We start from the raw sequence: 47,614 nt of genomic DNA, 5'->3' as shown, positions 1-47,614 counted from the left end.
CGGCGGCGGGGCTCGCGGAGGCGTTGGGACGGGGGCGGGGGCCGGAGAAGACGTCGTAGGAGCTGCCGTCGACGTCCTCCTCACGCAGGTGGAGGGCCCCTGACTGGGCGAGGAGCTGGGCATTGTCGGGGCGGTCGGCGGCCAGGGTGAGTGTCAGCCGCAGGGCCGTGTCGAACGCGTCGTGACCGAACGGGCGCCGGATCCACGCGTCCGGTGTGAGTCGGCCGGCCTCTCGAACGGCCTGAGGGACAGACCCGACCGCGACCGTGGTGCCCTTGGGACGGGCCAGCGCCAGTCCTGTGCCGTCCCAGGCCAGCAGGCCCCGTCCGCCCTGTGCGGTACCGGACGTCGTCTCGTACCAGCCCACCGCGCGGTGCCGTCGCTGGTCCACCACCGCGTGCACGACGGCGGTGGTGCCGGGCACCGGTGCGTGCACGGTGACCTCGGTGGACGGCTGCCCTGGTACGTGCGGAAGCGGGCGAGGGCCAGGCGCTGGGTCTCGCCCGCGGTCAGGGGGCGGGGGCCGGATCCGTCGTGACCGGTGAGCCACAGCCAGCCGCACGCGGAGAGCGCCGCGACGAGGGTCAGAGCCGCCCAGGTGCGGGCGCGTGGTGTCCGCGCCCGCACGGATGTTGCCTTTGTTCGCATGAACGTCTCTTACACGGGGACGGGCCGCGCGCCGGTCGACACCGGTGCGCGGCCCGCGCAGCGTCACCCTTGCGGGTGTGTGCCGCTCACTTCGGGGGGTTACCCGTCAGCATTTGCCCTTGCACGGCTCGCCGCGCCTGTTGTGAAGGGTGACGACGAGTCCGTCGCCCGTGTCCGCGTTGCCTGCGGTGAGGTCGTACGGTCCCGAGACCCGGTTCGCCGGCAGGACGTAGCCCTCGGGGACGGCGGTCTCGCGCAGGTAGTACGTGCCGCCCGGCAATTGCCGGAAGGCGCAGCGTCCCCGCTCGTCCGTGGCGCAGCCCGAGTCCTGGAGAGTGTCCCGGTGGGTGCCTGCCGTCTGGAGTCCCGTGGTGCCGTTGGACTCCCGCCACAGTTCGAACACCGCGCCTTCGAGCGGACGCTCGGTCTTGGCGTCCTTCTTCAGCAGAGTGAGTCTGAGGTCGGGCCGGTTGGTGAGGGTGACGACCTTGCCGTCGCCCTCGACTGCGTTGTCGGCGGTGAGGGAGTACGGGCCGGAGACCGGATTGCCGGGCAGGACATAGCCCTTGGGGACCGCCGTCTCGCGCACGTAGTAGGCGCCGAGCGGCAGATCGCGGAAGACACAGTGGCCGTCCGCCCCCGTCGTGCACGTACCGCCCGCCTTGGTGTCCGGATCGGCGCCCGAGGTCTGCAGCCCGTCCGTGCCGTTGGTCTCCCGCCACAGTTCGAAGGACGCGCCCGCGAGCGGCTTCCCGGTCACCTTGTCCTTCTTGACGACCGTGAGATGGCCCCGCTGCCGGGCGCTGACACCGGCGTCGATGCCGTGGTTGACGTAACCGGGGTCGCCGACGCTCACTCCGGTGCGGCCCTCGTCGTCCACGTCGGAGTCGGTGAGCCGGTCGTCACCGGCATTCTGGGTCGTCCAGCGCAGCTCGTCCATGGAAGGCGAGCCGGGCAGCTCGGAGGGGTCGACGCCGCTGTAGTCGAAGACGATGTCGTACGCGGCGTTCGGTTTGAGGCCCTGGGCGGTGCCGACGTAGTACTCGCCGTTCGCGTCCGTCGTGACGGTGATCGGGTCACCTCCGCCCTTCGGCGTCAGCGTCACCTTCACGCCGGCGATCGGCGGTTCGGAGGGGTCCTGGACGCCGTCGCGGTCCGTGTCGAACCACACCCGGTTGCCGATCTGTACGGGCGCCTGATCGCAGATGATCTCCAGGTCCGCGAGCCCGTTGCCCTTGCCGAACAGGTCGGAGCCCGAGGAGAAGGTCGACTCGACGGTCAGGGCGCCCTCGATGGAGCCGTTCTCCGAGTTCCAGCGACGCACACCCTGCTCGAAGGCGCTGTTCGTGTACGGGTCGAAGGCCGTGCTCCACAGCTTCTTGCGGTACGGCTGGAGGACCAGTCCACCCTCGGTGATCTGGTCGTGGTGGGCGTCGGACAGGACGGTGAGGTCATCGTAGAACTCGCCGCCGCCGGGGCCGAGTTCGTTGCCCGTCAGATTCCCGGTGAGCGGGCCGCAGCTGCCGTTCGACTCCAGGGTGTAGCTCGTCCCCGAGGCGCACGCGCGCAGAACGTCACCGGCGGCGATGGCGCTGACGAGCGTGTTGCCGCCGTAGTCGTACGTGCCCTGTCCCTGCATGTCGGCGAACCGGTCGCGGAAGCCGAGGACCAGGTCGCCGTTGTCGGCGATCTCCAGGTTGGTCAGCATCGGCTGGGGCGCGGCCACGAACCGGTGCGTCTCAGGGGCGGGGACCCGTTGGTTCCACGCCTCCCAGTCCGCGCTCATCACCTCGCCGACCCGGGTGGCGTCGGCGCAGCGGTAGGCGGAGTCCGGCGCTCCGAGGAAACGGTAGGCGCAGCCGCGCTCGTAGGCGAGGCCGGTGGAGAACAGTTCGGTGAAGCCACCACTCCCGAACTCGTACACGTGGGCGCTGAGTTGGGTGGGATCGCCGTGCGGAGCCGTGGAGCTGACGGTGGACTCGGCACCGCACACTCCGCCGACGAGGACCCGCTTGCCGCGCACTCCGATGCCGTACGGGTGCCAGTCGCCCACGCAGGACGACGGCTTCGGCACGGCGTACGAGGACACCGTGCCCGGGGTGACGCCATCGCCGCTGCCCTGGAGGGGCACGGTGTACAGCTTGCCGTCGCCGAGGTTGACGGCGTACAGGGTCTTGCCGTCCCCGGAGACGTCCACGTCGCCGACGCCCTCCCGGCCGACGCGGCCGTAGACCGCGTCGTCGTGGAGGTAGTTGCCGGTGCTGTCGTGGGCGGTGAGGGTGCCGGGCAGCGTGAGGAACGTGGAGACGGCCTTGCTGGTGGCGTTGTAGCGGTAGATCGCCGGGACGGCGCCGGCCGGCCCGTAGGCGGTGTGCCGCTTGACCAGAGTGCCCGTGTACACGTTTCCGGTGCGGTCGGTGCCGATGCCGAACACTGCCTGCTGCGCGGTGTTGTCGGTCAGTTGGGTGACGGTGCCGCCGGGGTGTGTGCCGGAGAAGTCCCCGGCGAAGGTGACCAGCCCCTTGCGGCCGGTGGCATCTCCCTTGGCGAGCGAGCACGTGACGAGGGTCGGGTTCTCCTGGCAGTACAGGCCCGGATCCCAGAAGCCGGTCGTGTACGTGACGTTCGTGCCGCCCGAGACGTTCACGAACCCGGTGTTGCTGCGGATGACGTCCGCACCGCTGCCAAGGCCCGCGACGGCGGGGGAGTAGGTGGCGGAGTCGGGGTCGGCCACGTCGATGCGGTACTTGCCGCCGGTCAGCGCGGAGGACGCCGGTGCGAAGGTGACGGTGCCGTCGGCTCCGGTCGTCGCTGTCAGCGTGTGGCCCGAGTCGTCCCGGAGGGCGACCTTCACCCCGGCCATCCCGGGCTCCAGGACGCTGTCGTACGCGCCGTTCGCGTTCACCTCGGTCACCACCCGCACGGTGACCGTGCCGTCCCCGACCCCCTTCGACCGCGCGGACACCGGCCCGTATCCCTGCGCCGTCGGCGCCGTCGCCGCGCACAGGGCCAGCGTCAGCCCGGCGGCGAGTCGCCGGGCACCTGGTCTTTCTCTCAGCATGCCGTTCCTCGTCTCGTGGAGCGGGCCCCCGAGTTATGTATGCGAACGGCAATGAGCATTAAATCGGGCTTTTGGGGTGAATAATCACTTTCGTGTCACGATCGGCGCTATTCCGACGCCGGGGTGGGATGCGGCTCGTGAGCGCGGGGCGCCCGCTCGGGCGGAACTGTCTTCAGTGAACGGGGGAGGTTGTTCATGCCGTGAGGCGCCCGGTGCTCCCCATGGGGCGGCCACGTTCCGGAGGGGGTCAGGTGCGAACAAGGGTGACGAAACGGGGCGTTTTCTCGGATCGCCGGGTGCCCTTGGCTCAACGGGGTGCAGCCGGCTGAGCGACCCGCTGTGTGCGACGGTTCAGGACCGTGCGGCGCCGTTCTTCGGCGAACGCGGTGGCAGGTGCGTCACCCGTGCTCAACCTCCGGGTGACGCACATCGGTTCACCAGAGGTCTCCAAGCTTGGCGTTCAACCTCGCAGGTCACCCGACCTGCTGATCTGCTGCTCTTCCCGGGACAGCAGGGGCGGCTGTTCTCCACCCTTCGAGAGGTCGAGTCACGAAGCACGAGAGAACGGCCGCTGTGTATGAGTGGCCGTTGACATATGAGTCTCCCGGTCGACGCGCCCGCAGGCGGCGCATTGGGCATCCTGTCCCGCTTTCGGGTCTGTCGGCGACGCCTGAAACTGGTTCTGGATCACTTTCAGTGCCGGAGCCACGGAGGGTCACCGAACCCGCGATCATGAACGGCCTCATGTCGCGAGGAGGACCCGCTTGCGCAGGAGGTCGAAGTTGGCGACGCCGAACATCTGACGCTTCAGCATCTTGATCTTGTTGTTGTGGCCTTCGACTGCGCCGGAGCTGAAACGCAGGCTCAGGCCGGCGACAACGGCGTCGAAGTCCTGGCAGGTACCGTTGACGAAGCTGTGCAGGGCGGGCAGGTCGTCGGACTGGACGCGGTCGATCCACTGGTCGAGGTGCCGGCCTTGCCGGTTGTTCATCAACTCGGCGAATGCCCGAATGTGTTGGGCGGTCTGCTCCAGCTCCGGGCAGCGGGCCAGGACGGCTTTGAGCTGCTGGGCCTGGTCGTCGTTGAGACGGTCGGGGTGCCGGGTGATCCAGCTGGTCACGTCCCGCACCGAGGGATTCCTGCGGGGCGGATCATCGTGGGGGAAGGCTTCGCGGAGCTTTCGCACGTACTCCTTGACGACGCTCTCGCCGCCTTCGTATCCGCGCTCGCGAAGCTCCTCGAACAGGCGGCGGGCCGAGATCAGGCCCTCGCTCCACCGTTGGTGCAGGTAAGGCTTGTAGGGATCGAGGATGCTCGTACCGCCCGTCCAGCGTCCGACGAGGAGTTCATGCGCGGTCGCCGCGTGGGCGAGGCGGCGGACGGTGTTGCGGGCCAGGCCAAACTGCCGGGCGATAACGCGCAGTGGGATGCCCTGGCCGAGCAGGTCGTGGACGGATGCTTGCTGATTGCGGACCCGGTCCGAGAGACGGTCGGACCGACGCTGCCCGGCCGGAGCGTCGGGTGCCGGCTCTGCCATGTCCGGCACCGTGACGGACTGGGAGTTTTTCTCCGGCGGTTCGCGCAGCAGGGCACGATGGCGGTTGACGGCTTTCTCCACGGCCTCGGCGAAGGCAAGGGAACGGTCGCGGCAGATCACCTCGACACCGGGATGGTCGGCCAGCCACTTGGCTACCGTTGCCTCCCTACGAGACGGGCGTGGCCGCCCTGTGCGACGGCTGGCGCCTGGTCCAGGCGGCTCAGCTGATCCCGCCGAATCCGGGGCACGAGTACGACGTGTCGTTCCTGAAGCATGAGTTCTTCTTCGAGAAGCTGATGGACCTCGACAACGCCGGGTAGTGACCAGCGGCCGACGCGGTACGGCGGGCTGGGTGCATGTGGGGCACTGGGCCGTCCGTATCCGGCCCCACGACGGCGGCCTGGACGTCACCACCCGCACCGCCCCCGCCGCCTACGCCATGCGTACCGTGTCCCGCTGGGCGGCCGACGCCGAGGACCCCGGGCTGCTGATACTCTCGCCGACCACCGAGCCCGTCGGAACCTGGCCCTGGCCCCTCCCGCGCGTCGGCATCCACGTCGCCCTCCCGCGGGACGTCGACACTGGTGAATGGTTCGGGCTCGGCCCGGGCGAGGCCTACTCCGGCACCACCGCTGCCGTCCGCGTCGGCCGATTCACCGCCTGCGTCGACGACCTCAAGACGCCATACGTGCTCCCGCAGGAGAACGGCAACCGGCGACAGGTCCGCTACGCCCGCCTGAGCAGTGCACACCGCAGCGGCCTGGTCATCATTGCCAGCCCCCACCTCGACCTCACGGTCCGGCCCTGGACCAGCGAGGATCTCGCCGCGGCCCAGCACACCACGGACCTGCGCCCCTGTGACCAGGTATACGTCAACCTTGATGCCGCCCAGCAGGGCATTCTCGCGGCGGCTGTCGTGGCCGTCCTCGGAAATGCGGTGGTCGCGGTGCTCGCCCACGCGGCGGGGGCGTCGGAGGACTTCGATCCGCTGCACCTCTCCGTGTACGCGCCGCTGACGGTGTTCGGCGTCGTCCTCGGCGCCATCGGCTGGGCGGTCGTCCGTCGCGCCGCAAAGAATCCGGCCGGGTTGCTGCGGTGGCTGGTGTCCGTGCTCGTGGTCGTGTCGTTCGCGCCCGACCTGTCCCTGCTCGGTGGCGGTACGCCCGGCAGTGGGTCGCTGGCCGTCGCCGCGCTGATGGCGATGCACGTTGTGGTGGCGGCCGTGGTCGTCGCCGCCTATCGGCGCGTCCTGCCGCTGCCTGTCCACTGACGCCCCTGGCGGCGGCGACCATGCCGACTGCCGACTGCCGACTGCCGACTGAGGGCTCAGGCGCTGCGGGCGGTGTCCCGGCGGCCGGGACGACTGAGCTCTGGGGCGGCCTAGCGCGGGGACGCGGCTGTTCGCGCGCAGGAAAGGCCGTGTGCGTCTTCCGCCTGCGCGGCGGTTGCCCATCTCATCCACAGCGTGGATAGCCCGGATACGGGATTTGGATTGCGCTGGGGATGGTACCGGCGCCTTGGCGCCCTCATAGTCGTCGCTACCGCACGCCGCTGTCCGGATACCGTCGGCGTGCGAACTCCCCAGCATGCCGTGCGTCGTCGGCGCCTGTGAGGCATGCCCGCTCCCATACGCCGTCCCCTGGAGTCGCCATGCCCGGTTCTGTGCCCTCGCCGCCTCTCGCCGCTGTCGATACCCCCGTTTCGTCAGCCCTCGCCGTGTCGGGCTCGGCCCACCTGGTGCGGGTGACCCTTCTGATGGCGGGCAGCTGTCTGCCGATCCTGGGGGCGGTGCTGATCGCCCCGGTGCTGCCGAAGATGCAGGACCACTTTGAGTCGGTCCCGGGGGCCAAGGCCCTGGTACCCCTCGCGCTGACCGTCCCGGCGCTGGCGCTGGCGCTGCTGGCTCCGTTCGCCGGTGTGATCGTGGACCGGGTGGGCCGCAAGCGCCTGCTGGTCGTGGCGACCGTCCTGTACGCGCTGTTCGGCACGGCACCGCTGTGGCTGGACTCGCTGGGCGCGATCATCGCCAGCCGCGCCCTGGTGGGGGTCGCCGAGGCTGCGATCATGACCTGCTGTACGACCCTGATCGGCGACTACTACTCCGGCCGGCAGCGGGTGAAGTACCTCGCCCTGCAGACCATGTGCGCCTCCGCGTCGGCCACCGTCTTCTTCGTGCTCGGCGGCGCCGCCGGATCGGCGGGCTGGCGGGTGCCCTTCTGGGTCTACGCCGTGAGCCTGGTGCTCGCCCCGCTGATGGCCACCGTGCTGCCCAACCCGGCGGTTCGCGCGGCCGGCGAGGTGCCCCCGGCCGAGGCGGAGGCCCACCGTTCGTTCCCCTGGCGTCAGTTGGCCGGCATCTGCGCCCTCACCTTCTTCGGGGCGATGGTCTTCTACACCGTCCCGGTGGAGATGGCGTACCTGCTCGACGACCTCGGGGTGGAGAACCCCGGCGTGATCGGTCTGGCCACCGCGATCGCCAGTGCCTCCACCGTGGGCGGAGCGGTCACCTTCGCCCGGCTCAAGCGCTCTCCCGACCCGATGCTGCCCGCCGTTCTCGCGGTCTGCGCGGTCGGCTTCGGCGTGATGTTCCTCGCGGACAGCGCACCGCTGCTGGTCATCGGGGCGGTGGTCAACTGTGTGGGCACCGGCATGCTGCTGCCGGCCCTCCTGACCAGTGCGATGTCCCGGCTGTCGTTCGAGGACCGCGGGCGTGGGACGGGGTTGTGGACGGCGGCGTTCTTCGGCGGCGAGTTCGTCTGCCCGCTGGTGCTGCTCGCGGGGGAGTCGGCCGTCGGCAGTCTCGCCGGTGCGGTGGGCCTGCTGGGACTGGCCGCCGCCCTCGTCGCGGCGGGGCTGTGGGCGGCCCGCCGCCGCGCGGGGGCCGTCGATCCCCGGCCGTTGCCTGAGCAGTTGGCCTGAGAGTGCGCGGGCCGACCACCGAGGACGCGTCACTCACGGGCTGCCGCCGGGCCGGATCAGAGCCGGCCCGGCGCCCTGTTCGGCGGAGACGGCCTTTCCCGGCCCCTTGCCGTTGCCGCTGCCGTTGCCCGCCAGTGTCGCGCCGACCTCCGCGGCCTTCTGTCGAAGCCAGATGTGGCCCGCGTCCTGAGCGTGCACCGGGTGCCACCACATCGCCTCCCGCACCGGTACGGCCTCGAAGGGACAGGGCAGGACGCGCACCGCGGCGGAGCGGACCGCCTTGCGCGCCAGGCGCTCCTGGATCATCGCGACCCTGCGCGTTCCCTCGACCATGGGCGGCAGCAGCTGGAAGGTCTGCACGGACACCTCGACCTGGGGGCTGATCCCTATCATGCTGAGCTGGCGGGCGGCCGGGGCGTCGTAGGGACGCTGGTAGACGGCCCAGGGCAGACGCCCCAGCTGGTCCAGGGTGAGTTCGTCACCGACCTCGGGGTGATCATCGGCGACCAGGCACAGCCAGCGGTCCTGGTGGAGGTCGACGGCGGGGAAGCCGTCGATGACGCCGTGCGGCATCAGCAGTCCGTCGACGGTGCTCAGTACAGCCGCGGTGTTCTCCACGACGGAGGGCGCCGGGTGCTGGAAGGTGAGTCGGATGCCGGGCGCGTCCTCGTGCAGGGTGCGGGCGAGTGCGGCACCGAACACGGCCGCGCCGTAGTCGGAGGCGAGCAGGGTGAACTCGCGGCTCTCGACGGCCGGATCGAAGTCGGCCTGGCTGGCGAAGACCCGCTCCAGCAGGTCGCAGGCGGTGGCGCTGCGGTCGCGCAGGGCGGCGCCGAGCGGAGTCAGCTCGTAGGCGTTGCCGGTCCGGGCGAGCAGTTCGTCGTCGAAATGGCGGCGCAGCCGGGACAGCGCGGCGCTCATGGCGGGCTGGCTCAGGCCGATGCGCTCACCGGCCCGGGTCACATTGCGCTCCTCCAGCAGCGCACGCAGCGCGAGGACCAGATTGAGGTCGAGTCGGGACAGGTTCACCAGGCAACCACCTAGCAGCAAGAGTCATCCATGGCGTGGATTTGGCACATCCACAGGATCTATTTCCGTGATTGGTCGATCGACGCCACAGTAGACCGCAACCCAGCAGGAGGAAATCTGATGGCAACGCACGCGCAACCTGCCGGCCCGTTCGCGCTCGGCACGCTCTCCGCTCAGGACGGTGTCCCGTTTCCCGGCCTCCTGGCCAATGATCGGGTACTCGATCTGCGCGCCACCCTGGACTGGGCGCCATCCGGCCTGCGCGCCGTGGTGGAGCGGTGGGAGGAGACCCTCCCTCTCCTGCGCGCTCTGGCGGACGACGACACCCTCGACTGGCGTCCGCTGGAGGGACTGCGGGTGCACGCTCCCATCGAGCCGAGGCAGGTCTTCCAGTCCGGCGCCAACTACCGGCAGCACGTGATCGACCTGGAGGTCGCCCATCGTTCCCCCGACGACCCGCGTACGGTCGAGGAGGCGCGCGCGGAGATCGCCGCGGTCATGGACCGCCGGGCCGCCGAGGACCTGCCGTACGTGTTCATCGGTCTGCCAAGCGCGATCACGGGCCCCTACGACGACGTGGTCCTGCCCGCCTGGGCCCAACAGCCGGACTGGGAGCTGGAGTTGGCGGCCGTCATCGCCAAGCCCGCCTACCAGGTGACGGTCGAGGAGGCCCTGAAGTACGTCGCCGGGTACACCATCGCCAACGACCTCACCGACCGCGCCACCGTCTTCCGCCGGGACATGAAGGCCATCGGCACCGACTGGCTGCGCAGCAAGAACGCTCCCGGTTTCACGCCGCTCGGCCCGTGGCTCGTACCGGCCGAGTCGATCGCCGACACCGGTGACCTGCAGGTCACGCTCACACTGAACGGCGAGACCATGCAGGACGGGTCCACCAAGGACATGCTCTTCGGGGTCGCGCGGTTGGTGTCGTACGCCTCGCAGAGCGCTCAACTCCTGCCGGGAGACCTGGTGTTGACCGGCAGCCCGGCTGGCAACGGCATCCACTGGGGACGGCTGCTGCGCGACGGTGACGTCATGGAGGGCTCCATCACCGGTCTGGGCGTGCAGCGCACCCGCTGTGTCGCGGAGGCGTCGGCATGAGCCTGGACCGCCGCGACCCGGAGGGCGCGATCGCCGAGGCCGCCAAGTCGTACTCCAACTGGGGGCGCTGGGGCGAGGACGACGTCCTCGGCACCCTGAACCTCCTCGACGAGGCCAAGCGCCGCGAGGGCGCCGCCCTGGTGCGTCGGGGCGTGAGCTTCTCGCTGTCCCAGCGGTTCGACATGGACGGCCCGCAGAAGGGCTGGCGGCGGCGCACCAACCCGGTGCACACCATGCTCGACACCGGCACCGACGCGGTCTTCACCGATCAGGGCTTCCCGCACGGCATCGGCGGCGCGGACGACGTGATCGCGATGCCGTTGCAGTGCTCCACGCAGTGGGACGGACTCGGGCACATCTTCGACCACGGCAAGGCGTGGAACGGACGGGCGGCCGAGAAGGTCGTCACCTCCGAGGGCGACCTCGTCACCGGCATCGAACACATGGCCCCGTACGTCGCAGGGCGCGGCGTACTCCTGGACGTGGGCCAAGTAGTCGGCGACCAGGGCGAGTTGCCCGACGGGTTCGCCATCACCGAGGAACACCTCACCGAGACCGCCGCGGCCCACGGCGTGCGCGTCGGCCGCGGTGACATCGTCGCCGTCCGTACCGGACGGCTGGCCCGGGCCCGCCGCGAGGGCTGGGGCGAGTACGCGGGCGGCGACTCGCCCGGGCTGTCGTTCACGACGGCCGGCTGGCTGCACTCCACCGAGATCGCCGCCATCGCCACCGACACCTGGGGCTTCGAGGTACGGCCCAACGAGTTCGACCACGCCTTCCAGCCGCTGCACCAGGTCGCCATCCCCAACATCGGCCTGCTGATCGGCGAGATGTGGGACCTCGACGCACTCGCCGCGGACTGCGCGGCCGACGGCGTGTACGAGTTCTGGCTCACCGCCGCTCCCCTCCCCATCACCGGAGCTGTCGGCTCACCTGTCAACCCGATCGCCGTCAAGTAACCGGCGGAACAAAGGAGTTCCCCTTGAGCACACCCCGCAGAGTCCTCGTCGTCGGCGGCGGCGCCTCCGGTAATGCCGTCACCGTTCTCCTGCGTCGCGCCGGCCTCGCCGTCGAACTGATAGAGGCCAGGCCCGACTGGAACGCCACCACCGGTTCCGGCATCACTCTCCAGGGCAACGCCCTGCGCGTCCTGCGCGAACTCGGTATCTGGGAGCAGGTCGAGGCGTCGGGCTTCGCCTTCGGCTCGCTCGGTGTCATCGCACCCGACGGCACCCTGCTCCACCAGGCAGAGGACTTCCAGACCGGTGGCGACGACCTGCCCGCCACCCTCGGCATGCAGCGGCCCCAGCTTCAGCGGATCCTCATCGACGCTGTCCGCGCCTGCGGCGCCGACGTACGCCTGGGCGCCACCGTCAAGGTTCTGGAGCAGGACGCCAACGGGGTTTCGGTGCGCTTCAGTGACGGCACGGCCGGCCGCTATGATCTGGTGATCGCTGCCGACGGCCTCAACTCGGCCACCCGCGCCGCGATCGGCATCACGGACAAACCCGAGCCGACCGGCATGGCGATCTGGCGCACATCCGCGCCCCGGCCCGCGGGCATGGTACGCACGGACCTCGCCTACGGCGGCCCCGCCTACATCGCCGGCTACTGCCCCACCAGCGAGAACACCCTCTACGCCTACGTCGTCGAGAAGTGCCGCGACCGCGCCTCCATCGACCCGGCCTCGTACGCGGACGAGATGCGCAGGCTCGCGCAGGGATACGGCGGTTTCTGGGCCGAGATCACTCCGCACATCACCGACCCGGCACGGGTGAACTACACCTGGTTCGACAAGCTGTTGGTCGAGGGCTCGTGGCATCGAGGCCGGGTGGTCCTGGTCGGCGACGCCGCCCACTGCTGTCCGCCCACCCTCGCCCAGGGTGCTGCCATGTCCCTGGAGGACGCCTCGGTCCTCGCGGAGCTGCTCGCCGGCGGCAAGGCCTGGGGCGACGAGCTGTTCCAGGAGTACTACGACCGCCGCATCCCACGAGTACGGGCCGTCGTCGAGGCGTCCGTCCAGCTCGGACAGTGGCAGCTGGACGGCGTGCGCGACGCCGATGTCCCCGGCCTGTTCGGTCGCACGATGACGATGCTCAAGGAGCTGCCGTGACCGCCCACCCGCCGCACGACCCCCACTCCTCGGCGAGTGGTGACGCGCAGCCCTCCCCGACCGTCGACGTCCACGCGCACGTCCTGCTGCCGGAGGTCGAGGCCCTCGTGGCCGACCTCCCCGGTCTGGCCGAGGCCAGGGCGCTGGACGCCCGCCGCAACGGACCCGCCGCGCTCGCCGTCGGCGGGCCCATGGTGCGCGAGCGCATCCCGCGACTCACCGACGTCGCCGTACGACTGGCTGCCATGGACCAGCAGGGCGTCGACGTCCAGCTGGTCAGCCCGTCCCCGTCGCACTACCACTACTGGGCGGACGAGGACACGGCCGAGAAGCTCTACCGGCTGGCCAACGAGGCGACAGCCGCGCACTGCGCCCAGGCCCCCGCCCGGCTGAAGGGGCTCGGCCTCGTCCCCCTCCAGCACCCGGCCCAGGCCGCCCATGCTCTCGAACACGCCATGGAGCAGGGACTGCTGGGCGTGGAGATCTCCAGCCACGCGCCAGGGCGCGAGCTGTCCGACCCGGCCTACGAGCCCTTCTGGCGGCGGGCCGAGGAGACGGGAGCCCTTCTCTTCCTGCACCCGTTCGGCTGCACGCTCGACGAGCGCCTGGACCGGTGGTATCTGTCCAACACCGTCGGCCAGCCCACCGAGAACGCCGTCGCGCTCTCCCATCTCATCTTCTCCGGCGTACTGGACCGCCATCCCCGACTGAAGCTGATCGCGGCGCACGGCGGCGGCTATCTGCCCACCCACATCGGCCGCTCCGACCACGCCTGGTCGGCCCGCTCCGACGCCGGCGCCGACTGCGCGCACCTGCCCAGCAGCTACCTGAAGCGGATCTGGTTCGACTCCCTGGTCCACGACCCGCACGCACTGCGGGAGTTGATCCGTGTCGCCGGCTCCGACCGTGTGCTGCTCGGCTCCGACTTCCCCTTCGACATGGGCACCGAGGACCCGGTCGGGTCACTGCGCGCCGCCCACCTGTCCGACGCCGACTTCCACGCCGTACGCGGTGGCAACGCGACCGCCCTCTTCCGGAAGGACTGACACCATGCGCCTGCTCACCCACCTGCGGCACGTCGACCTCGCCGTGCCCGACTACGACAAGCAGCTCGACTTCTACTCCGGCGTCTGGGGCCTGACCAAGGTCTCCGAGGACTCCGGCATCTCCTTCCTGGCCGCCGAGGGCAGCCCCGAACAGTACGTCGTGCGGCTGCGCAAGGCCGCCGAGAAGCGTCTCGACCTGGTCTCCTACGGCGCCGCCTCAGCAGCCGACGTGGACACGCTCGCCGAGCAACTCCTTGCCGGCGGCGTCCAGTTGATCTCCCAGCCCGGCAAGGTGGACACCCCCGGGGGCGGTTACGGCTTCCGCTTCTTCGACGTCGACGGCCGCACCCTCGAGGTCTCGGCCGACGTCGAGGTCAGGCAGCACCGCAGGATCGAGGAGAAGGAGTCGATCCCGGTCAAGCTGAGCCACGTCGTCCTCAACTCGCCGGACCTGAACAAGACCCGTGAGTGGTACGAGACCCACCTCGGCTTCCGCCTCTCCGACACCCTCACCTCGCCGCACATCGGCGAGGCCATGCACTTCATGCGGATCTCCAACCAGCACCACTCCATGGCCATCGCCAAGGGCCCGCACACCGCGCTGCACCACATCTCCTTCGAGATGCGCGGCATCGACGAGTACATGCGCGGCTCCGGCCGCGTCATCCGGGCGGGCTTCACCAAGCTCTGGGGCCCCGGCCGGCACACGGCGGGCGACAACACCTTCACCTACTTCCTCGACCCGCACGGCAACACCGTCGAGTACACCACCGAGCTGGAACTCCTCGACGAGGACACCTGGCACCCCCACGTCTACGACTTCTCCCAGCCCGACGTCGCCGACCAGTGGGGCACCGCCAACCCGATGAACGAGATGGTCGCCAAGGAGTCGTTCAACGACGTCGACCGCGGCGTGTTCGTCCCCCCGCCGGTCTGATCCCCCGAGTCCCGGGGGCGCGGTGGCCCTGTCAACTGCCCTGACTCCCACACCGCGTCCCCGGTCCCCCGATGCCCCGACCATCGTCGGATCCTGGAGTCGCACATGCGTTTCGCCACCTACGAACAACACGATCAGCGCCGGGTCGCCGCCGTCGAGGAGGACGGCACCCTGTATCCGATACCAGGGGTGCGCTCGTTCATGGAGCTGCTCCGTTCCGGGGACGGTCTCGACGCCCTGCTCGACGTGGGCGCCGCGACCCTCGACGTCCCGGCGGGACCCCATGTGTCCGAGGTGCGACTGCTCCCGCCGCTGGAGCCGCCCACCGTGCGTGACTTCGTCACGTTCGAGGAACACGTGGAAGGTGTACGGCGATCCGTGGACGGCGCAGGCGGGGTGCCCGAGGCGTGGTACGACGCGCCGACCTTCTACTTCACCAACCCGTACGCGATCATCGGCGCCCACGACGACGTGCCGGTGCCGCCGGGCAGCACCGTGCTCGACTTCGAGCTGGAGGTCGCCGCGGTCATCGGCTGTACGGGCGGCGACCTCACCCCTGAACAGGCCCGCGACCACATCGTCGGCTACACGGTCTTCAACGACTGGTCCGCACGCGATCTGCAGTCCCGCGAGATGCAGGTCCGGCTCGGTCCGTGCAAGGGCAAGGACACGGCCGCCACCCTCGGGCCGTACCTGGTCACCGCCGACGAGCTGGAGCCGTACAGGGACGCCGACGGCTTCCTGCGGCTCGCGCTGACCGCCTCGGTCAACGGCGAGGTCGTCGGCAAGGATCTGCTGTCCAACATGAGCTGGACCTTCGAGGAGATGGTCGCCTACGCCTCACGCGGCACGGTCGTCCGTCCCGGCGACGTCCTCGGCTCGGGCACCTGCGGCAACGGCGGCTGCCTGGCGGAGCTGTGGGGCGTACGAGGTGAGCAGTCCCCGCCGCCGCTGAAGCCCGGTGACACCGTCACGCTCATCGTCGAGGGCATCGGCACCGTCTCCAACACCGTGGTCGCCGGCAGCGATCCCGTACCGCTGCCGCGCGCCCGCCGTCGTACCCGGGAGCGGCCGTGAACGACCCGCACCCCAAGACGCTCCTCGGCAAGGTCGTCGTCGTCACTGGCGCGGCCCGCGGTCAGGGCGCCGCTGAGGCGGAGGCCCTGGTCCGCGAAGGAGCCCGCGTCATCGCCACCGACGCCGAGCCGGTCGGCGACTGCCGACGTCTCGATGTCACCAGCGAGGCCGACTGGGACCAACTGGCCGCGGAACTGCGGGAGTCGTACGGCCGAGTGGACGGTCTGGTCAACAACGCGGGCATCACCTGGCGCGCCCGCCTCGGCGAGGTGACCCCCGAGGACTTCGCCCGCGTCCACGCCGTCAACGTCACCGGCCCCCTGCTGGGCATCCAGCACCTCGTCCCGCTGATGCCGCCGGGCTCGTCCATCGTCAACGTCGGCTCCACCGCTGCGCTGAGCGGTCACTACCCGGTCGCGTACACGTCCAGCAAGTGGGCGCTGCGCGGCCTGTCGAAGACCGCCGCCACAGAGCTCGGTCCGCGCGGCATCCGTGTGAACACCATTCACCCCGGCTTCATCGAGACGGAGATGACCGCCTCCGCGGCGCCCGCGTTCCGCGAGGCGAACATCCGCGAGACCCCGCTCGGTCGCACCGGCACCGTGGCCGAGGTCGCCCCGCTGGTGGTGTTCTTGCTCTCCGACCATGCCTCCTTCATCACCGGCGCGGAGATACCGGTCGACGGCGGCCTGACCGCGCACGGCGGCGTCAAGTCCATCTCGGACGCACTGCGTCCGGAGGCGACGTGAGGCGGCTCGAGGGCAAGGTCGCTCTCATCTCCGGGACGGCTCGCGGGCAGGGCCGGGCGGCGGCGCTGCGCTTCGCGGCGGAGGGCGCGATCGTCGTCGGCGGCGACCTGCTGCACGAGGCGGCGCTGGAAACCCAGCGGCTCGTCGCAGAGGCGGGCGGCACGGCACTCACGCCCGCCCCGCTGGACGTCACCGACGAGAACTCCGTCCGGGCCTGGGTCGAGGAGGCCGTGGACGCGTTCGGCGGCATCGACGTCCTCTACGCCAACGCCGGCGCCGTCCGCTTCGGAGCCGTCGACACCCAGCCGTACGAGGACTTCACCTTCACCATGCGCGCCGAGCTCGACTCGGTGTGGCTGGCCGCGCAGGTGGCCTGGCCGCACCTGATCCGCAGCCGCGGCTGCGTCCTCACCGTCGGCTCGACGGCCGGCCTCACCGGCTCCCTCACCAACCGGCGCACCGCGCACTCCGCGTCCAAGGGCGCCGTGATCGCCCTGACCCGCCAACTCGCCGCCGAGGGAGCCCCGTACGGCGTCCGCGCCAACTGCGTCAGCCCCGGAATGATCGACACCGAGGCCACCCGCGGCGACCTGCTCGCGGACGACCACCCCATGCGCACCATCGCCCGTCACATCCCGCTCGGCCGTGTCGGTCTCCCCGACGAGGTGGTCAACGCCGCCGTCTTCCTCGCCTCCGACGAGGCGTCGTACATCACCGGCGCCAACCTCGTCGTCGACGGCGGCTGGTCGTCCGTACTCCCCGGCGCAGCCGGCTGAAAGGCAATTCCGCTATGGACAAGGTCAGTTCCGGCGCCGCCCAGGCGGTCGTCGACATTCCCGACGGCGCGGCACTGGCCGTCGGCGGGTTCGGTCTCAGCGGCGTGCCGGAGGTCCTGATCCGGGCGCTGCACGAGCAGGGCGCCTCGGGTCTGGAAGTCGTGTCGAACAACTGCGGCGTCGACGGCCGCGGCCTGGGTGTCCTGCTGGCCGCCGGCCGCATCGCCCGCGTCACGGGATCGTACGTCGGTGAGAACAAGGAGTTCGCCCGCCAGTACCTCTCCGGCGAACTGGAGGTGGAACTGGTCCCGCAGGGCACCCTCGCCGAGCGCCTGCGCGCGGGCGGTGCGGGCATCCCCGCCTTCTACACCCCGGCGGGCGTGGGGACGCAGGTGGCGAAGGGCGGCCTGCCCTGGCGATACGCCCCCGACGGCTCGGTCGTCGTCGCCTCCCCGGCCAAGGAGACCCGCGACTTCCACGGCCGCCCGCACGTCCTGGAGCACGGCATCACCACGGACTTCGCTCTCGTACGGGCCTGGCGCGGCGACCGCCACGGCAACCTGGTCTTCCGCCGCGCCGCCGCCAACTTCAACCCGCTCGCCGCGATGGCCGGGCGGGTCACCGTAGCCGAGGTCGAAGAGCTTGTGGAACCGGGCGAGTTGAACCCCGACGAGATCCACCTGCCAGGAATCTTCGTCCAGCGGATCGTGCGACTGACCCCCGCCCAGGCCGCGGACAAGCAGATAGAGAAGAGGACCGTACGAGCATGAGCTGGACCCGCGACCAGATGGCCGCCCGCGCCGCAGCCGAACTCACCGACGGCTCCTACGTCAACCTCGGCATCGGTCTGCCCACACTCGTCCCCGGCCACCTCCCACCCGGCGTGCACGTCGTCCTGCACTCCGAGAACGGCATCCTCGGCACCGGCCCCTACCCCGCCGAGCACGCTGTCGACCCCGACCTCATCAACGCGGGCAAGGAGACCGTCACCGTCCTGCCCGGCGCCTCCTTCTTCGACTCCGCACTGTCCTTCGGCATGATCCGAGGCGGCCACATCGACACCGCCGTCCTCGGCGCCATGCAAGTCTCCCAGCACGGTGACCTGGCCAACTGGATGATCCCCGGCAAAATGGTCAAGGGCATGGGCGGCGCGATGGACCTCGTGCACGGTGCCCGCCGGGTGATCGTCCTCATGGAGCACATCGCCAAGGACGGCACCCCCAAGATCATCGAGGAGTGCACCTTGCCGCTGACCGGCGAACGGTGCGTCCACCGGATCATCACCGACCTCGGCGTCCTCGATGTCACCCCCGACGGCCTCGCCCTGGTGGAAACCGCCCCCGGCGTCACCACCGAGGACATCATGGCCCGCACCGACGCGCCCCTGCACACCAACGCCGCCGCAGCGGACTGCTGAACCACCGGGGCCGCTCCGGAATCCTCGATCCCTGCCAGGCGGAGGGCAGCACCGTCGCCCGCCGCCCGGTAGGGGCGCTGCGCGAGCGCCGGATCGGTATCGAGAACCCCCCGCGTCCACAGGTAGTCCGCGACGAACCGGCGATGCGCCCGGTCCGGGGCGTGACGGTGGGCCACCACGGCTGACCAGGTCTCGAAGCTGCGGCGCCGGGTGAGGATCCAGCAGATCGTGGACCAGTCCACATGCTCCTCGTCGGGCTGCTTCACAGCGCGGGCGATCAGTTCGTCGACGGGGGTCAGAACGCGGAAGGCCCACTCCAGCGCGGTCAGGATGGCGCCGTGCCCGGCCCGCACGACGAGGCCGCCGAGCGTGACCTGATCGACCCAGTCGTACTCGCCGTCCTGAACCCGGACCGTCGCGGCCGGACCCGGTGCACCCGTCCTGCGCCGCAGCTCCTCGGCCGCGCCCGTTTCGTACCAGCTCCGGGCCAGGGCGAGCAGCCGTTCACGGGCGGCTTCCGGAAGTCGCAGCCGGGGCTCTTTGCCCAGCACCGCCGAGAAAACCGCCGGGGAGCCGCCGTCGACGGCGCGCCCCCGCGGAGTGGTCCCGTCCGGCAGCACCCGGTCAGGGTCCGCGCCGCCCTCCACCAACGCCTCGGCCACCTGCGCGTCGTAAGCCGTCACCGCCACACACAGCACCGGCAGCCCGTTCGCGTCCACCGCATCCGGATCCGCGCCCCTGACCAGCAGATCTCGGACCGCCTCGGCATTGCGCGCCCGAACCGCCGACACGAGCCGACCGTCGAGTCCCTCCTCGCCTATGGTCTCGTCCTCGACCTGGCTCGCAGCACCGGCCCCTCCGTCGGATCGCATCCTCAAACTATCTGGGAGCCTCGCGGAAAAGACCTGCCACCTGCCAACTCGAATGCAAGGGGACACACACGTAACAGGCTCTACGGTCGCGCCGGTCAGCGCGAACCGCTGAGGACACGACACTGTGTTGAGCCTCCAGCGTCCGACACGTCGTGAGACTGCGGGAGAAGACGCATGGTGGGAGGACGGCCTCCGACACGGACTGCGAGACCCGACACGTACGGTCGTACGCGGGCTGGGGATGTCCGCGCCCGGCTCCGTGCCCGTACCGGGGCCAGACGACGGCGCCCTCCAGGCCCTGAGACGCCCAAGGGGCCGGTGAAGACACAGGAGTTGGCTGGTGCCGGCCACCACCGTGCTCTCGCCGGACGCCGCGCCGCTCGCGATCGAGACGGCCCGTGCCGAGCGCCACGGCCAGGGTCCGGGTCCGGCAAGAGCGTGCGGCATGGAAGGCCGGGACATCGGCCGACGTCCCAAAGACGGCCGCGCTGCGTACGTCAGGGTGAGCACGGATCGTCTGTGAGGCCAACAGCCCAGATGGCAGGACGAGTTGGGACGAAGGGCGGGTTTCGTGCGGGGTGACAGGCGGCAGATCCAGACGGCGCTCCTGGGCGGCGCGGACTCGGAGGAGCCGTTGATGCTGCCGCTGGAGGAGATCGAGCTGGACGCCTTCCGCCGCCGTCACGAGCACGACTCGTTCTGGTGCGGGCTGCTGCTCGGAGGATGCGACCCGCGGCTGACCACGAAGCTGTACACCGACCGGGTCTGTTCCCTGTCAAGTTCTACGTGTTGAACCGCGGACGCGTGCATTGCCAGTTAGCCGGATGGCAGGGAGGGCCAGATATCCGTTCGTGTGACTTCACGGTCTGTACCCGCGGGACGGGACGACGAGGGCCAGGCGGAGGTGATCCGCCGGGCTTGCGTGGCCGCCCCGGACGTGGAGCAGGTCGCCGAACAGTAGTTGTACAGCTACATCGTGTCCGCGGTGATGTGCTTACCGGCGAACTTCGACACGTGGGACCTCAGGTATGAGCGGGTCGTGTCCGTGCCGCTGTCATAGGTGCTCGACTTCAACTCCTGCGCGAACCAGCGAGTCGGGGTAGGCCGAGTTCTGAACCCAAGTGCCCGTGGTCACCGCGAGCGTCGAGGTCGGGTCGACCGGCACAGGGCAGGTCGCGGTCGCCAGGGAGTCCTTGTCCGGGGTGAGCCCCAGGGTCTGCGAACCGTCCGCCGCAGTCTCGACCTTCGTGTCCAACCGCTCCTGGTGCGCCGGTGGCGTGACTCGCCGCAGTCAGGATCAGGGCCATGAGCCAGCCGAGGACCACCCGGATGGTCGCCTGGGCCTGAGGCTGGGCCCCGCTTTAGCGAGGCAGCAGGACGTCGACCTGCCTCCGGATGTCCTGCACGATCTCCTCGACGCTCAAGGCGATGTTCACGCTCGCCGCCGTGCTGAGGAACATCACGGCGGACACGATGTGCGCCAGCGTCGCGGCGTCGCCCTCCGTGACCCGCTCGTCTCGGCGCAGCACTGCGGCGATGGCCTCCTCGGCCTGCGCGACGATGGCGAGTGCCGCGCCGTGCCGGGGCTCCTCGGGGTCGCCGAAGACCATCTCTCGCAGGTAGGTACGTCCGTTGTCGATCTGGGTGCGGTTGCACTCCACGATCGGCCGGACGATCGCCAGCACCGCGTCCAGCACGCCCGGGACGGTCTCGGCGTCCGCCCGGCCCTCCTCAAGTGCTTCGGCGTACTTGGCGTTCTGCACGAGCAGGAGGAGTTCGCCCTTGGTCTTGGCATAAAGGAACAGGGTTCCGGTGCCGATGTCGGCCTTGTCGGCGATCTGCTGGGTCGTGACCTCATCGATGCCGTGTTCGGCGAACAGCTCAGTGGCGGCAGCGACGATGCGGTCGAACTTCTCCTGCTTGTTCCGCTCGCGCCGTCCGACCGACCGGGGGGCGACAGGCATGGCGGTGTCCTCCAGGAATAGATTCTGACTGTAGTCAGTTATGATCACAGTCATTGCTGTGTGGGCTCGAATGTGGCTCTGCTCATTCTCCCATGGCAGGGAGAGGAGTCATCGGTCCGTCCGTGCACAGCCGCGCACCTCACATCCCCTTGGAAAGAAGGAACTAATGCCCTCTCTCGATGGAGCAGTCGTCCTCGTCACCGGCGCCAATGGCGGTATCGGTACGCACTTAGTCCACGAGGCCCTGGCTCGCGGCGCCGCCAAGGTCTACGCCACCGCCCGTTCCCCCCGCGCATGGGACGACGAACGCATCGTCCCCCTGACCCTCGACGTCACCGACCGCGCGTCGATCGACGCGGCCGCCACCGCCGCTGCGGACGTCACCGTCCTCGTCAACAACGCGGGCGCCACCCCGCCGAGTGCGAGCCTGCTGGACGTCACCGAGGCGGACATCCGGGCGAACATGGAGACGAACTTCTTCGGACCGGTCTTCCTCGCCCGCGCCTTCGCACCGGTCCTCGCCGCCAAGCAGGGCTCGATCCTCATCGACGTGCACTCCGTTGCCAGCTGGTACGCCTTCGGCGGCGCCTACAGTGCGTCCAAGGCCGCACTGTGGTCGGCCACCAACTCGCTGCGCATCGAGTTCGCACCCAAGGGCGTCCATGTGACGGGTGTGCACATGGGCTACGTCGACACCGACATGGCTGCGCACGCCGACGGACCCAAGATGCTGCCGACGCACCTGGTGACGACGGTCTACGACGCGGTCGAGGCCGGCGAGTACGAGGTCCTGGCCGACGAGTTGACCCAGGGGGTCAAGGCGGCTCTGAGCGGCCCGGTCGAGGCGCTTTACCCGGACCTGCACAGCACGAACGCCTGAGCTTGTTCTTCGGTCCCGACGTGATCTCTTCACGTCGGGACCTGCGCGTTCGAACGGTTGGCCGGCCGGTGTCGAGAAGGGGTGCACCGTCGCGGCCGTCGAGCCGTGGATGACATCGGCGGTCGATCCTGGCAGCAGCCCGATCAGCAGCAGTGCGCCACCGTGGTGACAGACCATCGCTGCTGTCCGGCCACCGGCTCAGACGGTGCCAGGCAGCGCGATTTCGGCCCGGTCGATGTCGGTGAAGCTCGGTCGGCCCACGCTCGGCGCGCACTCGTCCGCGCATCAACCGGTGTAGTTCGTCCAGCGACCGCCAGGGCACTGCCCCGAACGCCACCCGCAGTAGTGTCGGCGGGTACAGGCTGCGCCACTGGGTGGTGAGTCCTGACCAATCGGCCCGTGGCCCGGAGCGGGCGCCGACGCGTTCGAATTCGCCCGTGATGCTGGTGCGCCGGTCGACCACGGCGCCGAAGACGTCGGAAATCACGTGGGCCCTGCGGTGAAAGAGGACGGACGCGGCATCGGCTGCATCCGTCCTCGCTTTCTGATGGGTGTCAGCGTTGCTGATTGGCGACGCCGATGTGGTGCCCGAGACGGTATTCGAAGTCGATGCCGGCCTGTTCGGCGGCGGCCTGCGTGCCGGCGGCGCGGGTGAGGAACCCGGGGAGGGTAAGGGAATGGGTGAACTCGCCGTACGCGGCGATCAGGTGCGCGTCCGGGGGGAGGGATGCCCGGTTGATCTGGGCCTTGGCCGAGGCGAGTGAGGTGTGGTCGAAGGAGGCGAGCCGGGCGGCGACGGTGGTGACGAAGGCGTCGAGTTCGCTGTCGGGGAGGGCGCGGGTGACCCAGCCCCAACGCTCGGCGGTGTCGGCGTCGTAGTCGTCGCTGGTGAGGATGACTTCCAGGGCGCGGTCGCGTCCGATGGCGCGAGGGAGGCGTTCGGTGCCGCCACCGCCGGGCAGCAGTCCGCTGCCGACCTCGGGCTGTCCGAAGATCGCCTTCTCACGACTGGCGTAGCGCAGATCGAGGGCGAGGGCGAGTTCGTTCCCGCCGCCGCGGGTGCGTCCCCGGATGATCGCGATGGTGATGTACGGCGCCCTGGAGAGTTCCAGGACCAGATTCGTCCATGCCGGCACCGCGTCCGGGTCCTCGGGGGCGGGGAAGTCGGCAGCGGCGGCCAGGTCGAAGTGGTTGTAGAAGAAGTCGGGGGTGGCGCTGTCGAACAGCACGACCTGGATGTCCGGGTCGGTGGCCAGTTCGGTGACGATCTTGATGAGGCGCCGGACGGTCTCGCCGACGATGAGGTTGACGGGCGGGTTGGCGAAGGTGATCTTCGCGATCTGCGGTGAGGTGCGCTCGTAGTGGACGGTGCTGGGCTCGCTCATGGCTGGCTCCGGATATGGACAGGGATGGGTGATGGGTGTCGGACGGCGACGGGGCGCGAGGAGGGCCGGGAAGCGTGGCGCGGATGCATTGCCGAGCAGAGCCCGCGCCGCTCACTCCTCGTAGTGCGGGAGGATCTCGCCGTTCTTGACGTAGGTGAGGGCGGCGGTGACGTCGTAGGCGTGGATCGCGGAGACCTGCGGGGCCAGCCGGTCGGACAGGTCCTCGATCGCGTTGCCGGTGAAGAAGGCGTCCCGTGCCGCAATGCCGGTGAACCCGAGGCTGAGGGAGGCGTGGAAGCGCTGGTCGTGGGGGTTGTCGTGGGCGACGTTCGGGGTGTCCCAGAGCTTTTCACTCCAGGGCAGGAACGTCTGCGTGCGCAGTTCCTGCAGCACTCCGGTGCCGGCGAGCGCGGGAGCGAGCTGCTCGTTGACGAACTTCCGGAAGACACCGGCGCCGACCTCGTCCCTGCGGCGCAGGTAGATCAGAGCGCGGGCACCGACCGGCTGTCCGGGGCCTGCGACGTCGTACCAGCGGGACGAGTTCGGCGGGCCGGCGTAGAGCAGGGTGCGGCGGAACACGTTGATCTCGTCGGCGTAGGCCAGCTTCGTCTGCTTGCGCCCTTTCAGGGGTGCGAGCGCCGATTGGAAGGTGACTTCCGCGACGCCGTCGATCTTCCGGTCCGCGGGGATCGCGGTCTGGACCCCGTCGGTGTCCGGCCACCGGCCCGGGTTGTGCTCGGCGAGGTGGATCTGCCGGTACTCCTCCAGGCCCGGGGTGGCGGAGATGATCCCTGAGTGCGGGCCCTTCCAGTGGGCCATGCCCCTCTGGCGGGGCTGGTCGGTCCGCACCCACAGCAGGATCGAGGAGGTGAGAGGCTTCTTCACTGCCAGGGGCGCGGCGGCCGGTGACGTGCTCATGATGGTGCCCATCCCTTCCTGGTCAGGCGGTTGTCACGGGGTGAGGAACTCGACCGCCACGGGGGCGAACCGGTCGTGGTACTGGAAGATGCCGCCGTGCCCGGAGTCGGGGTAGATGATCAGCTCACTGCCCTTGATGCGCTGGTGCAGGTCCTCCGACAGGACCGACGGCACCATGCGGTCGTTGTCGCCGTTGGCGATCAGGGTGGGCTGCGTGATCGACGACAGGTTGTCGGGGGCGGAGCGCCCCCACTTCTTGATGGCCTTCAGCTGTGTCTGGAACGCCTTGGTCTTGATGTCCGCGTCGCGGTCGACGGTGCGCTCCTTGAGCCGGTTGACGAACGCGCGTGCGGCGGGCTTGCCGGTGGCGTTGCGGTTGAAGAACAGGAACTCCTTGGGGTCCGAGCGGGTCAAGGTGGCGCGCAGGATGTCCCAGTAGGTGGTTCTGGCGACCTTGTCCATGTCCTTGCCGCCCTTGGGCCCGGTGCCGGTGAGGACGAGCTTGCGGACGAGCTCGGGGTGCTTGACCACCAGGGCCTGGGCGACCATGCCGCCGAGGGAGAAGGAGAAGACGTCGATCTTTTCGTGCCCGAGCGCCTTGATGAAGGTGTAGGCGTCGTCGGCCATCGCCTCGACACTGTCCGGCACCTGGCCGCTGGACGCCCCGACACCGCGGTTGTCGAAGGTGATGACGTGACGGCCCTTCGCGATGGGATCGACGATGCGGGGGTCCCAGTTGTCCAGGGTCGCGGCGAGGTGGACGAAGAAGACGACGGGAATGCCGCCCTTCGGTCCCAGCTCGCGGTAGGCATAGGTGACGCCGCCGGTACTGACGGTGCGGGCCGGAGCCTTCGCGTAGGAGGTGATGACGGCTTCGTTCGGGGTGTCGGTGCTGCTCATGACGTATTCTCCTTGCGTGTTCTGTGTCGCTGTGTGTTTCGTGTCGCCCGTCGCGGTTGGGGCGGGTCAGCTGTTGCCGATGACGGCCTTGCCGCGGATGCCGCCCTGGGACAGGGACTGCAGCGCCTGCGGGGTCTGGTCGAAGCGGACCACCTTGCCCACGACCGGGCGCACCACGCCCTGATCGATGAGGGTGGTCATCTGGCGGAGCTGATCGCCGCTGGCGCGCATGAGCAGGAACTCGTACGTCACGCCGAGCTTCTTCGCCTGCTTGCGGATCTTGCGGCTCAGGCCTGCGACCGCCAGGCGCAGCAGCGGGTTCAGGCCAGCCTCGCGGGCGAACGCGGGGTCCGGGGGACCGGCGATCCCGATGGCCTTGCCGCCGGGCTTGAGCACCCGCAGGGACTTCTCGAGATTCTTACCACCGATGCCGTCCAACACCAGGTCGTAGCCGGTCAGGAGCTGCTCGAAGTCCTGGGTGCGGTAATCGATCACCGTGTCCGCGCCGAGCGCGCGCACGAAGTGCGCGTTGGAACCGCCGGCGGTCGTGGCGACGCTCGCACCGAGGTGCGCGGCGAGCTGGATCGCGATCGAACCGACCCCGCCAGCGCCGGCGTGGATGAGAACCTTTTGCCCGGGCCGCACCTTCCCGCGCTCCACCAGCGCCTGCCACGCCGTGAGCGCCACCAACGGCAGTGAGCCGGCCTCATCCATGCTGATCGAGGCGGGCTTGAGCGCCACGTCGCCCTCCGCGACGGCGATGCGCTCGGCGAACGTGCCGATACGGTCCTGGGCGGGCCGGGCGTAGACCTCGTCTCCGGGCTTGAATCCGCGAACCGCCGCCCCGACGCCAATGACGGTGCCCGCGACGTCGTTGCCCAGGATCAGCGGCAGCTTGTAGGGCAGGATCTGCTTGAACTCACCGGCGCGGATCTTCTCATCCAGCGGGTTCAGCCCGGCTGCCTCCACCCGCACCAGCACGTCGTGCTCACCGACGGTGGGCTCGGGGACTTCCGCCTCCTGCAGCGGCTCCTTGTACTTGGTGACGACGAACGCTCTCATGGGGCGCCACTCCTAGTCTTCGTCCTATTTATCCGTGTTTGGGATTGGATCGGCAAACTCGGTGCGGCATCCGGAACCTCGCCCACTCGACCAATCTGAGTACACTCAACTATGAGTCCACTCGGAAATAATGTCAAGGGAGGTCCCCATGGGAAGCGGTCACATGCCGATCGGGCGCCGCGAGCTGGCCAAACAGGCCAAGCGCGAGCGCATCATGACCGCAGCCCGCGAGCTGTTCGCCGAACACGGCGTCGGCAGGGTCACAACGCAGCAGGTCGCCCGCCGGGCCGATGTCGCGATCGGCACCCTCTACCTTTACGCGTCCACGAAGGCCGAGTTGCTGATCATGGTGCAGAACGAGAAGTTCGCCGTCGCTATCGACGACGGCCTCGCCGCCGCGAACGCCGCGGTTGGGCAGGGCGTTCTGGAGCCAGTCGTCGCTCTCGTCCGTCCCGTAGTGGAATGCGTGAGGGAGCACATCGAGAACGGCCGCACATACATGCACGAGCTCGTCTTCGGCGACCCGGCCGAGCCCTACCGGCAAGCGGGCCTGGCCCTTGCCGGCCGCCTCGAGGGCGGCGTCACCGGCCTACTCACCCGCGACGAGCACATCGGCGCCGCCGACGCGGCAACGCTGGCGCGGGTGATCACCGCGATCATCCACCTCAGCACCACCGCCACCGTGTACCTGCACCACAGCGACGAAGCCGTCCTCGCCGACATCCGCAAGCAGATCCACGCCACCCTGGCGCCCCACTACCGCGCCGCATGACCACTCACTCCACGAGCCAACCGTCGAACACTCGGGAACGGGAGTACCCCATGAGCACGCATGACGACGACGTCGCCTTCGGCGCCGACTCAGCGGTACATCGCCGCGCCCGGCAGCTCGGCAAGCCGTCCAGCGTTGCTCTAGGCCCGCGTACATAGCGCCGCGTCCACGTCGAGACTCGGCTGCCATCGACTGTCCCTGTCGTGTGACCGCCTCGCGCACCGGTTCGGCAACATGGCGGACGGGCCGGAGTGCTTGCGGTGTCACGCCTGCGACATTACGGAGGCTAAATGGCAGGTCATCCGGCCGTTGCTGTCCATTCCGGCATGGTTGGAGGGGTGGGCGGCCGGAGGGCTACCGCCACCGCGTTCTGCTGGGATTCCGGAGATTGCCTACCTACGTGGCGTCGGGTCCCCGTCGCGCAGCCCCTGTACCCGGGATTCCGGGTCGAGGCCCGTGTGGTGCGGTCAGGGCTGTGTGGGTCGACGCCAGGATCTTCTCCGACAGCTCTGTTCCCGCGGTGGCGCGTGCGAGCAGGATGGCACCGACCAGGGCGGCCACCATGGGAAGGCCGTCGTCGGCGTCGGCGGACATCCACGCGGCGAATTCCCGGACTCCGGCCGCGTACGTTTCGCGCACCTCACCGGCTGTGGGTTCGCGGGCCATGTCCCCTGCGAATCCGGCGATGCGGCAACCTGTGCCGCGTTGGTCGCGGTGCTCGGTCGACAGGTAGAAGTCGACGAGGGCGGCGCGCGCGGTGTCGTGATCGCCGTGGGTCGTGTCGAACTCCGCCAGGAGTAGGGCAAGGTCCCCGAAAGCGGCTTCAGTCGCCTCGGCCACCAGGGCCTCCTGGGAGGGGAACTACTTGTAGAAGCCGCCCGTGGTCAGCCCGATGGACTTCATCAGATCGGCGACGCTGATGGCGTTCACGCCGCGCTCCCGGAAGAGCTGGGAGGCCGCGGCGACCGCGCGCCTGCGGTTCTCGAGCGCTTGTGCTTGCGAAACGCGACTCATCAGTCACGGCTGGGATATGAACTCAGAGTTTGAGCGTTACTCCCCAGTGGGAGGCTCGCATCACATGTACCACGAATCGGCCGGGTGAGTATCTTGGATCTCGAGGCGCGTAGATCGTTGCTGGAAGCGGCGGGTCTTACTGTTCTGGACAGTGCATGGGCCGGGGAAGCCCCAGAGCCTATGAAAGCGTGGCGTCCAATTATTAGAGGTGGGGCTACGCCTGATGTCCGGATTCACGCCCTAGCGGAAAATTTGCATTTCTCCGAAGTGCAGGATCAATGGGTGAGACTTTCCGAGGAGATTGGAATTTTCGGAGACCAAGGTGACTTTCTCATCAGTGTGGCCGGTGCAGGTGCTGCGAATGCTCCTTGGGCTCGCGTCCAGCGCACCAGCTCGATGAGGTTGGCTCAGCAACTCGGTTCTGTGGATGGAGAGCCGGAGTTTGTTGCAATGTCCCTCGATGGTCGCGTTTCGTGCGGAGTGACAACTGAGGAGTACGAGGTCTGGATTTTGACGGCGCTGATCGAGTAGGAGTCGTCAGGTGAAATCGCAGAGGCCCCACCGGATTGTTTCGGCCGGGCCTCTGGGGTGTCTGACGGCAGTAGTTGACGGCAACGTCAGCGGACTGGAACCGCGCAGAGCGGTGGTTCGTCGCCGTCGTCGGGCACGTCGGTGGTCTCGATGGGGTTGCGGAGGGCATTACCGAGGAGGTGGATGGCGTCGCGTTGGAGGCGGAGTCGGACGTGGGCGTACACGGTGGCCGTGACGCCGATGTGGGCGTGACCCAACAGCTCCTTGATGACGACGAGTTCCACCCCTTGCTCCAGGAGGAGGGTGGCCGCCGAGTGGCGGAGGTCGTGGAATCTGAAACACGCGTTTGGTGTTGCGCGGAACAAAGAGGGAAACTATAGCAAGACCGTGGGCCCGACCAACCCGGAATTCGGCGGGGCCAATGGGTTTGCAGAATATAAGCAGGCGGCTGGTGATCTCTTGCGTGGCCCCTATAGGTCCGGACATCCGGATGATCGCCTTTCGTCAGCTGGAACGCTATTCCGGAAAGACCCGGTGACGGGGAATTTTGGAATCCTCAATAGTGGAGGAAGTGTAAGCACCTTCTTCCGTCCGGTAGGCGACTTGGAGTCGCATTTCGGGGAGCAGGTCCAGAGTTTCCCCTAGTGAAATATGGAACCCGGGTGCGGGATGCAAATTCCGTACCCGAGTCTGGTTCGTGATGGTTGAAGAAAAATGAGCCGGGTGGAGGTAGTGTGAAAGGCTTGGAATTCTATAAGCGATACCAGGAGATTGGTCGAACCGTCAAACATAAGGGGCCCGTTGTGTCGGAGGTGGATCTGTGCGAGTGGAAACAATTCGTTGATGGTTGCGTAGCAGGATATGATGACAATCTTGCTGAATATCAAGGCGATTTGTGGATTCGAAGGAATTTTCAGCTCGTGCTTGATGATGAAGAGCTAAGGGGGATGGAAGGGTTTTCTGTATTCCGTGAAGCGGTTGGCCGGGTAGATGAGGTATTCAAGTCGGTTGCTACGGTGGCTCTTCCCGTCAGAGATTTATCGGGATTTGCTTGGTGGAATCTAGTCGTTCCTCGGTATGGCGGGGAAGCATTTGCTTCTGATCTTCGGATGGAATGCGGAGTGGTCATCCCGGTGAAAGAAGGGTAGGAAATATTGGTGAGTCGCGCAGACGCCCGCAAGCCCCTTGCCTCGGCTGTAACGGGGGAGCAGCTCGCAGATGCACCGATAGAACATCCGGGATCGGAACTGCTCCGCAGCCGACGAACTGACGCACGCCGCGACCGAGACCCGATGGCCCGCCCGCTGGAGTTCGCTCCAGGCTCGCCGCCACGGTTCCTGGGGACCTGATCCGGGCATAGCGCAGGGCGGAGCTGGGTCTGCTGGCGGCGGCCCGACTGTAGAGGGCAACGGTGCGACCGGAGCAGTCTGGCAGGCCGCCGTAGTCGGCGCAGGCAAAGCCATTTCGTGCAGTTTCACCCCCACCACCCCGGTCCTGATGGCCGACGGCAAGACCAAGCCCATCGGCGACATCAAGACCGGTGACAAGGTCGAGGCAAGCACCCCTTCTGGGACGACACCCTCCACACCTGGGTCCCCGCCGGCCAACTCCTCGCAGGCCACGCACTCAACAGCGTCGACGACCGCCACGTCCACGTCACCGTCGTCACCCCGCGACCCGGCGACCGCGACATGTACAACCTCACCGTCGAGGAACTGCATACCTACTATGTGCTGGCGGGCGGCACGGCGATCCTCGTTCACAATTGCGGTGGCGGGACAACCGTCTATCGCGGTGTGCCAGAGGGGCACCCTGGTTTCGATGCAGCGGTGGACGGTACGGCACCGTCGCGTACCGGATACCGCGGTGGGTGGCGAAATCATCGACACCGAGGACCCGCGGGGTGCGGTAGAGCGGGTCAGGCATCGCCCGGACGCGGTTCAGCAGCCCCATCCGCCCCGCGGTCACCCCCAGAGCAGGAGCCATCCGGGACCCGGCGCGGCCCGCTAACGCGAGTGCGACCCGGTCCAGCAGCTCGCCGAGCCGGTCAGTGCACCGCGCGTACGGGCTGGTCAGCCCCGATATCTGCTCAGCGAATGTGCGCTGTGAGCAAGCCGGATCGACGCACGCGAAGCGTCGCACGGACAGCAGGATCCGTACGGCGTGCCCGGCCAGCGGAAGATCCTGCAGCTGTCGCTCATAGCGGTCGTGCACCCGCGCCGACGCCTCGCCGCAGGACGGACATACGCCTTCACGACTCCGGCCGGCCAGCCGCACCATCAATCCGCTCACCCCGTGCGCTGCGGCGGTGATCAGCACCTCGACGCCCTCGAACAGCACGTCCTGCCAGGAGATCTCGTCGTGGTCCATGTCCTGGGCATCGACCCGGACGGTACGAAACAGCCCGCACTCATCAAACCTGATGGAGCTTCATATATGGCGATTCGGGCTGAGGTGCACCCCGGCGTGCAGTCCAGAATCGAACAGCCCCTTCACCGACCGTGACGGCTCCCCGTGATCGCTGCCAGAGCCCAACCGTCACCTACGAAGCCAAAGCTCTGGACCTGTTCCGTGTTGATGTCCTCGCGCACCCGGAGGCCGAAGCGTTCGACGGCCTGCTGTACGGCGGCCTCGGCCTGGGTGCTCCCACTGGAGGTAATACGTCCACAGCTCCTACCTGCGGCCGACGGACATTCGTGGCGAGATCCCTGAAGTGGGTGGTTCTGAAATGGAGTTCGGCAGGGGGAGAGGAGTGGGGGCCGCCGGGGTGCCCCGGCTGTGGCCGAGCCGATACTGGACGCGAGGCCATGTGCAACGCGGGGCCGCGTGGGTTCGCGGACATCGAGAGAAGTGGGCACTTCGCCCGATGTCCGCATCAATGCGTCAGGCCCCTGTCAGAGCGGCCGCCCCGCGGCTGATGACCGGTTCACGCGGCACCGATGACCCCGGGGGAGACGAATCGCCTGTGCAGTGGGCAGAACTCGCTCTCCGGCTCGCCGGTGATGCCCGCCTTCTCGACCGCAGGAGCCAGCCGTTCGCTGAAGAATGTCTGGAAGGCCTGTTCCGAGTCCCAGACGTCGGTCACGTTGAGTCCCCGTGGGTCGAACCATGCCACGTGGACCTGACTGCCGGCAGGGGCGGTCTCCTCCCAACCCACGGTGTCCCGGACGATGTTGTACTGCTCGGGGGTGACTCCGGCCCAGCGCATGAACGTCACCACAGCCAATTTCCGCTCCTCGCTCGTGTCGCCTACGACCAGCCCGCACGCCGGCCCACGGCCGATCTCCGGCACACGCGTATCCGCGCTCGCCGCTCGTGGTCGCTTGAGCATCGTCCTGCGCGACAGGCACCCGGCGAAGGGCGCACAGAGGTGCGACGGAGCGGCGGTTCACTCTTCGCGCCCGGTGGTCAACGGCCCGCACGTCCACACAGACATCCGGTGCCACGGTCCACCGTCGGCCCCGGCCGGCCGCTGCGGGGCCCAGGGCGGCGTCATTGGCGGTACATGACGTGCGGCTCGGCGCGACCGAGGATCAGATGGATGCCATGCGAAGATCCATATCATCCCGGTACGGCCGTCCGCGCCTGTGTCTGGCCGTGGTCCTGTCCGGCGTCCTCCTGACCGGGGCCGGAGTGCCCGCGACGACCGCCGCGACCGCAGCGTCGGAACCCGCACCCGTGCGCGGCAGCGCGTACATGGGCATCGGCGTGATGGCCCACGACGGAATCACCGGTACGCCCGATGCGGTCCCCCCGGCCACACGAGCCGGGCAGACCGAGGGCGTCGACGTCTCCAGCCACCAGCGTGACGTGGCCTGGTCCACGTTGTGGAGCAGCGGCACCCGATGGGCCTACACGAAGGCCACCGAAGGCACCTCCTACCGGAACCCCTACTTCGGCGGGCAGTACCAGGCCGCCTACGACATGGGTATGGTCCGCGGGGCCTACCACTTCGCCACGCCGGATTCCGGCAGCGGCACCGCCCAGGCGGACTACTTCGTCGACCACGGCGGTGCCTGGTCCGCTGACGGCCGCACGCTTCCCGGCGCCCTCGACATCGAGTGGAACCCCTACGGGGACTCCTGTTACGGCAAGTCCGCCGTCGGCATGGTCACCTGGATCGGTGACTTCCTCGGCCGCTACCGGGCCCGCACCGGCCGCGACGCGGTCATCTACACGTCCACCAGTTGGTGGACCCTCTGCACGGGCGGCTACCGAGGCTTCGGTTCCACCAATCCCCTGTGGGTCGCCCGGTACGCCACGTCGCCGGGAACGCTCCCGGCGGGCTGGTCGGCGTACACGATGTGGCAGTACACCTCGTCGGGGGCGACGGTCGGCGATCACGACAGGTTCAACGGTTCCCCGGACACGCTGGGGGAGTTCGCCACCGGATGACGAAGCCGTGTGCCGGGCGAGGCCTGAGGAAAGCTCCGTAGGTCCGCCCCGGCCCGTGCCGGCCGGCGGCACGCTCGCCGCCAGTTGACTGGGCGGTCGGTACAGAACTCCGGTGCCTGCGTGGCGTTGTCGAAGCCGGCTCGACACGCTCGCCGATGGAGAAGCGCGAGTACTCGATGCTGACGACGCCGCTGATCATGTCCATGCTCTGACCGTAAGTGGCCGTCACGTCGCCCCCCGCGAGGAGCCCGGCAGGCTTGGGGGCGAGAAAGTCTGGCCGGCGGGGCAGTCGAACCGCCTTCCGCGCCCGTCTTTACAGGGGAACGAGGGAGGGCGCATTGAATGCCGACGAGGAACGCCAGTTCCGCGAGTTCGTGGCGGCACGGTCGAGAGCGCTGCTGCACACGGCCTACTTGCTTACCGGGGACTGGGAGCAGGGCCGGGACCTGCTCCAGACCGCGCTTGCCGCCACCGCTCGGCGCTGGTCGAAGCTGCGCGACCGGGAGCAGCCGGAGATCTATGTGCGCCGGGCGCTTTACCACGCGCAGGTGGACCGCTTCCGGCTGCTCAGCTGGGGACGGGAGACGGTCACCGACACCCTGCCGGACCAGCCGTCCGTGCAGGCCGTCGACTGGGCCGACACCGTGGTCCAGCGGCAGGACATCATGGCCGCGCTGCGGCGGCTGCCCAAGCGCCAGCGTGCGGTGGTCGTGCTGCGCTACTTCGAGGACCGGCCGGACGCGGAGATCGCCGCGATTCTGGGTGTCGCTCAGGGGACGGTCCGCAGCCAGACCCACAAGGCCCTCGCTTCTCTCCGTACCGCCTTGGCCGAGGCGGGACAGTCGGCCGCCTCCTCCACCGCCTCCGGAAGGGGCGTCGTCGCATGAACGACTCGACCGAACACCCGCTGCGCGAAACGTCGTTGCGCGACGCCCTGCACGCCCAGGTCCGGGGGAACGGCGGTGACGCGGCCGGTGCCCATCTGGTCGGCCTGGCCGACGGCGCGTTGCGACTCGCCCTGCGGCGGCAGCGGCTGGCCCGTGCGGGTGTCGGCATCGTCGCCGCCGTCGCGGTCGCCACCGCCTGGGTGGCCGTCGCGGACGGCACGCCCCTGCGTGCCCACGTGGGTCAGCCCGCCGCAGGGGGCGACACCACGGACACCGGGAAGGCGGCCCTGATCTCCTTCCTGCCGGTCACCTCGTCCAACGAGCGCGCCTGCACCCAGGGCAGTGGCGGCTACCCCGTGCCCGCGAGCGCGACCCACCCGGAGTTCTGCGTCCAGGCCGACCGGGCCAGAGGCATGACCGACGTCCAGGTCGCCTCTGCGAAGGCCGACAAGAGCGGTGCCGACGGCACCTGGCGGGTCGAGGTGACCCTCGACTCCGCCGACCGGACCCGTTTCGCCGCCCTCACCGGCTCCATCGCATCGGCCCCGGCCCCACGCAACGAAATCGCCATAGTCATCGACGGCAAGCTCTGGAGCAACCCCTTCGTGACCTCGTCGATCACCGGCGGCCGTATCGAGATCGTCGGGCCCTACGTCGGAGACCTCACCGGCGCCACCGCCCTCGGCCTCGCCCACCGGCTGGACCCGAACTGACAGCCGGTGCCGGTCGCGGAGGCACCCGGAGCGGGTCAACGCGGGCCGGTCTCCGCCCTACGCGGCGGCCTGCCCAGCGCCCAGAACAGGACGCCGAGGAGCATGAATCCGAGCAGTGGGAGTGCCTCGGTCAGGGGGTACTTCGCGCGCTCGTCGTGATGTCGGCCGTACGGCGCGTAGCCCCGGCTGGACCAGGGGTCGCCGAGGCCCGGGGCAACCAGATGAACGCTCGCGAAGAGGACGAGCGAAGTGCGCAGGATGCCGAATCCTCAGCGGTGGTACGAGGGACAGTTCCCCACAGCCAGACCAACGAGCGGACAAGCCCACCCTCATATGATCAACCAGGGGAGCGCCAGGTGGTCGCAACTGGCCCTGAGTCTGTCACTCGACCCGAGGTTCTTCGCGATCCGCACAGAGGACGTAGCCGCCCTCTGTGCGGCCCCGCACTTCCGCTCCTCCGCTCCACCAGTCAGCTGGCCCGAGACCAGGCCTACGCTTACGGCCAGCTCGTCGTGGACATTACGAACAGTCTTGAACGGCACGTCGAGTTCCCGGGGCCTGCCGCTCCCAGCTATCTTGTGCCAGTGGACGACCCAGACGGCGACGGCCTGCAGTGTGCCGCCCAGGCGATGACGTTCCACCCCTGCGCGTGGAAGTAGAGGGCAGTCGCCCGCCCGTATCCGGATGAGGCACCAGTGATCAGAACTGTCTTCATGCTGTGATCCTCGCGATGCGATGGGACCCGCGACGAGCAGGCATTTTCCTACTCGGCGGAAGAACTACTGATCCCAGTAAATCGCTTCTACCAGCAGGAATAGTAGAATCATTCTCTCCCGTACTTGCACGATCCTCTTCTGCGCTCCGGTTCCGCTCAGGGCAGGATGCCCGCGGGAGTGCGCGCGGTGCTCCGCAGGCGGGCCGCGTCCCGGCTCGGGGGTTCACCGAACTGGCGGCGGTACTCGCGGCTGAACTGCGACGGGTTGTCGTAGCCGACGCGGTGGCCGACCCCTGTGACGTCTCCGGGGTGGGTGGCCAGCAGTAGCCGGGCCTCCTGGAGGCGGATCTGTTTCTGGAACTGGATGGGGCTCATCGCGGTCACCGCCTGGAAGTTGCGGTAGAAGGCTGAGACGCTCATGCCGGACACTCGCGCCACGTCCTCGACCCGGAAGGGCTGCGCGTAGTGCTCGCGGATCCAGCGCACGGCCCGGGAGACATGACTGAGGCCGCTGTCGGCCAGACCGAGCTGGCGCACCGTTGCCCCCTGCTCGCCGGTGATCAGCCGCCACAGGATCTCGCGCTTGGCCAGCGGGGCCAGTACCGCCCGGTCGCGGGGCTCATCGAGCAGGCGCAGCAGCCGGACCACCGTGTCGAGCAGGGCGGGCGGGGCGTCGCTGACGGCGATCCCTGACGGCGTGCCTCCACCGGTGCGGGGGAGGTCGCCGGGACCGGCCTGCAACAGGACTTCGGCGACGGCGGACGGTTCCAGGGTCAGGCCGAAACCGAGGGCGGGCCGTTCGGGGTCGGCCTGGGTGAACTGCCCGGTGACAGGCAGGTCGACGGATGCGACCAGGTACTGCCCGGGGCCGTACTCGTAGACCCTCTCGCCCAGCGCGAGGCGTTTGGCGCCCTGGGCGATGACGGCGACCACCGTGCCGGACATGGAGGGCGCCGGCGGATCCGGCCGGTCGACCTTCGAGATCAGAACGCCGTCGATGGCGGTGGTCCAGTCGGGCCGGGCGTGCCGGTCCAGCAGGGTTCGCAACTCTTCCAGAGACATGCGTCCATTGCAGCACCCCGCCGCCATCCTGCTCCCGAAATTGCGAGGATCGTGCAAGTACTCGCAAGCATCGTTCTAACGTTTTCGCAGCTCAGAGACATTGAATGGAATCAGTCCACTCCGCCACTGCGAAGGAAAAACACATGCTTGCCACGTACGGATTCAACGCCACACTGACCGCCAAGCCTGGGATGGGTAGCCGGCTGGTCGACCTGCTGCTGACCGGCCTCGACGAGGGCAGCCCCGGCGCGAGCGAGCACTGCGTCGTCTACCTCGTCTCCCGTTCCGCGTCCGACCCCGACGTCGTCCATGTCACCGAGGGCTGGACCAGCGAGGAGGACCACCACCGGATCTTCGCCGGAGAGGCCGCCCAGGCCATCGTGGCGCAGATCGCCGGGCTGCTGACCAAGGAGTCCCAGTACACCGACTACGTCCCGGTCCTCGGCAAGGCCGCCTTCTGAGCCCTGGACCGATCTGCCGATCCGGCACCTGCCCACCTGCCCAGACGCTCCCGTCTTCGTCCGTCCGGCACCACACCACGAAAGGCCCACGCCATGACCGCGACACGTCCCGCTCTGGACCCCGAACTGCGCGAGCTGCTGAGCGGCATGCCCCTCATGTCCCAGCTCACCCCGGAAGTTCTCGCGCAACTGCGCCAGCTCCCCTCGGCGCCCGTCGACTCGCTCCTGGCACACCGGCAGGTCGACAGGCGCGAGCTCAGAGTGCCGGCCAAGGACGGTGCCCAGGTCCGCCTGTCGGTCTTCAGCCCCGCAAACACCGATCACACCACGGCCGCCCCCTGCGTCTACTGGATCCACGGTGGCGGGATGGTCATGGGAGACCGCTTCTCGCAGATCGACATCCCGCTGGAATGGCTCGACGAGTTCGGCGCGGTCGTGGTCTCCGTGGACTACCGGCTCGCACCGGAAGCCACCGGCACCACCCTCGTCGACGACTGCTACCAAGGTCTGCTCTGGGCCGCCGAACACTCCCAGGAACTGGGCATAGACCCCACCCGGATCATCGTCGCAGGCATCAGCGCCGGCGGCGGCCTCGCTGCCGGCCTCACCCTGCTGGCACGCGACCTCGGCACCCCCGCCATCGCCGCCCAGATGCTGATCTGCCCCATGCTCGACCACCGCAACACCACCACCTCCAGCCGCCAGTACACCGGCGTGCCCGGTGTCTGGACCGGCGAGATGAACGAGTTCGGCTGGCGAGCCGTTCTCGGCAACCTCACCGCCGACGAGGTGTCCGCGTATGTCTCGCCCGCCCGGGCCGAGGACCTCTCGGGCCTGCCGACCACCTACATCGACACCGGCTCCGCCGAAGTCTTCCGCGACGAGGACACCGACTACGCCACCCGCATCTGGGCGGCCGGCGGCCAGGCCGAACTCCACGTCTGGGCAGGCGGCTTCCACGGCTTCGACGCCCTGTACCCGCAGGCAGACATCTCGGCCACAGCCCGCCGAACCCGCACCGACTGGCTCACCCGGCTCCTGCACCCGAACGGCTCCGCATAACGCACAGTACGTAGACCCGCGTCATGACGGCCGATGTGACAGAACAGGCGGTGAGGACGGTGATACACGTGCACTGTCCCCGGCTGCCGGAGGACATGTACCGGCAGCTTCTGGAGCAGTTCGCGGACCTCTCGCCGGTCACGCAGGTGCTGCCGCCCACCGCGGCTGTCCTGTCGCATTAAGGCTGTTGGATTCTCACCCCGTTCTCGTTTGTGCTGCAGGGCGAGACCGGAGGCGGCCTCCAGACGCACGAGTTGGTTCGCCTCGCTGAGTGACGCGGACAGAAACGGGCCTTGTCAGAAGGACTGCCGTGCTGTGAGGTGGTCCTACCAGTGTTCATTGCGCCGTAGATGGCAGACGCCGTCTCTCCGGTCTCCCGGCATGAGCATCACCGCCCGCAGCCTCATCCGGTGCGCCTGGACCACTTGCTGCCGAAACATCCGAGCGTGGCACCGACCACGTGCCGCGCTCTCGGAACTCGGCTTCAGCGGTCGGTGACCTCGGATTGTTCCTCGGATGTGGGCGCAACTACTGGCGCGGGTGCGGCGGGGGCGGTGTAGAAGACGGAGGCGCCCTGCTTGGTGCGCTGGGCCTGGCTCTTGGCCACCAGGCCCTCGGTGGTGACGCGGACGACCTTGGTCTTGATGCTGCGTTCGGGGTGGGCCTTGCTGAGTGCGGTGGAGATTTCCGCGGCGGAGCGGGGCTCGCTCTGTTCGACGAGGTAGCGGCGGATGAGCTCCACCAGGGTGGGCTGGGCCTTGGTGGTACCGGTCTTGGACGTGGGCTTGTCGGCGGCTGGCTTCCCGGCCGTCGTGCTTTCCCGCGGGGCTGTGGTCTTCCGTGTCCTTCGCCTGCTGGGGGGTGCGGCCTCGGCCTTCTGCGGGAGAGTCGGTGCGGTGGCGCTCTCGGCGGTGGCCGGCGGGCCGTCCGGTTCGTGTGTGACGCCGAGTGCCTGCTGGATGTTGACCAGCACGCTGTGGTCGTGCTGCAGGGCGGTCAGCTGTTGTTGCAGGGCGGCAATTTCCGCGCCGATGCGGTCCTGTTCCTTGAGGTTGCTCTCGAGGTCTCCGGCCACCTGGGCGGTGTACTGGGATGTCAGTCCCGTGGCGGCAGTTGTGCTCTCGGACATGAAGCTGGCCTTTCCTCGGTGTGCGGCGGTGATCCATGCGCGCGGTCTTGAACAGAGGCAGGCTCCCTCTGCGCTGTACCGGCGGTGCAGCCACTGTGACTGCCGCAGGATGCCTTGGTGTAGAGATACTACGGACAGGCGGAACCAGTTGTTCCTCTCGAGTGGCATCCGGGGTCCGGCACGGACGTCAGCGCCACGCCGTCTGGCTCCTTTGGGGACCTGCTACAGGGCGGGTCCGTGTGCAGGGGCTGGGGCAGTTCCGGACTGGCTCGGCGGTCTCCTGATGGTGGTGCCAAATTGTCAGGGCGCCTGTTGTCACCAGCCGGTCGAGGAACTCTCCGGTCCGCTGCGGAGAGTGCCCACACATTCGGGCTGCGGGCGCCGAGTTGCCCATTCCAGACGAGGCCGACCAAGCGCGTACCCGCAAGAAACGCGGCTCCCGTGGCGGCTGGCTGCCGAGGCTCGACCTGGAGGACTAGCCACCGCTCGGGCAGCTCCGGCCCGTCAGTGGCCTGGCGGACACCGCGTCCGGCTGGGCGCACGCGCAGGGCGACGAACCGCGAGTGCATGCGTTGAAGCCGCTTCGGCTCTTGCCCGGCCGGGAGCCTTCCCGCCAGGACACCGGCCTCGCAGCCACCCGCCCGGCCGCAATGACAAGGTTTTTCATGGTCTGAGCAGGCTCGGGATACTGCACTTTCGGTGGTCGGCCGGTGCCCGAGTAGACGGGCTGGACGGGCCGGGAGCCGGCCGGATGAGCGGTGTGACGAGACGAAATGCCCACCGCATAGGGCAGCTTGCGTTCTTCCAGGCCGTGGCGGAAGGCGCCGGCATCCCCGTATCCGGCGTCCGCGACGACCAAGGGGATGTCGATGCCCCACGACCGGGTCTCGTCGATCATGTCCAGGGCCAGCTGCCACTTCTCCACATGCCCCGCCTGGGCGGGAATGCCGCAGCGGCCCCGGCGGGCGACCTTGTCCGAGTCTGCCTCCGGGGAGGCAGGATCCCAGGACGCGGGCACGAACAGCCGCCAGTTCACCGCGGCCGAGGCATGATCCCGGGCCAGATGCAGCGACACCCCGACCTGGCATTTGGTGACCTTGCCCGCGGTCCCGGTGTACTGCCGCGACACACACGCCGAGGCGTCCCCGTCCTTCAGAAAGCCGGTGTCATCAATGATCAGCGCCTCGGCCCCGATCACGTCCTGCATCCTCCAGGCCAGACGGGCCCGTACATGCGAGGGATCCCACGGGCTGGAGGTGATGAAGTGCGCCAGCGCCTGCCGGTTGCCGTCCTCACCGAGGTGGGCCGCCATCGGCTCCACCGACTTGCGCCGCCCCTCCAGCAACAGCCCGCGCCTATACGCCTGCCCCCACCGCCGCTGATCCGCACGGAAGAACCCGTCGAACAACTCAGCCGCGAACGCCTCCAAGTCCTCGCGGACCAAGGCCATCTCCTCAGGTGTCACACCACCCCAACGACCCCAAAACACCAACGGACACGCCACTCACGAACACACCTGACCAAGCCCTACTAGGCTCGGCACGTGGTGGAGTGCGAAGTTATCCACTTCAAAAGGCGCCGCGCGGTGGCCACGGGATACGACAAACTTGCAGTCCGCTACGAGGCGGCTCTCCTGATAGCGGCCATCAACGAGTGGCTGTGACCAGGCGACTCAAGAGGGGAAGCACGCCTCGCAGGTCGCTGTCGTCCACGGCGGCGGTCGCCGCCGCCCGCGCTCCTGCCGAGGCATTGAATGCCACGCTCAGCCCGACGGATGCGAACAGTGGCAGGTCGGAGCGGCTGTCCCCGACGGCTCCGCACGAGCGGAGAGTCAACCCCAACTCTCGCGCCTGGGCGAGGGCGAAATCTCGTTTGTCGTACTCGTCGAAGTGGCGGGCGACCCGGCCTGTGAACCGGCCGTCCGTGGTCTCTAGTCGAGGTCCGCTGAACGCGTGGAAGCCGAATCGGTCGGTCAGGTAGCTGCCGACCGGTGACCAGGCGAGGGTTGCCAGCACGGGCACCAATTGGTTCCGCCGGCACCAGGCCACGGTCTCCGTGATGCCCGAGACCAAGGGAAGCCCGTCGAGCCAGCCGGCGACTTGTTCTTCGGGCATGCCCGCCCAACCCGCAGCATCCAGCTCGGAAACTTGCCGATTGTCCAGGGCGCCGGAGGCATAGGCGTCCTCGGCCTTGGCCAACTCGTCCCGATGGCCAAGGAAGCCGGCCAGGAAAACCGACGAACTCGTACCTGGAACGAGGGTGCCGTCGACATCGAAGAACACGGCGCCCACATGATCGGATGAGAACACCGACCAAGGATGCCACCAGCACGCGAGACGACGGATCATGGGCGTCCCCGCGTCCTTCCGATGCACGCTCTAAGGTCCCCACCCAGCAATCCGGCGGCACGCCGATCGAAGCGCTGTTTGCTGCCGCTGGGTCTCAGCCGCTGTCCTTGCGGTAATGCTGGAACAGTGCCAGGGCCGCTACTGACGGACCGTCCTTGAATCGGCCTTCGGCGATCAGCTGCCACACTTCCGCCTCAGAAAACCAGCGGCTGATCAAGCCGGCTTCTTCGTCGTCCAGGTGAGGTTCGCCACGGGTGAGATCCGTGGCAAGAATGACGTGAAACCCCTGGTCACAGTATCCGTAGGCTTCGAAGAGGTGCCCCAGGGGCGTCATCGTCCGAGCGGCCAGGCCCGTCTCCTCCGCAAGTTCACCGCGTGCCAAGTCCAACGGGACTGCGTCCGGTCTGTCTTCCCACGTGCCCTGAGGGAACTCCCAATAGCGGGCCTTCACCGGATACCGGTACTGCTCAACGAGGTGGAAGCCCCCGTTTTCATGCGGAATGATCAACGAAAAGTCAGGTTTGTGCACCACGCCGTACAAGCCCTCTGCGCCGTCGTGGCGCACCGTTTTGTCCTCGCGGACGGTCATCCAGCGGTTCTGGTAGTCCACGGTAGAGCTGGCGGCTGTGAGCTCATGCTCGGGTAACGATGCGTCGGAGATCATGCCGCGACGTTAGCCGAGACTCGGTGACGACCTGTTCGACGAGATCGCCCCCGCCCAAGTCCTCAGGATCCGTCCCATATCCCCAGGCGCTTGAGCCTGCGCTGCCGGCGCCGCTCCGAGACGGCCGTGAGGCTGAAGACAAGTCCGATGAGCAGGCCGAAGATCACAGCGAACAGGGGATCGTCGGGCTCCTCCTCGCGCGACACCATCAAAAGGAAGAGCGTGAAGGGACCGGCCACGCAGAGACCGGAGACGATCGGATGCCGGGCCACCCATTTCTGCAGCCGAGTCGGACGCCGCTGCCCGCCCATGGCCCGATCCAGGGCCCAGAACGTCTCGCCCAGGGACCGCCACCTGTTCGCCGCGGCAGAAGAATACGGCAGCCAATCAGCTTCTCCCGGCCGAGGGTTCATGACCGAGAACCGCCCGAGAGCCGGGTTCACAGCCCGCAGCCGCCCGGCTGGAGGTACGGGCCTCCAGGTAGGCGGTCCAGTCGGTAACCGCGCGGGAACGCCATCGCGTGACGGTGTTGAGGTGGAGGCCGAGCAGGGCTGCGAGGACGGCGGGAGGCATGTCCTGGGCGAGCTGGACCAGGGCGGTGGCGCGGGCGGGGCGGCTGGGGATTCCTTAGTCGATGAGGCGGCGGGCCAGTGTGCTGCCGGTGATGTGACGGCCCGGCTCGGCTGCGGGGAAGAGCCAGCGGTTGGGGTAGTTCGTTGCCCAGCCCGGTGGCTGTGGCTGGTCGGCGAACTCGCTCAGGAGCCGGGCCAGGGGGGCGGGCAGGCGGATGGGGACGCGGTCCAGGGGGAGGACTGTTTCCTGATTCCGGACGGTCACGGCGTCGGTGGGCAGCGCGGCGATCCGGGTGACTTCCTGTCCGAAGAGGAAAAGGACAGCGCCGGAGCAGCGGACGTCGAGCGGCAGGGCTGTGTCGGTCAGACACTGGTGGAGGATCTCCCAGTGGGAGTCCTCGTCCAGCGAGACGGGATCCGGCCTTGGACGCAGGGGTACCACGAGGTACCGGCCGCGGCGAGCGGGTCCCGGTGGCAGCGGGGCTGCTACCGCAGGAGATTCACCGCGCGACCGCCCGCGCCGTTGTTCTGGGGGCCTCGCCGGTGACGGTGAGCAACGTCGTCCAGCGGTTCGGCCTTCTCCTCGCGACCGCACCGGTCTCGTGTCCGGTCGATGCCACCGACCGGCTGCGGCGCAGCCGTGCGGAGCGGCGCGTGATGGCACCGCCGCAGCCCCGGCGGTGGGCAGCCGCGGGTGAGGCCGGCGATGCCTGCGCACCGGGGTCCTGCCGAGCCGGTCGGCGGTGAATGCTTCGGCTGCGGAACGAGCTGGAGCAGCTTGTCCGGTGAACCGGTGCCGATGCCGGTGAGTACGTTGCTGGTCGCTCCGTTCACCAGCGCCGCGTCCGCGGTGGCTGGGAGGACGCCAGGGTGGGCGGTCAGGCAGAGCGCCGCCGCGTCGGAGGCGTGCGGGGCGGCGAAGGAGCAGGCGGATGGCCATGGGTCCGGGACTGCGGTGTCATTCCTCCGCCTTGGCCTGGTGAGCCCTTTTCGGGTTCCAACTCGACCACGGCATGCGCTCCGGCCGCCGGACCACCACCTCGGCGCCCTCTTCATCAGGAGACACCGTCGGCCCCAGCCGGCGAGCGGGGGCTGCCGTAGTGGTGATCGGGGCGGATCCCTACGGGCCGTACGGGTGATGGGCAGTCGGCGGCATGCGATGGCCATCTGGATGTTCCTGCCCTCTGAGGTCCACGTCAGGGACCGGGTCCGCGGCCCGGCCGGATCAGGCCTGTCTCATACGCGAAAATGGTCGCCTGGACCCTGTCGCGCAGCATCAACTTGGCGAGCAGGGAGCTGACATGGGTCTTCACGGTTCCAGTACTGACACCCAGGGCCGCCGCGATCTCCGAGTTGGCCAAGCCCGAGGCGATACGGAACAGCACGTCCCTTTCACGCGGGGTGAGGCCGGCCAGAGCACCTGTCACCGCGGGAGGTGGAGGCGCGCCCTGGGCGTAGGTGTCGATCAGGCGGCGGGTGACGGCCGGGGCGAGGATGCCCTCGCCGGAGGCGACCACACGCAGCGCGTTCAGGAGTTCCTCGGGCTGGGCGTCCTTGAGTAGGAAGCCGGAGGCGCCGGCTCGCAAAGCCTCGTACACATGGGCGTCGAGGTCGAAGGTGGTGAGCACCAGGACGCGGGGTGGGGACTCCAGCGCCGTGATGAAACGGGTCGCGGTGAGGCCGTCCATGCCCGGCATGCCGATATCCATCAGGACCAGCTCGGGCGCCTCACGGGCGGCAAGCTCGACCGCGCTCGCACCGTCCCATGCCTCGCCGACGACGGTCATGTCGGGCTCGGCGTCGATGATGGCGGCGAACCCGGCGCGGACCACCGCCTGGTCGTCGACGACGATCACGCGCGTGGCGATGAGGACACCTCCGGACTATCCGCGACCTCTCGGGCCGAGGCCGGGGTCCTGCGCGCACGGGTCGGCAACGGCAGCAGCACCCGTACCGTACCGCTCTGTTCAAAACTGATGCGGGCTTCCGCGGCGGCGGCCTGTGCCCGGAGCCGCTCCGCGACCGGGCCGTGCACGGCCAGGCGCACGCCGGTCACCGTGAGGAGCAGTGCCCTCCTGCGGCGCCGCAGCCGGACCCGGGCGCGTCCCCGGTCTCCGGCGCCGAGCGCCGCTTCCGTCAGGCGGTAGGCCGCCACGTTCACCGCCTCCGGCAGTCCCGCGGCAGCGACCTCCGCGGCACCGTGCACGCTCACCTCGCGACGGACCGTTCGGCACAGGGTGTGCAGGTCGGCCACGGTAGCCCGAGGTCCGGTGTCATCCGGGCCGACTTCCTCCACGGAGTTCGTCTCGTCGGTCCTGTCGGTCGTGTCCAGCCCATGGAGCAACTCCCGCATCGCGGCGAGCGTCACGCGCGCCTCGGCGCTTGCCTCGTCCAGCCTTCCCTGGCGAGCGAGTCGAACCAGTGAGGTCGTGTGATGCAGCACCGCGTCATGCAGGCGCTCCGCCAGCCGGTGCCGTTCGGACGCCGCGGCGAGGTGTGCTTCCCAGCGGGAGGAGCCGAGCGCGAATTCGTCGCGGGCCACGGCGCGCAGCCTTCGACGCCGCACGAACAGTCCAGAGCCCCAGGCCGAGGCGTATACCGGGCACAGCAGCACGGTCAGGGATAAGGCGATCACCGCGACGGTGAGCACAGAGGGCGTCTCCCCGGCCAGCGAGCCGTCGGCGGCGGCCGTCATGGTAAGCACGGCACCGCTCGCGGCGGCGGCCACGAACGGCGCGGGCCAGCCGATCGAGGCGCTGCGGCCATAGGCGCCCAAGCTGTATACGGCCACCGTCTCGGCCAGCAGTCCGCCTGCGAGGAACGGTGCCACCCTTCCCAGGAGCGGGGCCACGAGGCAGGCCACCGGCCACAGCCACGATGCGGCCACCACACCGGCGAGTGACGTCCAGGGGCTACGGCGCCGCCGTAGCAGGGACAGCGCGTGCAGGGCGAGCAGCGCGGCCACGAGCGCCACGGCTCGAGGGGTGTCCTGGCCCTCGTAGTGTCGCCATCCCTCCAAGCCTGTCAGTAGGAAGACCAGGGGGAGTGCGGCCGCGCCGAAGAGGAGGGCACCATCCGTCAGCCACTCGTCGTGAGGAAGGCCCCGTGGACGCATGACTGTCCCCCGAGGTCCTGTGGCGTCCGGCAGCCGGGCACGAACACGCCATCCACCGTCAGGCGCGGGACCGGCGGTGAGTTCCCCGCCCACGGCCGCGGCGCGCTCTCGCATGCCCGCGAGCCCCCGGCCGGAGCCCATTCCCACGTGAGCGGTCGTGCCGTCGCGCACGGTGGCCTCGGTGTTGTCCACGGTCAGCTCGAGCGTTCCCTCCAGCCGACGTACGAGCACGGTCACGGTCGCGCCGGGCGCATACCGCAGGGTGTTGGTGAGTGCCTCGCGGACTATGGCGTGCACGGCCTCGGCGGCGGGCCCGGCGAGGTCGTCGGGTAAGTCGAGGCTGATGGGGCCGGCCAGCCGGCCGAACCCGGCGACGAGTTCCTGGACGCGTCCGGTCAACGGCCGGGCGTCGGGGTGGCCCGCGTCCCGCATCACGGTGACGAGTCGATGCAGCGCCGTAAGAGTTTCGTGTCCGGTCCGCTCGGTGAACTCCATGGCCTGGCGGACAAGTTCCGGTCTGCTCTGGCCAAGCCGCTTAGCTGCGTCGACGGTTACCACGACCGAGGTGAGATGGTGCGCGCTGACGTCGTGCAACTCTTGTGCCAGTCTGCCGCGTTCGTCCAGCGCCGCCTGACGCCGCGTCTCCTCTGCCGCGGCCAGGAGCCGGGTCGCCGTCAGTCTTCGGGCCAGCCCCTGCCGCCGTGCCAGTCCGATCCCCACGCAGACCACGTACGTGCTCGCCGCGATTGTCAGCTGAGTGGCGAGAGCGGGGCGAAGGCCGAACCGTACCCCCGCCAACACCCAGGACGAACCCACGGCCGCGACCAGACCCCGTGATGTGACGGAGGCGGGGCAGCGGACCGCGACGGAGTAGAGGGCGACCAGCAGACCGAGGTCGGCGTAGGCGTCGTAGGCTGCCACCTGGCCGAGCACGGACGTCCCCAGCGTCCACACCAACGTGCGCACGGGCGTATGCCTGCGTCGGCTCAGTGCGACGGTCTCCACGACGACGGCGATGAGCAGCCCTGCGGCACCCAGCGGTCCCGGTGTCCGGGTGTCCAGGAACGAGGCGCCGGGCCCCAGCTCCACCAACTGTACGGCGACGAGCAACCCGGGAAGCGCCCAGTCTCGTGTGGTCTCCATGTCGGCCACGAGCCTGCCACGGTGCGGAGGGTGAGTTCCACCCCGAGACCGCTGCTTTCGTCGCGACTTCTCCTCCCTCGCTTCTGCCTTTCGGCAGAGGCCCCTTTCCTCCGTTAAGCCGACGACCGGCGTCCCCCGCGACGGAATGCTGAGGCCATGGACATCGTCTCGCTCACCGTCGTGCTCAGCGTGATCGTAGCCTTGGCGGCCTCGGTCCTCATCGTCTCCAACGAACCCCCGTGGTGGGTCTACGCATTGAGCGCTCTCGGCGCTCTGACCCTGAGCCGGGCTCTGCTCGACGGCCCCGACCTGACCTCCGCCGTCCGCGCCAACTCCCTCGCAGCCTGGGCCGTGCGGCTCGCGCTGACCTCGACGATCACGGCGGTGTCGAGCTTCTTCGTCGGGCGGGGGAGTGGTAGCCGGGTCGATACGGAGGATGATGTCAGGGAGACCCCGCAGCACTGCGACTGAGACTGCCATCGCTCAGGTGGGCCTGTTCCACCCTCACGATCGGCATAGGTTTCTGGCTGTCGGCTGGTCGCGCCGTGCGGAGTGTCGTGAGGCGCGTGCCGCCTGGTTCCATCAGCCGGCCCAGCCAGGACTCTCCAGCCCTACTAGGGCCCGTCTTCAAACTGAT

47 protein-coding genes and 6 pseudogenes are annotated in these 47,614 nt (G+C 68.9%); 26 read left to right on the top strand and 27 right to left on the bottom strand.

All coding sequences use genetic code 11. The features are described 5' to 3' along the window. The 3 genes and pseudogenes from JHN63_RS12565 to JHN63_RS12555 form a co-directional block, all read right to left on the bottom strand. A pseudogene (locus JHN63_RS12565) lies at positions 1-436 on the bottom strand (hypothetical protein); the annotation flags it as partial. Between the two features lie 318 nt (positions 437-754). Then, a complete protein-coding gene (locus tag JHN63_RS12560; RefSeq protein ID WP_200679698.1) occupies positions 755-3,709 on the bottom strand; it encodes a SpaA isopeptide-forming pilin-related protein in 2,955 nt (984 codons plus the stop codon). A gap of 742 nt (positions 3,710-4,451) precedes the next feature. After that, complete coding sequence (locus tag JHN63_RS12555; protein ID WP_200679696.1) at positions 4,452-5,246, bottom strand: transposase; 795 nt, start codon at positions 5,244-5,246, stop codon at positions 4,452-4,454. A gap of 179 nt (positions 5,247-5,425) precedes the next feature. Between JHN63_RS12555 and JHN63_RS12550 the strand changes: the two genes are divergently transcribed. The 3 genes from JHN63_RS12550 (at position 5,426) to JHN63_RS12540 (ending at position 8,165) form a co-directional block, all read left to right on the top strand. Next, positions 5,426-5,566: a hypothetical protein gene (locus JHN63_RS12550; protein WP_200679706.1), complete on the top strand. Its 141-nt coding sequence runs from the start codon at positions 5,426-5,428 to the stop codon at positions 5,564-5,566. Beyond that, positions 5,566-6,516 (top strand): DUF6069 family protein, encoded by a 951-nt coding sequence (locus JHN63_RS12545; RefSeq protein ID WP_307781878.1) that lies wholly within the window; start codon positions 5,566-5,568, stop codon positions 6,514-6,516. Before JHN63_RS12550 ends, JHN63_RS12545 begins: the two co-directional genes overlap by 1 nt. Positions 6,517-6,896: 380 nt before the next feature. Further along, on the top strand, positions 6,897-8,165 hold the full coding sequence (locus tag JHN63_RS12540; protein ID WP_200679694.1) for an MFS transporter: 1,269 nt from the start codon (positions 6,897-6,899) through the stop codon (positions 8,163-8,165). 33 nt (positions 8,166-8,198) lie between these two features. Here JHN63_RS12540 and JHN63_RS12535 read toward each other — a convergent pair whose 3' ends face one another. Then, positions 8,199-9,194 carry a LysR family transcriptional regulator gene (locus JHN63_RS12535; RefSeq protein WP_307781877.1) on the bottom strand — a complete coding sequence of 332 codons (996 nt, stop codon included), beginning with the start codon at positions 9,192-9,194 and terminating at the stop codon, positions 8,199-8,201. Between the two features lie 120 nt (positions 9,195-9,314). Here JHN63_RS12535 and JHN63_RS12530 point away from each other — a divergent pair, with 120 nt between their 5' ends. From JHN63_RS12530 to JHN63_RS12480, 11 genes are all read left to right on the top strand, one after another. Beyond that, positions 9,315-10,298: a fumarylacetoacetate hydrolase family protein gene (locus JHN63_RS12530; protein WP_200679693.1), complete on the top strand. Its 984-nt coding sequence runs from the start codon at positions 9,315-9,317 to the stop codon at positions 10,296-10,298. After that, the gene (locus JHN63_RS12525; RefSeq protein WP_200679692.1) at positions 10,295-11,257 is read left to right on the top strand and encodes a cyclase family protein; all 963 of its coding nucleotides are present in this window, start codon (positions 10,295-10,297) and stop codon (positions 11,255-11,257) included. The genes JHN63_RS12530 and JHN63_RS12525 overlap by 4 nt, the downstream gene beginning before the upstream one ends. 23 nt (positions 11,258-11,280) lie before the next feature. Continuing rightward, entirely contained in the window at positions 11,281-12,411 is a 1,131-nt protein-coding gene (locus JHN63_RS12520) for an FAD-dependent oxidoreductase (RefSeq protein WP_200679690.1), read from the top strand. Next, positions 12,408-13,457, top strand: coding sequence for an amidohydrolase family protein (locus JHN63_RS12515; protein ID WP_200679688.1), 1,050 nt, complete (start codon positions 12,408-12,410; stop codon positions 13,455-13,457). Before JHN63_RS12520 ends, JHN63_RS12515 begins: the two co-directional genes overlap by 4 nt. 4 nt (positions 13,458-13,461) lie before the next feature. After that, the gene (locus JHN63_RS12510) at positions 13,462-14,394 is read left to right on the top strand and encodes a VOC family protein (protein ID WP_200679686.1); all 933 of its coding nucleotides are present in this window, start codon (positions 13,462-13,464) and stop codon (positions 14,392-14,394) included. 105 nt (positions 14,395-14,499) lie between these two features. Further along, a complete protein-coding gene (locus JHN63_RS12505; RefSeq protein ID WP_200679684.1) occupies positions 14,500-15,471 on the top strand; it encodes a fumarylacetoacetate hydrolase family protein in 972 nt (323 codons plus the stop codon). Then, entirely contained in the window at positions 15,468-16,220 is a 753-nt protein-coding gene (locus tag JHN63_RS12500; RefSeq protein WP_200679677.1) for an SDR family NAD(P)-dependent oxidoreductase, read from the top strand. The genes JHN63_RS12505 and JHN63_RS12500 overlap by 4 nt, the downstream gene beginning before the upstream one ends. Beyond that, positions 16,217-16,996 (top strand): SDR family NAD(P)-dependent oxidoreductase, encoded by a 780-nt coding sequence (locus JHN63_RS12495; protein ID WP_200679675.1) that lies wholly within the window; start codon positions 16,217-16,219, stop codon positions 16,994-16,996. The genes JHN63_RS12500 and JHN63_RS12495 overlap by 4 nt, the downstream gene beginning before the upstream one ends. A gap of 14 nt (positions 16,997-17,010) precedes the next feature. Beyond that, the gene (locus JHN63_RS12490; protein ID WP_200679673.1) at positions 17,011-17,766 is read left to right on the top strand and encodes a CoA transferase subunit A; all 756 of its coding nucleotides are present in this window, start codon (positions 17,011-17,013) and stop codon (positions 17,764-17,766) included. Next, complete coding sequence (locus JHN63_RS12485; protein ID WP_200679671.1) at positions 17,763-18,413, top strand: CoA transferase subunit B; 651 nt, start codon at positions 17,763-17,765, stop codon at positions 18,411-18,413. Before JHN63_RS12490 ends, JHN63_RS12485 begins: the two co-directional genes overlap by 4 nt. 1,443 nt (positions 18,414-19,856) lie before the next feature. Further along, complete coding sequence (locus JHN63_RS12480; protein ID WP_234476498.1) at positions 19,857-20,078, top strand: hypothetical protein; 222 nt, start codon at positions 19,857-19,859, stop codon at positions 20,076-20,078. Between the two features lie 261 nt (positions 20,079-20,339). Here JHN63_RS12480 and JHN63_RS12475 read toward each other — a convergent pair whose 3' ends face one another. Both JHN63_RS12475 and JHN63_RS12470 read right to left on the bottom strand, forming a co-directional pair. Continuing rightward, positions 20,340-20,540 carry a hypothetical protein gene (locus JHN63_RS12475; protein WP_200679670.1) on the bottom strand — a complete coding sequence of 67 codons (201 nt, stop codon included), beginning with the start codon at positions 20,538-20,540 and terminating at the stop codon, positions 20,340-20,342. A gap of 106 nt (positions 20,541-20,646) precedes the next feature. Then, the gene (locus JHN63_RS12470; protein ID WP_200679669.1) at positions 20,647-21,249 is read right to left on the bottom strand and encodes a TetR/AcrR family transcriptional regulator; all 603 of its coding nucleotides are present in this window, start codon (positions 21,247-21,249) and stop codon (positions 20,647-20,649) included. 166 nt (positions 21,250-21,415) lie between these two features. Here JHN63_RS12470 and JHN63_RS12465 point away from each other — a divergent pair, with 166 nt between their 5' ends. After that, positions 21,416-22,129 (top strand): SDR family oxidoreductase, encoded by a 714-nt coding sequence (locus JHN63_RS12465; RefSeq protein ID WP_200679668.1) that lies wholly within the window; start codon positions 21,416-21,418, stop codon positions 22,127-22,129. Between the two features lie 554 nt (positions 22,130-22,683). Here the strand turns inward: JHN63_RS12465 and JHN63_RS12460 are convergent. The 4 genes from JHN63_RS12460 to JHN63_RS12445 all read right to left on the bottom strand — a co-directional run bounded on the left by JHN63_RS12460 (position 22,684) and on the right by JHN63_RS12445 (position 26,394). Further along, positions 22,684-23,514, bottom strand: coding sequence for an enoyl-CoA hydratase/isomerase family protein (locus JHN63_RS12460; RefSeq protein ID WP_200679667.1), 831 nt, complete (start codon positions 23,512-23,514; stop codon positions 22,684-22,686). Between the two features lie 111 nt (positions 23,515-23,625). Beyond that, the gene (locus tag JHN63_RS12455) at positions 23,626-24,432 is read right to left on the bottom strand and encodes a strictosidine synthase (protein WP_200679666.1); all 807 of its coding nucleotides are present in this window, start codon (positions 24,430-24,432) and stop codon (positions 23,626-23,628) included. A 33-nt stretch (positions 24,433-24,465) separates the two neighbouring features. Further along, positions 24,466-25,332, bottom strand: coding sequence for an alpha/beta fold hydrolase (locus tag JHN63_RS12450; protein ID WP_200679665.1), 867 nt, complete (start codon positions 25,330-25,332; stop codon positions 24,466-24,468). A 66-nt stretch (positions 25,333-25,398) separates the two neighbouring features. Continuing rightward, on the bottom strand, positions 25,399-26,394 hold the full coding sequence (locus JHN63_RS12445; RefSeq protein WP_200679664.1) for an NADP-dependent oxidoreductase: 996 nt from the start codon (positions 26,392-26,394) through the stop codon (positions 25,399-25,401). Between the two features lie 148 nt (positions 26,395-26,542). Between JHN63_RS12445 and JHN63_RS12440 the strand changes: the two genes are divergently transcribed. After that, positions 26,543-27,166 carry a TetR/AcrR family transcriptional regulator gene (locus tag JHN63_RS12440; RefSeq protein ID WP_200679663.1) on the top strand — a complete coding sequence of 208 codons (624 nt, stop codon included), beginning with the start codon at positions 26,543-26,545 and terminating at the stop codon, positions 27,164-27,166. A gap of 396 nt (positions 27,167-27,562) precedes the next feature. Here the strand turns inward: JHN63_RS12440 and JHN63_RS12435 are convergent, their stop codons facing one another. Together JHN63_RS12435 and JHN63_RS54250 are read right to left on the bottom strand one after the other, a co-directional pair. Next, a complete protein-coding gene (locus tag JHN63_RS12435; protein WP_307781876.1) occupies positions 27,563-28,006 on the bottom strand; it encodes a TetR/AcrR family transcriptional regulator in 444 nt (147 codons plus the stop codon). A gap of 21 nt (positions 28,007-28,027) precedes the next feature. Beyond that, entirely contained in the window at positions 28,028-28,180 is a 153-nt protein-coding gene (locus tag JHN63_RS54250) for a TetR family transcriptional regulator (RefSeq protein WP_307781875.1), read from the bottom strand. Positions 28,181-28,273: 93 nt separating this feature from the next. On the opposite strand from JHN63_RS54250, the gene JHN63_RS12430 reads away from it, so the two are divergent. Then, positions 28,274-28,711 (top strand): hypothetical protein, encoded by a 438-nt coding sequence (locus JHN63_RS12430; protein WP_200679661.1) that lies wholly within the window; start codon positions 28,274-28,276, stop codon positions 28,709-28,711. 86 nt (positions 28,712-28,797) lie between these two features. Here JHN63_RS12430 and JHN63_RS12425 read toward each other — a convergent pair. Then, positions 28,798-29,046, bottom strand: a pseudogene (locus tag JHN63_RS12425) (tyrosine-type recombinase/integrase); the annotation flags it as partial. A 468-nt stretch (positions 29,047-29,514) separates the two neighbouring features. On the opposite strand from JHN63_RS12425, the gene JHN63_RS12420 reads away from it, so the two are divergent. After that, positions 29,515-29,859 carry a hypothetical protein gene (locus tag JHN63_RS12420; protein WP_200679659.1) on the top strand — a complete coding sequence of 115 codons (345 nt, stop codon included), beginning with the start codon at positions 29,515-29,517 and terminating at the stop codon, positions 29,857-29,859. 468 nt (positions 29,860-30,327) lie between these two features. Continuing rightward, positions 30,328-30,450: pseudogene (locus JHN63_RS52600) on the top strand (type IV secretion protein Rhs); the annotation flags it as partial. On the opposite strand, the gene JHN63_RS12410 reads toward JHN63_RS52600, so the two are convergent. Next, positions 30,413-30,991 carry a transposase family protein gene (locus JHN63_RS12410; RefSeq protein ID WP_234476499.1) on the bottom strand — a complete coding sequence of 193 codons (579 nt, stop codon included), beginning with the start codon at positions 30,989-30,991 and terminating at the stop codon, positions 30,413-30,415. The pseudogene JHN63_RS52600 and the gene JHN63_RS12410 overlap by 38 nt on opposite strands. A 646-nt stretch (positions 30,992-31,637) precedes the next feature. Beyond that, the gene (locus tag JHN63_RS12405; protein WP_200679703.1) at positions 31,638-31,931 is read right to left on the bottom strand and encodes a hypothetical protein; all 294 of its coding nucleotides are present in this window, start codon (positions 31,929-31,931) and stop codon (positions 31,638-31,640) included. Between the two features lie 326 nt (positions 31,932-32,257). Here JHN63_RS12405 and JHN63_RS12400 point away from each other — a divergent pair, with 326 nt between their 5' ends. The 3 genes from JHN63_RS12400 (at position 32,258) to JHN63_RS12390 (ending at position 34,706) form a co-directional block, all read left to right on the top strand. Then, positions 32,258-33,106 carry a lysozyme gene (locus JHN63_RS12400; RefSeq protein WP_374222913.1) on the top strand — a complete coding sequence of 283 codons (849 nt, stop codon included), beginning with the start codon at positions 32,258-32,260 and terminating at the stop codon, positions 33,104-33,106. Between the two features lie 338 nt (positions 33,107-33,444). Further along, positions 33,445-33,993 (top strand): SigE family RNA polymerase sigma factor, encoded by a 549-nt coding sequence (locus JHN63_RS12395; protein WP_200679656.1) that lies wholly within the window; start codon positions 33,445-33,447, stop codon positions 33,991-33,993. Then, on the top strand, positions 33,990-34,706 hold the full coding sequence (locus JHN63_RS12390; protein ID WP_200679655.1) for a hypothetical protein: 717 nt from the start codon (positions 33,990-33,992) through the stop codon (positions 34,704-34,706). Before JHN63_RS12395 ends, JHN63_RS12390 begins: the two co-directional genes overlap by 4 nt. 625 nt (positions 34,707-35,331) lie before the next feature. On the opposite strand, the pseudogene JHN63_RS54245 reads toward JHN63_RS12390, so the two are convergent. Both JHN63_RS54245 and JHN63_RS12385 read right to left on the bottom strand, forming a co-directional pair. Further along, a pseudogene (locus tag JHN63_RS54245) lies at positions 35,332-35,421 on the bottom strand (short-chain dehydrogenase/reductase); the annotation flags it as partial. 156 nt (positions 35,422-35,577) lie between these two features. After that, positions 35,578-36,483 (bottom strand): AraC family transcriptional regulator, encoded by a 906-nt coding sequence (locus tag JHN63_RS12385; RefSeq protein WP_200679654.1) that lies wholly within the window; start codon positions 36,481-36,483, stop codon positions 35,578-35,580. 143 nt (positions 36,484-36,626) lie between these two features. On the opposite strand from JHN63_RS12385, the gene JHN63_RS12380 reads away from it, so the two are divergent. The 3 genes from JHN63_RS12380 (at position 36,627) to JHN63_RS12370 (ending at position 38,188) form a co-directional block, all read left to right on the top strand. Next, complete coding sequence (locus tag JHN63_RS12380) at positions 36,627-36,944, top strand: putative quinol monooxygenase (protein ID WP_200679653.1); 318 nt, start codon at positions 36,627-36,629, stop codon at positions 36,942-36,944. A gap of 93 nt (positions 36,945-37,037) precedes the next feature. Next, positions 37,038-38,006, top strand: coding sequence for an alpha/beta hydrolase (locus JHN63_RS12375; RefSeq protein WP_200679652.1), 969 nt, complete (start codon positions 37,038-37,040; stop codon positions 38,004-38,006). Between the two features lie 23 nt (positions 38,007-38,029). After that, on the top strand, positions 38,030-38,188 hold the full coding sequence (locus JHN63_RS12370) for a hypothetical protein (RefSeq protein ID WP_200679651.1): 159 nt from the start codon (positions 38,030-38,032) through the stop codon (positions 38,186-38,188). A gap of 302 nt (positions 38,189-38,490) precedes the next feature. Here the strand turns inward: JHN63_RS12370 and JHN63_RS12365 are convergent, their stop codons facing one another. The 10 genes and pseudogenes from JHN63_RS12365 to JHN63_RS12330 form a co-directional block, all read right to left on the bottom strand. Next, a complete protein-coding gene (locus JHN63_RS12365) occupies positions 38,491-39,135 on the bottom strand; it encodes a hypothetical protein (RefSeq protein WP_200679650.1) in 645 nt (214 codons plus the stop codon). Between the two features lie 449 nt (positions 39,136-39,584). Further along, positions 39,585-40,585 (bottom strand): annotated as a pseudogene (locus JHN63_RS12360) (IS701 family transposase); the annotation flags it as partial. Positions 40,586-40,781: 196 nt separating this feature from the next. Next, on the bottom strand, positions 40,782-41,417 hold the full coding sequence (locus tag JHN63_RS12355) for a haloacid dehalogenase-like hydrolase (RefSeq protein ID WP_307781879.1): 636 nt from the start codon (positions 41,415-41,417) through the stop codon (positions 40,782-40,784). A gap of 160 nt (positions 41,418-41,577) precedes the next feature. Then, complete coding sequence (locus JHN63_RS12350; protein WP_200679648.1) at positions 41,578-42,147, bottom strand: NUDIX hydrolase; 570 nt, start codon at positions 42,145-42,147, stop codon at positions 41,578-41,580. A gap of 62 nt (positions 42,148-42,209) precedes the next feature. Then, positions 42,210-42,458, bottom strand: coding sequence for a hypothetical protein (locus tag JHN63_RS12345; RefSeq protein WP_200679647.1), 249 nt, complete (start codon positions 42,456-42,458; stop codon positions 42,210-42,212). Positions 42,459-42,534: 76 nt separating this feature from the next. Beyond that, a complete protein-coding gene (locus tag JHN63_RS54635; RefSeq protein WP_374222914.1) occupies positions 42,535-42,771 on the bottom strand; it encodes a helix-turn-helix domain-containing protein in 237 nt (78 codons plus the stop codon). 3 nt (positions 42,772-42,774) lie between these two features. Beyond that, entirely contained in the window at positions 42,775-43,161 is a 387-nt protein-coding gene (locus tag JHN63_RS12340) for a hypothetical protein (RefSeq protein ID WP_200679646.1), read from the bottom strand. 317 nt (positions 43,162-43,478) lie between these two features. After that, positions 43,479-43,643, bottom strand: a pseudogene (locus tag JHN63_RS52595) (S8 family serine peptidase); the annotation flags it as partial. A 272-nt stretch (positions 43,644-43,915) separates the two neighbouring features. Next, positions 43,916-44,587, bottom strand: coding sequence for a response regulator transcription factor (locus tag JHN63_RS12335; protein ID WP_200679700.1), 672 nt, complete (start codon positions 44,585-44,587; stop codon positions 43,916-43,918). Then, positions 44,572-46,977, bottom strand: coding sequence for a histidine kinase (locus JHN63_RS12330; protein ID WP_200679645.1), 2,406 nt, complete (start codon positions 46,975-46,977; stop codon positions 44,572-44,574). Before JHN63_RS12330 ends, JHN63_RS12335 begins: the two co-directional genes overlap by 16 nt. Before the next feature lie 156 nt (positions 46,978-47,133). On the opposite strand from JHN63_RS12330, the gene JHN63_RS12325 reads away from it, so the two are divergent. Further along, positions 47,134-47,448, top strand: coding sequence for a hypothetical protein (locus tag JHN63_RS12325; RefSeq protein WP_200679644.1), 315 nt, complete (start codon positions 47,134-47,136; stop codon positions 47,446-47,448). Positions 47,449-47,614: the final 166 nt, after the last annotated feature.

This window comes from Streptomyces sp. MBT65, from assembly GCF_016612545.1.
In the GTDB taxonomy this organism is placed as follows: Bacteria; Actinomycetota; Actinomycetes; order Streptomycetales; family Streptomycetaceae; genus Streptomyces.
The sequence above is the reverse complement of the archived record's forward strand: the minus strand, read 5'-3'. Positions and strand labels throughout refer to the sequence as shown.

What these genes read in the sequence shown, in the direction of transcription:
- JHN63_RS12540 (WP_200679694.1), top strand. Translation starts at nt 6,897, where the DNA reads ATGCCCGGTTCTGTGCCCTCGCCGCCTCTCGCCGCTGTCGATACCCCC.
- JHN63_RS12365 (WP_200679650.1), bottom strand. Translation starts at nt 39,135, where the DNA reads ATGTCCGAGAGCACAACTGCCGCCACGGGACTGACATCCCAGTACACC.
- JHN63_RS12410 (WP_234476499.1), bottom strand. Translation starts at nt 30,991, where the DNA reads ATGGTGCGGCTGGCCGGCCGGAGTCGTGAAGGCGTATGTCCGTCCTGC.
- JHN63_RS12490 (WP_200679673.1), top strand. Translation starts at nt 17,011, where the DNA reads ATGGACAAGGTCAGTTCCGGCGCCGCCCAGGCGGTCGTCGACATTCCC.
- JHN63_RS12350 (WP_200679648.1), bottom strand. Translation starts at nt 42,147, where the DNA reads ATGATCTCCGACGCATCGTTACCCGAGCATGAGCTCACAGCCGCCAGC.
- JHN63_RS12450 (WP_200679665.1), bottom strand. Translation starts at nt 25,332, where the DNA reads ATGAGCAGCACCGACACCCCGAACGAAGCCGTCATCACCTCCTACGCG.
- JHN63_RS12325 (WP_200679644.1), top strand. Translation starts at nt 47,134, where the DNA reads ATGGACATCGTCTCGCTCACCGTCGTGCTCAGCGTGATCGTAGCCTTG.
- JHN63_RS12465 (WP_200679668.1), top strand. Translation starts at nt 21,416, where the DNA reads ATGCCCTCTCTCGATGGAGCAGTCGTCCTCGTCACCGGCGCCAATGGC.
- JHN63_RS12385 (WP_200679654.1), bottom strand. Translation starts at nt 36,483, where the DNA reads ATGTCTCTGGAAGAGTTGCGAACCCTGCTGGACCGGCACGCCCGGCCC.
- JHN63_RS12370 (WP_200679651.1), top strand. Translation starts at nt 38,030, where the DNA reads ATGACGGCCGATGTGACAGAACAGGCGGTGAGGACGGTGATACACGTG.
- JHN63_RS12460 (WP_200679667.1), bottom strand. Translation starts at nt 23,514, where the DNA reads ATGAGCGAGCCCAGCACCGTCCACTACGAGCGCACCTCACCGCAGATC.
- JHN63_RS12560 (WP_200679698.1), bottom strand. Translation starts at nt 3,709, where the DNA reads ATGCTGAGAGAAAGACCAGGTGCCCGGCGACTCGCCGCCGGGCTGACG.
- JHN63_RS12455 (WP_200679666.1), bottom strand. Translation starts at nt 24,432, where the DNA reads ATGAGCACGTCACCGGCCGCCGCGCCCCTGGCAGTGAAGAAGCCTCTC.
- JHN63_RS12345 (WP_200679647.1), bottom strand. Translation starts at nt 42,458, where the DNA reads ATGGGCGGGCAGCGGCGTCCGACTCGGCTGCAGAAATGGGTGGCCCGG.
- JHN63_RS12380 (WP_200679653.1), top strand. Translation starts at nt 36,627, where the DNA reads ATGCTTGCCACGTACGGATTCAACGCCACACTGACCGCCAAGCCTGGG.
- JHN63_RS54250 (WP_307781875.1), bottom strand. Translation starts at nt 28,180, where the DNA reads ATGAGTCGCGTTTCGCAAGCACAAGCGCTCGAGAACCGCAGGCGCGCG.
- JHN63_RS12485 (WP_200679671.1), top strand. Translation starts at nt 17,763, where the DNA reads ATGAGCTGGACCCGCGACCAGATGGCCGCCCGCGCCGCAGCCGAACTC.
- JHN63_RS12440 (WP_200679663.1), top strand. Translation starts at nt 26,543, where the DNA reads ATGGGAAGCGGTCACATGCCGATCGGGCGCCGCGAGCTGGCCAAACAG.
- JHN63_RS12400 (WP_374222913.1), top strand. Translation starts at nt 32,258, where the DNA reads ATGCGAAGATCCATATCATCCCGGTACGGCCGTCCGCGCCTGTGTCTG.
- JHN63_RS12470 (WP_200679669.1), bottom strand. Translation starts at nt 21,249, where the DNA reads ATGCCTGTCGCCCCCCGGTCGGTCGGACGGCGCGAGCGGAACAAGCAG.
- JHN63_RS12330 (WP_200679645.1), bottom strand. Translation starts at nt 46,977, where the DNA reads ATGGAGACCACACGAGACTGGGCGCTTCCCGGGTTGCTCGTCGCCGTA.
- JHN63_RS12390 (WP_200679655.1), top strand. Translation starts at nt 33,990, where the DNA reads ATGAACGACTCGACCGAACACCCGCTGCGCGAAACGTCGTTGCGCGAC.
- JHN63_RS12375 (WP_200679652.1), top strand. Translation starts at nt 37,038, where the DNA reads ATGACCGCGACACGTCCCGCTCTGGACCCCGAACTGCGCGAGCTGCTG.
- JHN63_RS12505 (WP_200679684.1), top strand. Translation starts at nt 14,500, where the DNA reads ATGCGTTTCGCCACCTACGAACAACACGATCAGCGCCGGGTCGCCGCC.
- JHN63_RS12530 (WP_200679693.1), top strand. Translation starts at nt 9,315, where the DNA reads ATGGCAACGCACGCGCAACCTGCCGGCCCGTTCGCGCTCGGCACGCTC.
- JHN63_RS12525 (WP_200679692.1), top strand. Translation starts at nt 10,295, where the DNA reads ATGAGCCTGGACCGCCGCGACCCGGAGGGCGCGATCGCCGAGGCCGCC.
- JHN63_RS12445 (WP_200679664.1), bottom strand. Translation starts at nt 26,394, where the DNA reads ATGAGAGCGTTCGTCGTCACCAAGTACAAGGAGCCGCTGCAGGAGGCG.
- JHN63_RS12510 (WP_200679686.1), top strand. Translation starts at nt 13,462, where the DNA reads ATGCGCCTGCTCACCCACCTGCGGCACGTCGACCTCGCCGTGCCCGAC.
- JHN63_RS12555 (WP_200679696.1), bottom strand. Translation starts at nt 5,246, where the DNA reads ATGGCAGAGCCGGCACCCGACGCTCCGGCCGGGCAGCGTCGGTCCGAC.